Raw genomic sequence first — 55,065 nt, 5'->3', positions numbered from 1 at the left:
CCGATGGTCTGCCATGCCGAAAACGTTATTTGTGCAGCGCACCAAAATCCATAGGGTGCCGCCTTCAAAAGGATTTTTTCGTTGTCCGATACCAGTGCCGATGCCTTGGCCGCTTCAGGCCACCGTCCGATGGGCTTTCCGGAATTCGTCATCGTGATCGCATCGATCATGGCGCTGAATCCGCTCGCGATGGACATGATGCTGCCGGCGCTGCCGAACATCGCGTCCGCCTTCCACATCACTTCAGCCAACCGGCCGCAGATGGTGCTGTCGATCTTCCTGGTCGGCTTCGGCGTCGGCCAGTTCGTGATGGGTCCGTTGTCCGACCGGTTCGGCCGGAGGCCGGTGCTGCTCGGCGGCATGGCCGTCTATTGTGCCGCCAGCCTGCTCGCGATTGCAGCCCCCTCCTTCGAGACGCTGCTGCTGGCGCGCGCGTTGCAAGGCCTCAGCACCTCGGCCACGCGCGTGATTGCGACCTCGATCGTTCGCGACTGCTACGCCGGGCGGCGCATGGCCAGCGTGATGTCGCTGACGATGATGATTTTCATTGCGGTACCCGTCGTCGCGCCGGCATTCGGCCAGGCCGTGCTGCTGGTGTCGCACTGGCGCGGCATCTTCATCGTGCTGATGCTGTATGGCGTGGTGGCGCTGATCTGGAGCGCACTGCGCCTGCCGGAGACGCTGCCGGCTGAGCGGCGCCGCTCGCTTGCCGTCGGCGAGGTGCTCGATGCCTTCCGCCAGACCGTGACCCACCGCCAGACGCTGGGTTATGCGCTGGCCGCCGGCGGCGTATTGGGCTCGCTGTTCGCCTTCGTCTTCATCTCGCAGCAGGTGTTCACCGGCATCTACCAGCTCGGACATTATTTTCCGGTTGCCTTTGCCGGCGTTGCCGTCGGCACCGCCATCGCCGGCTTCGTCAATTCCCGCCTCGTCGGCCGCCTCGGCATGCGCGTGATCTCCCACGCCGCGCTGATCGGCTTCGTCGTCATCGCCGCAACCATGCTGGTGGCGGCGAAGCTGCAGATGCTGCCGTTACCGCTGTTCATGGTGCTCTCGGTATCGATGATGTTTGCGTTCGGGCTGATGATCGCCAATTTCACCGCACTCGCCATGGAGCCGCAGGGCCATATCGCCGGCACCGCGGCCTCGCTGTACGGCTCGATCACCACGCTGCTCGCCATCGGCATCGGCGCCACCATCGGCCAGGATTACGACGGCACGCTGGTGCCGTTCGCAACCGGCTTCCTGCTCTGCACGCTGGCCGCGCTCGCCGTGGTGCTGGTGGTGGAGAAAGGCCGGCTGTTCCGGCCCTACGGGTTGAAGGTGTGACCGTCGCATGCGCGTTCGCGGTCGTTGCCTTCGTTCCGCCCCGGCCGCATGGCTGATTTCCGCTCCACGCTGGGCGCGATCCGGCGAAGCTGATAACAATTACAGCGCTCACATCGCCTTCAGGATCGGAAATAAAAATGGATAACCGCAGCACTATCTGGCGTGGCGTCGACACCATCAAGCCGCGCTTTGTCGCCTTGAGCGACCGGGTCTGGGCGATGCCCGAAGTCTGCTACACCGAAGCGCGTTCGTCCGCCGAGCATCTCGCCGAACTGCGCCATCAGGGTTTCCGCATCACCGAGAACGTCGCGGGCATTCCGACCGCCCTGATGGGCGAATGGGGCGAAGGCGGCCCCGTGATCGCCTTCCTCGGCGAATATGACGCGCTGCCCGGCCTCAGCCAGGAGGCCGGCGTCGCGGAGCCGCGGCCGATCGAGGCCGGTGGCCACGGCCATGGCTGCGGCCACAACCTGCTCGGCTCGGCTGCGCTGCTGGCCGCCACCGCGGTGAAGGACTGGCTCGCCGAGCACAAGGTGCCCGGGCGCGTGCGCTATTACGGCTGTCCCGCGGAAGAAGGCGGCGCCGCCAAAACCTTCATGGTGCGATCAGGCGCCTTCGACGATGCCGACATCGCGATCACCTGGCACCCCAACAGTTTCTGGGAGGTGGCGGTGACGCCATCGCTCGCCAATACCCGCGCCGATTTCATCTTCACCGGCCGCACCTCGCATGCTGCGGCCTCGCCGCATCTCGGCCGCAGCGCGCTCGATGCCGTCGAGCTGATGAATGTCGGCGTCAACTACATGCGCGAGCACATGCCGAGCGACGCGCGTGTTCATTACGCGCTGCTCGATACCGGCGGCATCGCCCCCAATGTGGTGCAGGCCCATGCGCGCGTGCGCTATTCGATCCGCGCCCGCGACCTGCCCGGCATGACCGAACTGGTCGAGCGCGTCCACAAGATCGCGCAGGGCGCGGCGCTGATGACCGAAACCAGGGTGGAGATGAAGATCATTTCCGCCGTGTCCAACCTGTTGCCGAACACCCCGCTCGAGGCGGCGCTGCACAACATCATGGAGGAACTCGGCCCGCCGCATTTCGACGACGCCGACAAGGACTTTGCGCAACAGATCCGCGCGACGCTGACCGAGAAGGACATCGCCAGCGTCTATTATGCGATCGGCATGGAGCCGACCGACCGGCCGCTGGCCGATTTCATCGTGCCGATGGACGCCAGGCGTAACCCCTTGATCGGCTCGACCGATGTCGGCGACGTGAGCTGGGTGGTGCCGACCGTTCAGGTCCACGCCCCGACGGTCGCAATCGGCACCCCGTTCCACACCTGGCAGGTGGTGGCGCAGGGCAAGAGCCCGCACGCCCACAAGGCCATGGTGCAGGCCGCCAAGGCGATGGCGGGATTGGGCGTCCGTGCGCTGACGGAACCGGACTTGATCGCCGCTGCCCAGGCCGACCTGAAGAAACGCACCGCCCGCACCCCCTATGTCAACCCGCTGCCGGACAGCGTTGCGCCACCGCTGGACATGTCGCTGACCTGACCGGCTCCGGGCTATCCGGCGAACAAATTTTTTGCAGTGCAGGGCGCGATTTCGCGCGGTTTTGACGCGCCCCGGCCGCCGGATTGCCAAAGCGATGTGCGCCGCAGCGTGTTTCTGCCCAAGCAAAAATCACAGCCGCCTGCCATTCTGCTGATTGTCGACAGCCAGCCGTTGACCTCCGGCGCATTTAATGTGCCTCTTACCGGCGAACATTTGGGCCGCCGCCTCCGGCGCGCCTCAAACAGCAAGAACCGGACGGGGACAACGATGCTGGATACCGAACTGCGAACCATGATCGACGAGGTGAAGGACGGGCGCATGGACCGCCGCGGCTTCATCCAGCGTATGCTTGCTTTCGGTCTCACCGCGCCCATGGCCACGCAGATTCTGGCGATCGGCGGCGTCGCCATGGCCGAGGGCCCCTCCGTCTACAAGCCGACCAAGCGCGGCGGCGGCGGCGCGCTCAAGCTGCTGTGGTGGCAGGGCCCCACCCTGCTCAATCCGCATTTCGCCACCGGCACCAAGGACCAGGACGGCTCGCGCCTGTTCTATGAGCCGCTCGCCTGCTGGGATCCCGACGGCAACATGAAGCTGGTTCTGGCCGCCGAAATTCCCTCGCTGCAGAACGGCGGCCTGTCCGCCGACGGCATGTCGGTGATCTGGAAACTCAAGCCCGGCGTGAAATGGCACGACGGCAAGCCCTTCACCGCCGACGACGTCGTGTTCAACTGGGAATACGCCCGCGATCCCACCACCGCCACCGTGACCATCGGCATCCACCGCGACATCACCGTCGAGAAGGTCGACGACCTCACCGTCCGCATCAAGTTCAAGAAGCCGACGCCGTTCTGGGCCGACGCTTTCGTCGGTGCCCCCGGCAGCATCATCCCGAAACATCTGTTCGGCGACTACAAGGGAGCCAAGTCGCGCGAGGCGCCGAACAATTTGTCGCCGGTCGGCACCGGTCCCTACAAATTCGTCGAGTTCAAGCCGGGCGATGTGATCCGCGGCGAACTCAATCCCGACTATCACATGCCGAACCGCCCACATTTCGATACCATCGAGATGAAGGGCGGCGGCGATGCCGTCTCGGCGGCGCGCGCCGTCATCCAGACCGGCGAGTATGATTTCGGCTGGAACATCCAGGTCGAAGACGACGTCCTGCTGCGCCTGGAAAAGGGCGGCAAAGGCAAGACCGTCTATGCGGTCGGCGGCGACACCGAATTCATCGCGCTGAACTTCACCGATCCGAACACCGAGGTCGACGGCGAGCGCTCCTCGATGAAGACCAAGCATCCGCTGCTCTCCGATCCGGCGGTGCGCAAGGCGCTCTCGATGCTGGTCGATCGCGAAGCCGTCAAGAAAGTCATCTACGGCCGCGCCGGACGCGTCACGCCCAATTTCCTCAACGGCCCGGAGAAATTCGTCTCCAAGAACACGAGCTGGGAATTCAGCATCGAGAAGGCGGCCAAGCTGCTGGATGACGCCGGCTGGAAGCCAGGTGCGGACGGCATCCGCGAGAAAGACGGCAAGAAGCTGAAGCTTCTGTACCAGACCGCGATCAACGGCCCGCGCCAGAAGACCCAGGCCATCGTCAAGCAGGCCTGCCAGAAGGCCGGCATCGACGTCGAGCTGAAATCGGTGGTCGCCTCGGTGTTCTTCTCCTCCGACGTCGCCAACCCCGACACCTACGCCAAATTCTACGCCGACCTCGAGATGTTCCAGATCCCGATGAGTCAGCCCGATCCGGCTCAGCACATGCGCCGCTATCATTCGCGCAACGTCGCCACCAAGGAGAACAAGTGGCAGGGCGTGAATTTCCCGCGCTGGGTCAACAAGGACTATGACGCGGCGATCGACGGCGCCGAGGCCGAGACCGATCTGGTCAAGCGCGCCGCGCTCTACATCAAGGCCAACGACATCATGATGCAGGACATTGTCTTCATCCCGGTGATGCACCGTCTGAAGGTGGAAGCCTGCGCCAACACGCTGCGTCCGGTGGTCAGCGGCTGGGCCAACGAAACCGACAATCTGTTCGACTGGTACCGGGAGGCGACAGGCTAATCATCGAAGGGATTGTTCCCTCATGAGTCAGTATGTCCTGCGTCGCCTCCTGATCGCCGTGCCAAGCCTGCTCGGCATCTCGCTGGTTCTGTACATCGTCCTGGCGCTCGCGCCAGGCGATCCCTTCAGTGAACTGGCGACCAACCCCAACGTGCCGCCCGAAGTCGCCGCCGCGCTTCGGGCCAAGTTCGGCCTCGACGATCCGATCTACCTCCGCTACCTGCACTGGCTCGCCGCCATGGTGCAGGGCGACTGGGGCTTTTCCTTCGTCAGCCGGATGAACGTGGACACGCTCATCCTGCAACGCCTGCCCACCACGCTCTACGTGATCGGCTCGGCGCAAATACTGGCGCTGCTGATCGCTATACCCGTCGGCGTGTTCGCCGCGACCAGGCCCTATTCGATCTTCGATCAGATCGCCAACACGTTCGCCTTCATCGGCTTCTCGCTGCCGACCTTCTTCACGGGGCTGCTGTTCATCCTCGTCTTCTCGATCACGCTGGACTGGCTGCCCTTTGTCTATTCGAGTGACATCAAGGCAACCGGAATACGCTGGCTGTTCGAGCAGGTCAGGCAGGCCATCATGCCCGTGATGGTGCTCGGCCTGTTCCAGGCAGCTTCGATGACGCGCTTCGTGCGCTCGGCGATGCTGGATGTGATCCGCCTCGACTACGTCACCACTGCCCGCGCCAAGGGGCTCGGGCAACCCCGGGTGATCGTCAAGCACGCGATGCGCAACGCGATGATCCCGGTCGTCACCCTGGTCGCGCTGCAGATGCCGGCGGTGTTCGGCGGCGCCATCGTCACCGAGCAGATCTTTCGCATTCCCGGCATCGGCTCGCTGCTGATCTCTTCCATCCTTTCCAACGACACGCCGGTCGTGATGGCGGTGACCTTCGTGTTCGCCTGTCTCGTCGTGCTGTTCAACCTGATCGCGGATATCCTTTATGGCTGGCTTGACCCTCGCATCTCCTTCCGCTGAGCGGCGCCCGGCCTGGTCGCCCTGGCGCGAGACCTGGCGGCGCTATCGCCGCCACAAGCTCGCCGTGGTCAGCGCCTTCCTGCTGCTTGTCCTGATCGCGGCGGTGGTGTTCGGCCCCTTCGTCTGGCGCGTGAGCATCAACGAGATCGATTTCAGCGCGCGCCTCGAGGGCCCCTCGCTCGCCCACCCCTTCGGCACCGACGATCTCGGACAGGATATCCTCGCCCGCATGATCTATGGCGGCCGTATCTCGCTGGCCGTCGGGCTCGCGGCGATGGCCGTCGCCGTCCTCGTCGGCACACTGATCGGTGCGCTCGCCGGCATGTCGCGCGGGGCGCTCGGACACGCGCTGATGTGGCTCACCGATCTCTTCCTGTCGCTGCCGCAACTGCCGCTGCTGCTCCTGCTCATCTACCTGTTCCGCGACGGGCTCAAGGCGGTGTTCGGTCCCGAGGGCGGCATCTTCATCCTGATCGTGCTCGTCATCGGCGGCCTGCGCTGGATGCCGGTCGCGCGCCTGGTGCGCGCGCAATTCCTCTCACTGCGCGAGAAGGAATTCGTCGAAGCCGCACGCGCGCTCGGCGCCAGCCCGTTGCGGCAGGTGGTGCGGCACATCCTGCCCAACGCCGTCGGCCCCGTGATCATCGCCGGCACCATCGACGTCGCCGCCGCGATCATCGCCGAATCGACGCTGTCGTTTCTCGGCCTCGGCTTTCCGCCGGATACCCCGACCTGGGGCCGGCTGTTGTTCGACGCCAAGGACTTTCTCGACATCGGTCCGCATTGGGCATTGTTCCCGGGTGGCGCCATCTTCGTCGCCGTCGTCGCCATCAATTTCATCGGCGACGGCATGCGCGACGCACTCGATGCGAGGCGGGTGATCTGATGGCGCCGCTGCTCGAAATCAAGGGCCTGAAAACCCATTTCTCCACCGACGACGGCATGCTGCAGGCGGTGGACGGCGTCGACATCGCGATCAACAAGGGCGAGACGCTCTGCGTGGTCGGTGAATCCGGCTGTGGCAAGACCGTCACCGCGATGTCGATCCTGAAGCTGATCGCGATGCCGCCCGGCCGCATCGTCCAAGGTCAGATCCTGTTCGAAGGCCGCGACCTCGTGCCGCTCACGAGCCACGAGCTGGACGATATCCGCGCCAAGGATATCGGCTTCATCTTCCAGGAGCCGATGACCTCGCTCAATCCGGTGCTGACCGTCGGCGAACAGGTTGCCGAGAGCCTTCGCCGGCACGAGGGCCTGTCGAAGAAGGACGCGCTCGCCCGCACCGTGGAAATGTTCAAGCTGGTGCAGATTCCCAATGCCGCCGGCCGCGTGCATGATTATCCGCACCAGTTCTCCGGCGGCATGCGCCAGCGCGTCATGATCGCGATGGCGCTGGCCTGCAAGCCCAAGCTCGTCATCGCCGACGAGCCCACCACCGCGCTCGACGTCACCATCCAGGCGCAGATCCTCGATTTGCTGCAGGACATGAAGGACCGCTTCGGCATGGCTGTCATGCTGATCACCCACGCCATGGGCGTGGTAGCCGAAACCGCGCAGCGCGTCGTCGTCATGTATGCCGGCAAGGTGGTGGAAGAGGCCGATGTCGACAGCCTATTCGAAAACCCGCGCCATCCCTATACGCAAGGGCTGATCCGCTCGATCCCCCGCATCGACCTCGACAGCAAACACAAGACCCGGCTGGAGGCGATCGGCGGCTCGGTGCCGATCCTGATCAATCCGGCGCCTGGCTGCCGCTTCGCGCCGCGCTGCCGCTTCGCCTTCGATCGCTGCGCGGCGGAGGAGCCGCTGCTGCGCGAGGTCGCGCCCGGGCATCGCATGGCCTGCCACCTCGGCGAGAAGCAGGGAGCTGCGGCATGAGCGAGCCCCTGCTCCGCGTTACCGGGTTGAAGAAGCATTTTTCCGTCAAGGGCGGTTTGCTGTCGCGCGAGGTCGGCCGCGTTCATGCGGTCGACGGCGTATCCTTTGCGGTCAACCGCGGCGAGACGCTCGGCCTGGTCGGCGAGTCCGGTTGCGGCAAGTCCACCACCGCGCGCTGCGTGCTGCGCCTGGTCGAACCCAGCGAAGGCGAGGTCGTCTTCGACGGGCACGACGTGCGCGGCCTTTCCGGCGGCGATTTGCGCGCCATGCGGCGCAACATGCAGATCGTGTTTCAGGATCCCTTTGCCTCGCTCAATCCGCGCATGACCGTCGGCGCGATCCTCGGCGAAGCTTTCACCATCCACGAGCTCGCCTCCTCCGCCAGCGAACGCGACGACCGCGTGGCGAGCCTGCTCGTGAAGGTCGGGCTGAAGGCCGAGCACATGCGCCGCTATCCGCACGAATTTTCCGGCGGCCAGCGCCAGCGCATCGTGATTGCGCGCGCGCTCGCGGTGGAGCCGAAATTCATCGTCTGTGACGAGCCGGTCTCCGCGCTCGACGTCTCCATTCAGGCGCAGGTCATCAACCTCTTGGAAGATCTGCAGGCCGAGCTCAACCTTACCTACCTGTTCGTCGCCCACGATCTCTCGGTGGTGGAGCATATCTCCGACCGCGTCGCGGTGATGTATCTCGGCCGCATCGTCGAGCTGGCTGACGCCAGCGAGCTCTACCGCCATCCCCGGCACCCCTATACGCAGGCGCTGCTCTCGGCGGTGCCGGTGCCGGACCCGAAGGTGAAGCGCAAGCGGATCCGCCTGCAGGGCGACGTGCCGAGCCCGATGAACCCGCCGCGTGGCTGCCACTTCCACACCCGCTGCCCGATCGCCGAACCGCGCTGCCGCGAGAGCGCACCTGAATTGAAGCAAGGAAGCGACGGACATTTCGTTGCATGTCATCTGGCCTGAGAGCGTATCCTCACCAAGCCCCTCAGGATGAGGGCTTTTACTTCTGCTTTCGCCGGCATAGCGGACATGGCCGGACTTGTTACTGGCTCCACCCAGTCGCGAAGGTTAGTATCGTCCGGTCCAGGCGGCATTAAACTGGGCGCGACACCACCGTCAAACCATTCGATAGCGCATTGCTGTCGATCGCTGCGATCGTGCGAGCGACAAGTTGCGGCAGGCCGGGAAAGGCCGCGAAATTCGGAAACACCTTGCGCACGAGGAATCCGTGCAAACTCAGATCCTTCTTGATCCGCAGTACCTCGTAATCCGCGGCCGAAAAGCAGGTGCGCGCCGCTCGTTCGTTGAAGTAATTCCAGTGGTCGACGAAGTAGGAGAGCGGCCGGTTGTTGCCGCGAAGCCGCGCCCAGGTGAGTTCAGCCTTGCGTCGCCAACTTCCTTCATTGGGGAAACGGAAGATCAGGACGCCGCCATCGGCGAGCACGGGCTTGAGCGAGCGTAAGGTGCCGACTGGATCGAGCATATGCTCGAAAACCTGGTCCGAAACGATGCAATCGAAGCGGGCGGTGCCGACAATATCACCGATCTTGCGCCAGTCGCCGGACACAATAGTGACGCCATTCTCGCGCGCCACCTCCGCGCGGGCGGGATCGCCTTCGAAGCCGACCACGTCGAAACCGCGCTTCATCAACATCGGCAGCAGCTGCGAGGCCCCGCATCCGAGATCGAGGACGCGTCGTCCTGGCGCCCAGCGCTCGATCAATGGAATGAGCGAATAGGGATAGTCGTTCTCATCGAAAATTCGCTTCCAGGCGAAATGCGCGCGCTGTTGGGCGACCCTTTCAGGCGAGGCGAAGGCGGCCGCCGTCTCGTCCTCGACCTTTTCGATCCGTTCCGGCCGGTCGGCAACGAAGCGCCCGGTGCAGGAGCTGCACTCGTACACCAGGTAATGCCGACGGCTCGTATCATCGAGCGCGCGTAGATTCGTATCGTGGATGTCGGCTGAGGAGCAAAACGGGCAATGGGATACGATCTGAGGGTGTGGGGCGTGAGAATTCACTGCGAAGTCTCCTTCACAACTCGTTTCCGTCGCCCCATAACTGGAACTCATTCTGCGCAAAAAAATCGGCTTTCGTTAGGCGCCTTTTGGGCCGATGTCTGATCATGGCTCGGGGCTGCGGCGCCAAGCGCACAATATTTGTAGATGGTCCTCATTCCGCGCTCTTTGGAGCCTCGCCAACGTACGCATTAGCGTGGCCCGCAGGCATAACGATGATCGGCCTATCGGGTGCGTTTTGATTGAGGGCCCGCTCGCGGATACAGCTCGCCGAGCGCCAGGCGGCTTTTGTGTGGCGTTGACTTCGTCCGGCTCTGCCGTGACCGAGGAGTTTGGTTCTCCAACTAGTTCAGCGTTAGCCTCGAGTCTATCGTCGAAAAGTGCAACGTCTCGATCGCGCTCGTAACAAGCCTAGGGTCTGACGAGATTTGCCGGCTGTCTTGGTAGATTGGCAAACTGCCCTGCAGCAGGCCCTTTGGCTTCGACCCTTGTCTTATGAGCGTCACTTGAGAGATATTCCGCCGTCTCACGCAACAAGTCGGTGGTCTGAAACGTGACTTCCGCCTGCCGGGACGGGATCCGGATCCCGGCTTCCTGGAAGGCTTCCAGGATGGCGATCCTTAGATCAGCGGCCACGTTGCCGCCCGCGCGCAGATCGACAAAGGCGTAGAGTTTGAACGAGAGGCCGTCTAACCCAAAATCCTCAAAATCGAAGGATGGTGCAGGCAGTGTCAGGACACTGGGATGGTCCTGCGCGACCTTGAGCAGAATCGATTTGACCGCCCGCGGATCGGAGCCATTCGCAACCCTAACCGGGATCGCGATGCGACGCTTGTTGTCGCGCAACGTCCAGTTCTTCACCTTCTCGGTGATGAAGTACGAGTTCGGAATCACAACACTCGCTCGCTCAAACGTCTCGACCTCGGTCGAACGAACGCTGATCTTGCGAACATAACCTTCCTCGCCTCCGACGACGACCAGGTCACCGATCTTGATGGGGCGCTCGGCTAGAAGGATCAGCCCTGACACGAAATTGTTGACGATGCTTTGCAGACCGAAACCGATACCGACGGAGAATGCGCCGGCCAGGATCGCGAGACTGGACAGGTCGAAGCCCGCGTAAGAGAAGGCCGCAAGCGTTGCGATGACGACGCCGCCGTATCCCACGCCAACGCGAATCGAATCGCGGAGGCCGCCCGAAATACCCGCCGCCTTGAGGACCCGCTCATCGAGCCAGCCCTGGAAAAGTCGCGCGGCGCCATAGGCGAGCCCGAACACGATCACCGACGCGAGAAGCACCGCAATGGATATTTGGGTGTTGCCAACCCGGAAACCGAAGAAGAGCTGCGTGTACCAGTCGTAGACTTCCGGCCAGCTGTAACCCCACTGGAGCAAAATGAGGGGCACGGACAGAATGATCACAACAGCCTTGAGGAACAGGCCGATCGGCAGAGCCAACTGCTCGTGCCGCCCGTGGTGCTCACCAAGGCTTTCCTTGAACCAGCGGCCTGTCGCTGCGCGGTCGTCGCCCAAGCCCTGCATCAGTCCATCGACCCACAGCAGCAGCAGGTAGGCAAACGCCATAATGGAGACGGTCACGACCAATTGTTGCGCGAGAAACCGAGCAAGCGCCAAGTACCCGGCAAACGCCGATATGACGATCGCGACGACTGCAATCCAGACAGGGACCCGCAGCACGGCGAGCAGCCGCGGTGAGAGGGTCCGGTCCTGGTGCTGCCCCTCCAGCGGCGTAAGAAGGATGGCAACGATGATTCCGGCCACAAGCAGGCTCGACGGAAGTGCGACCGCGACCGTCAGCGCAAAGGGAGCCTGCACGACGCGGGTGACCATGTAGAGCAACGTGGATAAGCCGTACACGATTGCGAGCGTCAGAAGGAGCCCGCAGATCCGACGTGCTGTGCGATCAGAGACGGGGATCAACCGCCAATGCGGCATCCTCGGTGCGAACGCACTGATGACAAGCACGCCGACCGCGAGAACGGTGATGATTGATTGCGCAGTCGAGTACAGCAGCCAATCGACGTTTTTAGGCAATTGATGCGTGTCGGCGACGAGCCCGTAGAGGAATGCGATCGGCACCACGGCCGGCAATATCCACAGCAAGGCGATGGCGCCGGCGACAGCAGCCCGCCGCCAGAAGGGCTGCTCAATCTCCTCGGACGGCCGGCGGCGCAACCGCCAGGTTCCGAACGCCGCGGCAACAGCGAACCCGAGCAGGAGCAGTCCGGCTTCAAAAACGACGAGCAACACGTCGTCCTGATCGCCGAGGCTGCCCCACCAGCCGGCCATGATGTCGCGAACGCGGGACGTGGCCAATGGGACATAGTCCGGCACTGTCGACCAGGTCGCAGACGAGTAGATGCCAGGGACCGGCTGCAACAGGCGCGTCGCGAAATTCTTTCGACGGATGTCCTGGATGGTATCGATGAGCTTGTCGATGCGCAGGTTGGCGGTTTCGATCTCTTTCTGACCTCCGGTCAACACTCCGAGGTAGTAGGTCCGGTCAGCCCGAATTCGTGCTACGTCGTCCGGCTCGGGTGGTTGACCGGCGGCCGCTGCCGGCCCGAGCAGGCCCAATTGGTCCTTGGCGGCCGCGAGCGCAGGTTCAAGTTGCGTGCGGAAGCTCCCAATCTCGCCGCGAACGCGCTGGAGCTTCTCACGGAAGTCGTTCAGTTCCGAATAGCGCAAGCGCTCCTTTTGCAGGTCGCTCTCCAGGCGCGAAAGCTCCTGTTGCCAACCCGTGATCCTCTTCTCGATGTCAACGCCGACACTCTTGTTGGCACGTCCAACGATCTCGGCCGTGTTGATCGGAGCGGCAGGCGGTTTTGCTGGCTGCGCGGTAGCTTGCGCACCCGAAGGAGAACCGGCCTGCGGAGCCACATCCGGATTGGGCGATGTCGGCGCCTGTGCGGTCTGAGCCTGAGCGCCGGCTACAATCAGCAGGGAAAAGAGGCTCAACGCCCACGCTACGAACCACAGTCGGCGGAACATCGGCTGCTCTCCCATATCCGATGGTAACTCCTCAATCCTGACGGAAACTCCCCTCGTCTCCGAAAACTTGATGGCCAGACAATGACTCAAATGTGCGATTTCGTAGTCAGCCACGGTGGTGCGTGAATATCGATTGAATCCGGCGGGCCACGAATCTGAGTCTGCGCGGCAGGCTGTCGTTTCTCGACAACAACGTCGACCACGCGACCGGGACCATCACCGCGTGTCGCTGCAGCTTAGCTGGGTCTGTCGGGTTCCTCCGGGCAAATGCGGACGGCTGATCGGAACTAGCGTACTCCTCTTCCCGAGACCCCCGGAAAGGCAATGTCGCCTGTTGGTCCATCGCGCCATATCGCTGCGTTGCGGAATTTGGTGGCCATCGGCGCATAGCGGACTCTGGCAAGCCGTCCAGTCAGAAGACTAATGGGGTTCACAGCTTAATAATCTAACCGCCGGGTCATCTGCCGTTTCGTAACGGCGGCAGCGTGAATGCAATTCCTGGAAATAAACGCGGCCCCGCCCCGGCAGCGGTGCAATCGCTTGTTGCCGGGGCGGGGCCGAAATCAGATCGTGGGCGTTAGCGCTGAACGCCGTTTTTGCGGATCAGGTCCGATAGTTGCGACAGAAGCTCCCGAAGCCTGGCATTTTCCTCGATCAGCGCGTTGGCTTCGTCGGCCCGCTCGTCGCGGCGAAGGGCAGGCTCATCCCCGCGAAGGGCATTCTCAAGCAATGAAAGCGCGTCGTCGGTCGGTTCCTCAACCCAAAATGAAGGTTCAGCGCGGCGGTCTCGCTTATTAAGCTGCGGATGGTCTACTCGCATGATTGATACTCCAATTTTAAAAAGCGGAACGTGCCCCCAGTCACCACGTCGCGCGCGGAGAATGAGGTGAGTCGGCCGGCAATTTTGCGACTAAAATTGGAATCGTACGGGAACGACCCCGGCGCTAAAGCGGCGTGATTGCGGCAAATCGTCAATCCGCGCGGAGCAAAAACAGCAGCCTGCGCGTGCGATTTAAAGGAATGTTGCCAATTGATAGAGCCGGTAAAGGACTTCCAGCCCGATGAGAACGAGGGCTGCGATCATCAGATAATAACCAAAATGCATGCGGAAATTGAAACCAATGCCTTTCGCGGCCTGTGCGGATTTTACGCCAAGCCGTAAACCAAACCCGATACGCGTCGGAAGGGACAAGCCTCCGGCGAACTATGCCTCGGCAATCAGAAATGAGAAGGCCTCCGCCGCCGCGGAAGTGACGCCCTGCCCGTGCCTTTGTCGTGAGCCCTCTTCTTGACCGGAGGTCTCTGTTCGACGCCAGCTCACCCGCTCACACACCGTGGAAAATCTTGATTCCCCACAGCACGATGACGATGGCCAATACCAGCGTAGCCGCCGTCAGTACACTTTCTAAGGAAGCGACTCTCATACTAACTCTCCGCTTCCCAGCCCCGCTAACGGTCTAGGCGATTCGTTGATTCGACTGCAATCGCGCCATCACAATGCTCTGAACGTTGCATCGTGGTTGTGTTTTACAGGTCACACATCTGGGTATGGCGGTGCAGCCACGCGCCTTTCGGAAGCGGAAATGCCCGCGTCTCCCGGCGGTTTTCGATTGAAGAAGGTTATTCGGGCCGGCTTGCCGGAACGTAGGAGCCGGCCGGAACCGGCGTGCTTCGTCGCTGCTCGGCGTGCGCCGCCAGGCGATCGTATTCTTCCGCCACCTTGAGCAGACGTCCCTGGTCCTTGGCTGCCGTCGCGGCTAACGCCCTTGTCTGTTCCGCGCGCTTGCGCCAGTGATCCGCGTTGGTCAGGAAATCCGTCATCGATACGCCCCTACGGTGGTCGCTCCCCAGCCCACCGCTGACGTCAGAAAGGACGGCGATACGTCAAAAATTTGGCCTAATCGGATCTGCCGTGTGACTCGAACGGCGCAGGTGACATTTGGTAAGCCTTTTCGCCGTTGCCTTTCCGACGCAAATTTGCCCCGGACTCAATGAAAGCTGGTCGTCGAAAATGGCGACTGCGCCACCTTGTGATCAGGAAATTGTCATGAGTACCGAACCTCTACCGTTTGGCAAACAGTTCCGCGTCGATACCTTCCGCAATGTCGGACGTCGCGACAACGTGGTGCCGCTGCGCGAGCGCAATAACGTGGCCCCGGCACAGGAAGTACCGCTCCGGGGTGAGGCGCTGCTCGCCGCCCTTTCCCCTCTGCTCGACGAAGCCGACGGACTTCGGGGCGATAAGGCGCGGCAACAGGACACCGGCAACGTGCGGCAACTGCTCGAGGAGAACGCTAGGCTGCGGCACCTTGCAGTCAGGCTGTCAAATCTGCTCGGCGACCTCCCCAAACAGAGCACGTGAGATCGACACTACCGTCGATCACGCATAGGTCGCGGTCACGCTCCCGAACGGGCCGAAATCCGCAACAAAGGTATCTCCCGGCTTCGGCCGCAGCATGCCGGTCAGCGCCCCCGTGCTGACGATCTGCCCCGCCTTCATGCCGATGCCGGTGCGCGACAGTTCGTTGGCGAGCCAGGTCAGCGGCACCATCGGATGGTCGAGCAATTCACCCGCCGTGCCCTTCCGCCGCAGCGCGCCGTTGCAGCTCAACACCACTTCCTGTCCGGCGATATCGCGCGTCTTCCAGTCGGGGATTGCCTCGCCGCAGGCGATGATGCCGCTTCCGGCGCCGTCGGCGAGGATCGCCGGCAGCGGCGGAAACGCCGCATCGTGGACAAAGCGGCATTCGGCGAGTTCGATGCCCGGATGCAGCGACACCACCGCCTCGGTGACTTCCTCCACCGTGTAGGTCTTTTGGCGCGGCGGCAGGTCGGCGCCGAGTATGGCCTGATATTCGACTTCGGGAATCGGGCTGCAGACCTTGGCGTGCTCGACGCTAGCCGGCGACGGCATGACCGGCATCAACACCCGGCCGTAGATCGGAGAGTCCGTGCGAAGCTGGCGCTGCAACCCCTCCTTCATCGCGGCGATCTTCCAGCCGACGACGTCCCAGCCGAGTTCTTCCGCGACCATGCCGGCGATGCGATAGGCCGTCGCCTTGTTCGGCGGCACCAGGCGTTGATCGAGGCCGCTCTGCTGGCGGCCTTCACGGCGCAGCGTGGCGAGCAGGCGTGCGAGTTCGCGTTGAAGAGCAATGTCCATGATCTATCCCTGCACCAGCGCCGCCGCCTGGCTCATCGAAACAGGCGCATCGCCGAGCAGCAGATCGATCGCTTCGTTCTCCCAACGCTGCGCCTGCAGATTGGCTTGGGAATGTTCGGCCAGACGATGCTCGAGCACGAAACGGGAGAGCAGCAGGCGGCGCGCATCGCCGCCGGCATTGCCGATGCGCGTGCCTTCGGATGCCAGCAGCGCGGCCGTCGTGGCGTGGTAGAGCTTTCCGGCGGCGATCCGGCAAAAGCGCTCGTTCTCCGGATCGGCCGCAACCTCTTCCGCAAAGCGCATGGCATCCGTCAGCACCCCGGAAAGGCGCGTGCGGAACTGGCCCGGCATGCCGGCCGTGTCTTCCAACTGGCGGCCGAGATCGTCGCGCAGCGCTTCGTGGCCACGTGCCTTGCCGACCGCGCGCTGCACCGCATCCAGCGCGTTGATGTTGCTGGTGCCTTCCCAGAGCAGCCCGAGATGCGCATCGCGAATGAGCCGCGCGTTCGGCCAGTCCTCGATGTAGCCGTTGCCGCCGCGCGCCTCCATCGCACCGGTGGCGACCGTGACATTGTCCCGGCACGCCCGGTATTTTGCGATCGGCGTCAAGAGCCGCAGCACCTTGTCCGATGACGTCGCCGAGTAGAGCAGCGCCGACAGCGCCTGCTCGGTCGGCACCATCAGCTTGAGCAACTGCCGTCGCATCAGCGGATGATCGATCACGGCGCGCCCGAACGCGTTGCGATGCCGCGCGGCGACCATCGCCTCGTTGAGGCAGCGCCGCATCATGCCGGCGGCGCGCGCCAAATGCGACACGCGGCTCGAATTCACCATGACCAGCATGTGCTTGAGGCCCTGGTCGAGCTCGCCGAGCTGATAGGCGACCGCGCCCTCGAACACGATCTCGCCGCTCGCCATGGTGCGGCTGCCGAGCTTGTCCTTCAGGCGCATGATCCGGTAGGAGTTCCGCCGGCCATCGGGCAGCACCTTCGGCATCAGGAACAGGCCGAGGCCGCGCCCGCCGGCCACGGCGCCTTCGGGGCGCGCCAACAGCACCGCGAGTTCAGCATCGACATTGGAGCAGAACCACTTCTCGCCCCACAGCTTCCAGTCCTTGCCCTCCCTGACCGCGAGGAGTTCGCCGGCGCCGACATCGGAGCCGCCGGTCTTCTCCGTCATGAACTGCGCGCATTTGAACAGCGTGGCGGGATCCTGGCTCCACATCCGGTCGAGATAGCGCTCGCGCAGCTCATCGTTTCCGAAACGGCGCACCAGCTCGGAAGAGCTGTCGGTGAGATTGACCGGGCACAGCAGGCCGAACTCGGCCTGCGCAAACAGATAATGAAAGACGTATTTGGCGAGCGGCGGCATCGGCGACGACCAGCCCATGACGCCGGCGCGGTTGCACATCGCGTGCATGCCGAACTTGCCGAACGCGATGCTTTCCATCTCGCGATAGGCCGGATGATATTCGATCCACTCCTCGTCGCGGCCGTAGCCGTCGCGAGGATGCAGCACCGGCTGATGGCGCTCGGCCTGATCGGACAAATCATGCAGCCGGCCGCCGGCGAGCTCGCCGAGTTCCGCAAGGTGCGGCGAAAGGTGCGCCAGCAGCGGCGCGTCCATGTAATGCGGCAACAGGTCCCGCAGGCTCTGGTCGAGCGAGTAAAAATTCAGCCCGCGGCAGGTCGGTGCCAACGCGCCGGAGCGCCGGGCCACCGCCTCGCGGCTGGTCAGATCGACATGAATGGTCATGGACACCTCCCTCGGCTTCGCCTGCCCGGGCTGACGCAGCGCCCGGGGTGCATGCCGGGGTATGGCCTGCCATGTATCAGCGCAAACGACTTCTTGGGTCGGCGCCTTGAGCCAGAGTCAACGCTCCCCGTTTCTCGTCATGCCCGGGCTTGTCCCGGGCATCCACGTCTTGGTCTCCGCGTGGAAGACGTGGATGGCCGGGACAAGCCCGGCCATGACGAGGAGGAAACTTCAGCGCTCTATCTCGCGTATACGGCTCCCCGCCCCCGTTTGCCGGCCGGTCCTTTTCAACTAAACTCGCGCGATGGCATCACGACGACTTCCTCCCTTGCATGCCGTGCGGGCGTTCGAGGCCGCCGCGCGGCACCTGTCGATCACCCGGGCGGCCGAGGAGCTGAACGTGACGGTCGGCGCCGTGAGCCGGCACGTCCGCGCGCTCGAGGCGCGCATGGGAACCGCCCTCTTCCTGCGCGGCTCGCGCGGGCTGGCCCTGACCTCGGCAGGGAAAACCTTCGCCGATTCCGCCCGCGAGGCGTTGGACCGGATCGCCGACGCCGCCGACGGGCTGCGCTTGCGGCGTTTCCGGCGGCTAACCGTCGGGGTCTACGGCTTCTTCGTCTCGCGCTTCCTGCTGCCGATCTGGCCGACGCTGAATGCGGCCTATCCCGAGCTGGAAGTCGATTTGCACACGAGCTCCAATCCGCTCGACCTGCTCGCCAGCCGTTACGACGCGGTGATCGCCGTTTCCGACGGGCAGCCGCGCGCCGGGCTCGTCACCCATTCCCTGATGCCGATCGCGACCGTACCGGTCTGCGCGCCGGAGTTTTTGAACAAGGGCGCGGTGGATTTCGCCGCCGTTCCCCTTCTGCATGCGCGGCCGCGTCCGGATGATTGGCGCCGCTGGCTCGATTACGCGCAATTCGCCGACGTGCCCGTGCAGGGCGGCAGCAGTTTTGAAAGCCTCGGCCTGACCATCGAGGCTGCGGCCGCCGGCATGGGCGTCGCCATCGCGATCGACGGCCTGCTCGCGCCCGATCTCGCCCGCGGCAACCTGGTCAGGGCCCATCCGATCATCCGCCCGACGCGCCGGCAGTTCGTCCTCGAATACGAGCAGCGCATGGCCGACGATCCCGCCGTCACCGCTTTCGTCGCCTGGCTGAACGGTGCCCGCGGGCAACCGTCAGGTCGTACTTCAGCGAGCAAGAACGATCGCGGCGCCCCTGCGTCTGGTGCTGTCAGGCGGCGGTTGCTCGCGTGACCGACGCCTTCACAGGCATGGATCGACAAAGACAAGCTGAACGCCGCCCATGCAAGCGCAAACGGAAACGATTTCGCCACCGATAGGACTTGCCGCGTCGGCCTCGATGTTCGGCGCTTTCTCCGTGCTGCTGTGGCTGACAATCATGGCCGTGATCCCCTGGCTCCGCGACGCGTTCGGTATTTCACCGATCATCGGCTGGTACGTCAGCGGCACGGCGCTCGTGCTTGTCCCGATGCTGATCTACGGATGCTGAAGGCCTGGCGCGAACTGCCAAAGCGTGGCCTCGGCTCGCTGAGGGAGCGCCTACGGTTGCGCAGGATGAATCGTGGCGACGTCATCTGGGCGAGTGGCGGCCTTGTCGCCATTGTGATCGCCACCGCTGCGATCCTGGCCCTGGCGCGCTACATCGACCCAGGTTTCCGCCCCTCACCCTGGTTCCTGCAACATCCCCCGGGTTGGCACGCCTCGGTATTTGCGGCATGGCTTCCCTTGTTCGTCAGCAACATTCTGGGTGAGGAACTGTGCTGGCGCGGTTACCTTCTGCCGCGGCAGGAGGCGGGATTGGGCCGCCTGGCATGGCTGCCAAACGGAGTTTTGTGGTGCCTGTTTCACTGGAGTTTCGGCGGGGCGATCATGGTGACGTTGCTGCCGATCACCCTGCTGTTGCCCTGGATCGTGCAGCGGCGGCGAAACACATCGGTAGGCATCGTCATTCACGGCGTGTTCAACGCGGCTGGCTTTATTGCCGCGACAAGCGGCGTTGGCACTTAGAGCATGATCCGGAAAAGTGTGTAGCGGTTTTCCGAAAAGATCATGCTCAAACAAAAACATAAAGCGGGATGACGATTCGAAGAAAAGTCATCACGCTTTAGAAAGTGGCCGCCGCTGCGAAAGCCGCCGGGAACCTCATGAGACCGCCGCGGCGGAGACGGCGGCCGTGTGCGTTGAGTTTTACTCAAGCCGCGTTCGAAAAAGCTCGTTTGCCAACCTGACACGGCTCTGACACAGACGCCTCCACGATCCAAAGCGCGCATTGTCGAAAAACCGCGCATGGACCTCCGAGGAGCGGGCATGACGACGCAGAGCGAGTGGCAGTATCCGTACGGCACGAAGCAGCGCTACCACCTGCAGCACGTCCATCTCTTCGCGTCCGACATCGACGCGACGATCGAGTTCTACAGGAAATGGTTCGATGCCGAAGTGATCTGGGACGGCGGCGTTGTCGGCGCGCGCAACGTCTTCATCAAGATCGGCATCGGCGCCATGCACCTCTACGACCAGCCGCCGCGCGGCGACGGCAAGAACGCGGTCCATCATCTGGGCATGCAGGTCGTCGGCGTTCACGAGGTGTATGACCGGATGAAGACCGCAGGCCTGCATATTCCGAATCCGATCCGGCCAACCGGCGGCGGAGGCGGCTATTTCATGCTCGGCGCGCCGGACGGCGTCGTGATCGAAATCTTCGAGCCCGGCGCGCTGCGCGAAACGGTCGTGCGGGATTATTACGGCTTTGGCGGATAGGCCGCCGCTTTAAACGCAGCACCTGCCGGCGGGGAGGCAAGTCTCGCTATCCCCTTGTGCTCGACGAGCTCCAATGCGGCTTCCATCTGCCGAACCCGCCGCAACAGCAGCTCGCGGGCCATGCCGGGCTGTGCCTGATTGGCCGCCTCCCTGAAGCACTGAACCTCTTCCGCCAGTCGATCCTCGAAAGTCTTCTCGCGTTTGACGCGCCGTGTCTGCATGCCGGTGCTCCTCGTTCGCGAGGGTCATTAAAATCGACGCTGGATCATCCGTCTGTTCGGAATCAGACTCATCGGCCAGGTTGCTGCATCAGCGAGTCCCGCATCCGGATCGTCTATGGACTGGAACGGAACAGCCCCGCCGAACGCTCCGTACAACTCGGCCCCGTAGTTCCCTCGTCTTGCCAGGACGTGATTCGTCTGGCGTCCTGACGTCAAAGCCGTTGAGGAGGGAACCATGCTCAAGACTGTTCTGGTGATGGCAGCCATCACCATCATCGCGGGCATCGCGACGATCGCAGTTTCGGAACTCCTCACCCGTCGGCACCCGCAAGTTGGCCCGCCGCCGCGGCGCCGGGCGTTCTAGACCCGCGCCGGAGATCTCGTCACTTCGCGCCGGCCTTTTCCAGGATCGCAACCATGTCGCGATAGCCGCGGCTTCGCGCCAGCGTGAGCGGCGTCGATCCGCTTCTGTCCGGAATGTTGACGTTGGCGCCGGCCTCGACCAGCGCACGCAAGGTCTCGGTGTGGTTCCTGCCGCCGTCGCCGAGCACGATCGACTCGATCAGCGCAGTCCATTGCAGATTGTTGACGTGATCGAGCGGCGCTTTGGCGGCAATCAATGTCCGCACGATCTCGGCGTGGCCAAGATGCGCGGCCGCAATCAGCGCCGTGCCATCATAACGGCTGGTAACGGCCTTCGGGTTGCCGCCGCCCTCGAGCGCGATCCTGAGCATCGGCACGTCGTCGGCAACCGCTGCGATGGTGATGATGTCATAGCGGTCGATCTCCAGCCTGTTCGGATCGGCGCCGAGCCGGATCAGGGCGCGCGCGGCATCGTGCTTCTTCTGATAGACCGCGACATGCAGCGCTGTGCGATGACGCGCGTCGATCGCTTCCTTGTCTTCGGCAGCCGCGATACGCTTTTCGATATCGGCGACGTCGCCCCGTGCGGCGGCCGCATGCAAGCCCCCATACCCGCGCACCTCCGCCTCGGTCGGCGCGACCTGCGCTGATGCAGGCAGGACGGTCAGGAGCGCGACAACAAGCGCGGCGAGGAAACGCATGGAGAATGACTCCGGCCACTGGCCATCGGAAAATACTCGCGGATACTGCAGAAAATAGCGCGCGTAGAAGTGCAGGCTCGCGGAAGGTTCGCGGACGTTATTTTACGGAACTATGAAAGCCGGAGGTCTGCACATCAAGTAGCCGTTGGGTTGATCACCCACCGGACGGCCGCTCGCTTTAAGCGGCTCTATTATGTATTTCCGCTTTTTCCTTTGGTGTCATGCCCCTGTGGCATAGCCATTGCATCCTTGTCAGTGACTGGGATTTCAGGGCCCGGTCTGAGACAAGGCGCCGCCGGGACAATCCATTTCGAGCCCGGCGGCGCTTCTTTTTGAGACGGCCTCGGCAACTACCGCTGCCGCGACTTATCTGAAGGTTGTTCGTTGCCCTTCTCGCCACGGGCGATGCCCTGTTGAGCTGCGGTCTGCGACTCCGGCCTGGGCATTCCTGCCTGTCCGCCGTGCTTGCCGCCCATGTCTTGTCGGCCTTCCAGCTCGTTATCTTTCGGCATTCGAACCCTCCTGGTTCAGCTGCCCGTTGATTCTCACAAACCGTGCCCAGGCCCAAGCATACGGGCAGTCGGGATCGATCACGAGTGAGATGCACCCAAGAGTCCAAGTTCTTTCCGCACCGCTGCGGCTGAGTTGCCGACCTTGTCGACGGCCTTCTGCAATTCCTCCTTCGAAACGCCGAACGCCTTGGTCCAGTATTTGACCTCGTAACCTTCCTGCATGTTGATCTTGGAGCGGTCCGGCTGATCACGTTTGGTCAGATTATCCATGATGCTTCCTCCAGCCAGATCAACGCCGTCCAAAACTTCCTGTTCCTCCAGAGCGCGATATGGACAGCCTCTGCTCCGCTCTGAACCGCTGATAGGAGGCGATCGCTTTGTTGGAGAGAAGAAGCGGCCGCCTTTCGCCCTGACGGACCATCGTCTCGATGGTATCGAGCAGATGGCCCGCGGCCGTGTCAGGATTGCCGAGCTCACCCGTTGCGTCGAGATAGTCCCAGGCGATCTGGAAGGACTCCGCGATTGAATATTGCAGCGTCTGGCTCATGAACAACGAACGTTGTCAGGTGCGGCCCGTTCCCTTGAACAATCCTCTGAAGGAGCTGGCGCGCAACAAGCCTTCCGAGGTGATATCCTTGTACTCCACGTCTGCGTAGAACGTCGGCTCGACCCATGTGGCCTTCGGCGCCTTGGATTTCAACGTTGCACGCTGGGGCTCAATGAACCCCGGCATCTGGATATTCTTGGGCAACAACGCAACTCAAAAAAATGCCTGCGGTAAAACAGACATCTTCGCGCGGCTCTCAGGAATCTCGAACAATCAGGGGACGTGATCCTGCCTGCCACCACCAATGCTGCAGGGCTTATTGAGGAAGTATGCGGTTGCCGCTATTTCCCTGTCACCAAGAGCCTCAGCTTCGGCGTGTCGAAGCTGAGACTCCTGGAGGCCAGCCCTTCACCTACAAAGGGCCGCGCCGAAATCACAGCACCGGACAGCCGTCTCCCGCTACAACAAAAGTTAGGCGCAAGGGGCTGCAATAAAAGCAGATCCGGCCACGCGCTGGGCGCGATCGAGAACCGAGGCGTGCAGATACACCAGCAGTCGTCACAAATTGAATATGACGGCAGCAAGCAGCATCACCACGAGCAGGCCACACGCAACAACAACAGCGGTAAAGATTTCATCAGTCACGCGCCTCTATTAGACGGCGCGCGAATTTTTGAGCACGGCCAATTCCGCTCATATGCCATCTTTTCCCGACATACCTTCACGTACTCGATGTGAGCATCGCACGCCATTCACTCATTTGAACGCAATTGCTTCTACGCGATGAAGCCCGGAAGACCGTTAGGAACTTGCACGCCCCCTGGCGCATTGGGTGGACAAAATCGGAGACGACCGATGAAGTTGTTGACCGAGTACGTGGAGCATGCGCTCACCTTCGAGCGATTGGCCGCCGAAGAAACCAATCCGGCGCTCCGAAAGTGTTTCGAGATGCAGGCGGTCGCTTATCGGAAGCTCGTCTCCGAACGCGCGGCCAGGTATGACCTGCCGCCACCAAGCCCGCCTCCTGTCCGCGCTCGCCCGCAAGCCTCTACGCAACCCCGCGCTCGAGTCGCCCTGTCAAAACAATCTGCTGATTTTCCCGGTAACGAAGCCTGTGGCATGGCCGGGATGTCAGCAGGATCTGCGGCGCCATGACTCGGACAGGGTCGCTCAGCGTCATGGCGCAAAAGGATTATGTGCAGAAACGGATCTACACAACCGAAGGTAGGCGGCCGCGCGAATAATCTAATTTGCTGAACAGATTCAATCTGATTTGGGCCGTCCAGTCGTCAGCGCAAAAATATACCACTTCCCTTTCACCCCAAATCAGCGGCATTTTCCGCGCGTCCCGCCTCGACACGAGGGGCGTATCGCGGTCGTCACGAACGTGAGGCGGGATGCGGTGGACGCAAGAGCGTCGGCGCACAGGTTGGTCGCAGGGTGAGTTGAACCTCATGAGCGGCCGGCGGCGCGCAAGATGACGGCGCTTATTGCGTACGGCAAAGCCGTGTGGTCCTGACACCCGTGGCTGGTGCCAAGCTTGACGGAAGTTTATCGAAACCCAACCGGGTTTCGATGAACTGCTAATCCGGCAGTGACGGAGGCCAGAGGAATTCGGCTCCGGGGAGACCACGGCATAAGCCGTCAACCCATTGCGCAGGGAATGCCGGACTGCTTCGGCTGTACCTGTATGCTCGTGTGCGCATTTCCTACACACATTGCACACGAGACCGCGGGTGCGGCGAGCACCCGGCATTCCCTGCACCCTCCGTATCAGGGGGTGAACCTGACAAGGCCCGGACGCCACGCGCCGCGGGAACGCAGACCTGTATCCGGCTTTTGAAGGGAATGGACGGTTGACTCGGGAACCGCCAGCAATCAGAAAAAGTCCTGAAAAATGAACGGCTAGGATAATGGTCGGAGTGGCAGGATTCGAACCTGCGACCCCTGCGTCCCGAACGCAGTGCTCTACCGGGCTGAGCCACACTCCGACTTGGAAGGCGGCTTATAGCCTTGGGTTTCGGCGACCGCAAGCAGCCGAATTAAGGAAATTAATCACAGTGAATGTTGGCCTGAAAACCCAGATTTTGCCCGCCGGTGAGGCCGCTGTGTCGGCCGCCGCGCATGCGCTGGCGGCAGGCGGGCTGGTCGCGTTCCCGACCGAAACCGTCTACGGCCTCGGCGCCGATGCTACCAATCCGGCCGCGATCGCGCGCCTCTACCAGGCCAAGGGCCGGCCGGCCTTCAATCCGCTGATCGCCCATGTCGGCGATATCCGCGCCGCACAGCAGATCGCCCGTTTTGACGCCGCCGCGACGGCGCTGGCCGAAGCGTTCTGGCCCGGCCCGCTGACGCTGGTGCTGCCGAAGACGGAAGGTTGTGCGGTGGCCGATCTCGCGACCGCCGGCCTCGATACGGTCGCGGTCCGCATCCCGGCCCACGGAATCGCGCGTGATATCCTGCGCGTCTTCGGCGGCCCGGTGGTGGCGCCATCAGCGAACATTTCGGGCCACGTCTCGCCGACCACGGCCGCCCATGTGCAAAGCGATCTTGCGGGGCGGATCGACCTGATCGTCGATAGCGGCGCGGTCGAAGTCGGCGTCGAATCGACCATCGTCGGCTGCTTTGAGGCGCCGATGCTGCTGCGACCCGGCGGCCTGCCGCGCGCCGAGATCGAGCGCGTGCTTGGCCGCGCGCTTCTGCAACCGCCGGCGGATGCCGAAAGCGACAATGGACAGCCGCTGGCGCCGGGTATGCTGGCCTCGCACTACGCGCCGCGCGCGCGGGTGCGGCTCAATGCGGTCGCGATCGAGCCCGACGAAGCATTGCTCGCGTTCGGCCTCGGAGCAATTTCGGGAATTGACGCCGCCTCGCACGTGATGAATCTGTCAAAGCGCGGCGATCTCGACGAGGCGGCCGCAAACCTGTTCGGTCATCTTCGCGCGCTCGACGCCAAGGGCGCGCACACCATCGCGGTCATGCCCATCCCGGACGAGGGATTGGGCGAAGCCATCAACGACCGGCTGCGGCGCGCGGCCGTGGGGCGGGAATGAAAGAGAAGAAGAAAATGAATGTCGTCCAGAATTCCGTGCCGCCGCTTCCCGCCGAGCTGATCGCAAAATTCCGCGCTATCGTCGGTGACAAATATGCGGTGACCGATGCGGCCGATATCGCGCCCTACGTCACCGAGGAACGCGACCTGTTCCATGGCCGCTCGCCGCTGGTGCTACGGCCCGGCTCGACAGCGGAAGTATCCGCGATCTGCAAGCTCGCCAGCGAGCACAGAATCGCGCTGGTGCCGCAGGGCGGCAACACGGGCCTCGTCGGTGGTCAGACCCCACATCATGGTGAGGTCGTCGTCTCGCTGCGGCGTCTGGATAAAATTCGCGACATCGACCCCGCCTCCAACACCATGACCTGCGAAGCCGGCGTCGTGCTGCAGATCGCGCAGCAGCGTGCGGCCGAGGTCGATCGCCTGTTCCCGCTGTCACTCGGCGCGGAAGGAAGCTGCACCATCGGCGGCAATCTCTCCACCAATGCCGGCGGCACGGCGGCGCTGGCCTACGGCGTGGCGCGCGAAATGGCGCTCGGGCTCGAAGTGGTGCTCGCCGACGGGCGAATCCTGAACGGATTGTCGAAACTGAAAAAGGACAATACCGGCTACGACCTGCGCAACCTCTTCATCGGCGCCGAGGGCACGCTCGGCATCATCACCGCAGCGACGCTAAAGCTGTTTCCGAAGCCGCATGCGGTGGAGACCGCCTATGTCGGCCTGCAATCGCCGGCGCAGGCCCTCAAACTGTTGTCGATTGCGCAGAACGAGGCCGCCGGCAGCCTGACCAGCTTCGAATTGCTGGCCGACATCGCCGTCGATTTCAGCCTGCGCCACGGCATCGACATCCGCGATCCCCTCACGACCAAGCATCCCTGGTACGTGCTGATGGAATTGTCGTCCTCGCGCGACGACGCCCGTGCCGCGCTGGAATCGATCCTTGCCAAGGGAATGGAGGAAGGCATCGTCGATGATGCCGTGATCGCGGCGAATCTGACGCAGCGCGCCGGGTTCTGGAAACTGCGCGATGAAATGTCGGCGGCGCAGAAGCCGGAAGGCGGCTCGATCAAGCACGATATCTCGGTGCCGGTTGCCGCGGTCCCCGCGTTCATCGAGGAAGCCAATGCAGCGGTGGTGAAACTCATTCCGGGCTCGCGGCCGGTGCCGTTCGGCCATCTCGGCGACGGCAACATTCATTACAATGTCAGCCAGCCGGTCGGCGGCAACACCGCCGACTTCATGTCGCGCTGGCATGAGGTCAACGAGGTCGTATTCGAGATCGTGCTGCGGATGGGCGGATCGATCTCCGCCGAACACGGCATCGGCGTGCTCAAGCGCGACGAACTGCCCGATGTAAAGGACAAGGTCGCGATCGAACTGATGCGCGGCATCAAGGCGATGCTCGACCCGCTCGGCATCATGAATCCGGGGAAAGTGCTGTGACTGCGCCTGCCGCGAAGCCAACTCCCGCGCTCGCCATCACCGACATCGCGGATGCTGACGTTGCGACCGTGATTGCGCTGTGGCAGGCCTGTGGCCTGACGCGGCCGTGGAACGATCCCGCCGCCGACATTGCCCTCGCCCGCCGCGAGCCGAACTCGACCGTGCTGATCGGCCGCGACGGCGATGCGATCGTCGCTACCGCGATGGTCGGTCATGACGGTCATCGCGGCTGGGTCTATTACGTCGCCAGCGATCCCGCGCTCCGCGCGAAAGGTTTTGGCCGTGCCATCATGAATGCGGCCGAGGACTGGCTGCGCGCCGCTGGCATGCCGAAACTGCAGTTGATGGTTCGACGCGAAAACGCCGGCGTCGCCGCGTTCTATCAGTCGATCGGCTACGAAGAGGCCCAGACCGTCGTGTTCGCCAAATGGCTCGACGGCCGCGCGCCGACGCGGTGAGCTGAAGGATTTTCATGAGCATCTCCGATCGTGTCCGCGTCAAGAATATCAGCGTGCTCTCCGACCGGCATTACCGGTTGAACGAGGTCGAGTTCGACTATCGCCGCGGCAGCGGCGAGTGGCAGACAATGAAGCGCGAGGTGTTCGACCGCGGCCATGCGGCGGCGCTGCTGCCGTATCGTGTCGCAAGCCGCAGCGTCGTGCTGACGCGCCAGTTCCGCCTGCCGACCTATCTTGCCGGCTACGACGAGCTGATGATCGAGGCCGCCGCCGGCATGCTCGACGACGCGTCGCCGGAGGCGCGTATCCGTGCGGAGGCCGAGGAAGAAATCGGCTATCGGCTCGGTGAGATCAGAAAGATCTTCGAGGCCTTCATGAGCCCGGGCTCGGTCACCGAGAAGCTGCACTTCTTCGTCGCCGAATATGAAGCCGCGATGCGCGTCGGCGATGGCGGTGGCCTCGTCGAGGAAGGCGAGGACATCGAGGTGCTGGAATTGCCGATCGACCAGGCACTTGCGATGATATCGGACGGCCGCATCGTCGACGCCAAAACCATCATGCTGTTGCAATACGCCGCGCTGAATATTTTTCGCTGAGGTGCCGTAGGGTGGGCAAAGCGCAGCGTGCCCACCATTCGCGATGATTGCTTGGATAGATGGTGGGCACGCTTCGCTTTGCCCACCCTACAAGAGATCGCGACGCCTTCAAAACAACGAGCCCTGCCCGTCATCCTCTTCCACCGCCGCCTTGCGCGACGCCTTCTTCGCGGGCTTCGGCTCCTCCTCCGCCCGCTGCTCGTCGGTGATCGGCAGCAGCAATTGCGCGTCGTCATTGACGACGCGGTTGACGCGCGTGGAAATCTCGTGCCAGGCGAACTCGCCCTCCGCCGGTCCGCGCAGCAGCGGCATCACGTCGTTGGCGTCATTGGTCCGGCCATCGAGCCAGCGCTCGAATTGCTCAGGCGCGATCGTCACGGGCACGCGATGATGCAGGCTAGCGAGATCGCGGCTGGCGGGCGCGGTGACGATGGCGACGCCGTCGGTCTCCTCGCCGTTCGGCCCCATCCAGGTCTCCGCCAGCGCAGCAAAGCCGACGGGATGGCCGTCGCGGCGATGGATGAAGAACGGCCGCTTGCGACCGTTGGCATCCTGCCATTCGTAATAGCCGTCGGCTGGAATCAGGACGCGCCGCCGCTTGATGGCGTTCTTGAACGCGGGCTTGTCGAGCACCGTCTCGGATCGCGCGTTGATCAGGAGCGTAAATTTACGGGGGTCTTTGACCCATGCCGGGACCAGCCCCCAGCGCATCAGCCGGAAATGGCGGCCGCCATTTTCCAGAATGATCACGGGAACCGGTTGAGTTGGCGCGATATTATACCGCGGCGGGAAATTAGGCTGCTCGATATAACCGAAGATCTGCCGAAGCGCCGCCGGCGGCGAGGTAATAACGAAACGTCCGCACATTATCTGATCAACTCAAGCTTCTGTTTAAGGGGTGTTAACCCACCGTGTTAACAGTGGAACAGATGAATGTTACGGCCGCCACAGAAGTGCGATCCGATCGCCCGATGCCGCCACCGACGACGGTCCGTATAGACGAGGCCCGTGCGGAGCAATTGCGCGCGGCCAACATCAATCCCCGCACCGGGCTCGCCACCGACTACCTGAATCATTTCAACGAAGCCATCATGCTGCTCGAAATGGTTCCGGACATGCCGGAATGCGCGGAGGATTTTCTCACCTGGACGCCGCTGTCCTACGCCGAGCATTTCTGGGCGTCCAACTTCAAGGCCCGCGACCTCGCGATCGAGGCCTACGAATCCGCCGATCCCAAGGTCCGTGCCGATTTCGACAAACTCACGGCTACGATGACGTCGATTCTATCAGCGGTGGGCAAGGCGATGCGCGAAGCCCAGCAGGACAAGACCCGCTCCACGCTGGCCGAGCAGGCCACCGCCTGGGTCAAGCCGCTGGTGGCGATGGCCGGCGGCGTCATCAACGGCAATTCCGACACCGATATCGAATCCGCGCTGACGAACTAGCCTTGCGCCTGGCTCCAGCCCGCCGCCATTAGACCTGCGCGGACCGATCGGGCATGATCGTTCCACAGGAACCTGCTTACCGGACCGACCCTTGACCGCCCCTCTCCAGCCGACCCGCCCCCAGCTCGCCGTCAGCGGCGCGATTTTTCGCGACGGCAAGGTCCTGCTCGTCCGCCGTGCCCGCTCGCCCGGCAAGGGCTTCTACTCGCTCCCCGGCGGCCGGGTCGAATTCGGCGAATCCTTGCACACCGCCCTCCACCGCGAGGTGGACGAGGAAACCGGGCTCAGAATCGAGATTTTGGGCCTGGCCGGCTGGCGCGAGGTGCTGCCCGGGGCCGGCGGCGGCGGCGGGCATTATCTGATCATGTCGTTCGCGGCGCGCTGGACCGCCCGGGAGCCGGTCCTGAACGACGAACACGACCATTTCAAATGGCTGGCGCCGGAAGAGCTCGGCGGCCTCAAGGTCACCGGCGGCCTCCTGGAGGTCATCGAGGCCGCCCGGAAGCTGGTCTAGACGCCTTGCCTCGGGCGTCCCGAGGGGGCATATCGGCCCTCAAATGCTCAAGCACGCCCTCGCCGCCCTCATCCTGATTTCGGCATGCCATCTGGCCCCGGCGCGGGCCCAGGATGCGGCCGCGCCGTTTGACGGCGAACTGCAGCGGCTGGCCGAGATACTCGGCACCCTGCACTACCTCCGGGGCATTTGCGGCGCCAATGAAGGGGCCAAATGGCGCAACGAAATGCAGGCTCTGATCGACGCCGAAACTCCCTCCGGCGACCGCCGCGCCCGCATGATCGCCGGCTTCAACCGCGGCTATAACGGCTTTCAGCAGACCTACCGGACCTGCACCCCCGCAGCTTCGGTCGCAATTCGCAGATATATCGAGGAAGGTTCAAAGATCTCGCGCGACCTCACCGCGCGCTACGCGAACTGAGGGTCCATGGACGCCATCTATTTCGACCTCGACGGAACGCTGACCGACCCCAAGCTTGGGATCACCCGCTCGATCCAATACGCGCTGCAACGGCTTGATCATCCAACGATCCCGACCGCGGACGAACTGACCTGGTGCATCGGCCCGCCGCTGCGCTCGAGCTTTGTGAGATTGCTCGGCGGCGATCATGCCGCCGACCGGGCGGTGGTGCTCTACCGCGAACGATTTTCCGACATCGGCCTCTACGAAAACGGCGTGTACGACGGCATCGACGAGGTGCTGACCGCGCTCCGTGCGTCCGGTCACCGGCTGTTCGTCGCCACCAGCAAGGCGCATGTGTTCGCCGAACGCATCATCGACCATTTCGGCTTGCGCAAGCACTTCGAGCGCGTGTTCGGCGCCGAGTACGACGGCACCCGCGCCGACAAATCGCATCTGCTGGAATACGCGTTGAAAGAAGTCGGCGTCGATCCGTCCAAAACCCTGATGATCGGCGACCGCAGCCACGACATGGTCGGGGCGAAAAACAACGGCATGAAGGGCATCGGCGTGCTGTACGGCTACGGCAGCCGCGACGAACTGCTGGGCGCCGGTGCGCACCATGTCTGCGCCACGCCGGGCGCGATTCTCGGCTGCATTTCCTGAAGCAGGCGACCTCAAGGAACCGCCGCCGCAAATATCAACAGCGCCGTTAACCTTTCCTAAAGATGTGGCTAGGCGCATCAGCACCGCGTGCTACAGCTTATCGCGTGAGGATGCGTTCCGCCCTGGTTCGCGCGCAGATTTCGTTGAGCTTCATGAGCCGCCCAGCCACCTTCCCGATCGCCCACGACCCTCTTCCCGATCTCGAACAGAAGCGGACTGCGCTCGGTTACCTCAGCGAGGCCTGGGCGGAGGCGCGGCATGACGGTGTCGATGGCGACTGCCTGGCGCAGGCGAGCCTGTTCACCGCACTGGCGGAACTGGTCTCGACCTATGGCGAGGATGCAGTAGCGAAATTCGCGGATGGTCTCTCCGCGCGCGTGCGCAACGGCGAGTTTTCGCTGGCGCTGGCGAAGCAGTAGACTTGCTCCGTCGTCATTGCGAGGAGCGAAGCAACGAAGCAATCCACCTATCCGTTATGCCGCGCCATGGATTGCTTCGCTGCGCTCGCAATGACGGGGGAGAAATTCTGCCCTACGCCTTCAACGTCTCCAGGAACCGCACCGGCTCGCCGGTTGATGGCGTCGTCACCTCGCCCTGCCACATCACGCGGTTGCCGCGGACGAAGGTGCCGACCGGCCAGCCAGTGACGCGGACGCCGTCATAGGGCGTCCAGCCCGCGCGCGAGGCCACCCATTTGTTGGTGATGGTCTCCGTGCGCTTGAGGTCGACGATGGTGAAATCGGCGTCATAGCCCGCGGCGATACGGCCCTTGCAGGCGATGTTGTAGAGCCGCGCGGGGCCAGCGCTGGTGAGATCGACGAAACGCGCCAGCGACAGCCGGCCGGCATTGACGTGGTCGAGCATCAGCGGCACCAGCGTCTGCACGCCGGTCATGCCGGAGGGCGAAGCCGGATAGGTCTTGGCCTTTTCTTCCAGCGTATGCGGCGCGTGGTCCGAGCCAAGCACATCGATGATGCCCTGCTCGATGCCGCGCCAGATGCCTTCGCGGTGATCGGCCGAGCGCACCGGCGGGTTCATCTGCGCCAGCGTGCCGAGCCGCTCATAGCATTCGGGTGCGGCCATCGTCAGATGATGCGGCGTCGCCTCGCAGGAGGCGACGTCCTTGTGATCGCGCAGATATTCGATCTCCTCCTTGGTGGAGATATGCAGCACGTGGATACGCTTGCCCGTCTCGCGCGCGAGATTGACCAGCCGCTGCGTCGCCATCAGCGCCGCGGTCTCGTCCCGCCATATCGGATGCGAGCGCGGATCGCCCTCGACGCGGATCGGCTTGCGATCGTTGAGGCGGTATTCGTCCTCGGCGTGAAAGGCGGCGCGGCGGCGGATCACCTGGAAGATGCGCCGCAGGCTTTCGTCGTCCTCGACCAACAGCGCGCCGGTGGAGGAGCCGATGAACACCTTGACGCCGGCGCAACCCGGCGCGCGCTCCAGTTCAGGCAGATGATTCACATTCTCGCGGGTGCCGCCGATGAAGAAGGCGAAATCGCAATGCATACGATGGTGACCGGCCTTGATCTTGGCGGTGAAGGTCTCCTCGGTGACCGTCAGCGGATTGGTGTTCGGCATCTCGAACACCGCGGTGACCCCGCCCATCACGGCGCTGCGCGAGCCGGTCTCGAGGTCTTCCTTGTGCGTCAGCCCGGGCTCGCGGAAATGCACCTGCGTGTCCATCACCCCGGGCAGAATGTGCAGGCCCTTGCAGTCGATGGTCTCGCCGGCGGAAGCCTGTCCGAGCCCGCCGATCGCGGCGATCCGGCCATTGGAAATGCCGATGTCGCGGACACCCTCGCCGTCCTGATTGACCACGGTGCCGGATTTTAGAATGGTATCAAATCGTTGATTCATCGGTCCTCGACGCCCGCTTTAAGGCTCTCGTGCAGGGCTTGTTGGCGGCACCTTAGCGCCTTAACTTCGCATGGGATATCCATCGCCTGCGTTTTCCCAGGAACTTCAGATAAGCATCAAAAGAGGCCGTTTTAGCTTATGAAAGCAGCGTTTCTTCCAGACCGGGGCGTGGTCAAGGTGAGCGGCGAGGATGCCCGCAACTTCCTCAACGGCCTCATCACCACAGACGTCGCGCTGCTGCAGCCCGGCCTTGGCCGGTTCGGCGCGCTGCTGACGCCGCAGGGCAAGATCACGGCCGATTTCCTGATCACCGAAGCCCCGGACGGCCACGGCGGCGGCTTCCTGATCGATGCGCCCCGCGCGCTGGCGCAGAACCTCGCCGACAAGCTCGGCTTCTACAAGCTGCGCGCCAAGGTCAAGGTGGAGAATATTTCCGACGGCATGGGCGTGCTGGCGGCTTGGGACGGCGAGCCCGCGATGAAGCCCGATCTCGCCTTTGCCGATCCGCGGCACGAAGCTCTCGGCTGGCGCATTCTCGTATCGGAAGATCTCAAGCAGAAGGTCGCCGACGTGCTCGGCGCTGATCTCGTCGACAGCGAGGCCTACGAGGTCCATCGCATCGCCCTGGGCGTGCCGCGCGGCGGGCTGGATTTCATGTACAGCGACGCGTTCCCGCATGAGACCAATATGGACCGTCTGCACGGCGTCGATTTCGACAAGGGCTGCTATGTCGGCCAGGAAGTGGTGTCGCGGATGCAGCATCGCGGCACCGCGCGCACGCGGATCGTGCGGGTCACGCTGGAAGATTTTTCGCCCGAGACCGGCGTCGCCGTTCTCGGCGGCGACAAGCAGCTCGGCACCATGGGATCGACCGCCGGCGGCCATGGCCTCGCGCTGGTCCGGATCGACCGCGTTGCGGATGCGCTCGATGCCGGACTTAAGTTGACAGCCGGTGGCCTTGCAATCCGGCTGACCGATCCGAACGACGTTCGCACCCCACCGAAGCAGACCGTCGCATGAGCAAATCTGCGCGCCTGCACCCTGACGGCAAGATGCGGTGCCCGTGGCCCGGCGAAGATCCGTTCTACATGGCCTATCACGACACCGAATGGGGCGTGCCCGAATATGACGACCGCGCGCTGTACGAGAAGCTGATACTCGACGGCTTCCAGGCCGGGCTGTCCTGGATCACGATTTTGCGCAAGCGCGAAAACTTCCGCAAAGCGTTCGACGATTTTCAACCCGAGAAGATCGCGCGCTACAGCGACAAGAAAGTCCATGCGCTGATGAACGATGCCGGCATCGTGCGCAACCGCGCCAAGATCGAGGGCGCGGTCAACAGCGCCAAGGCCTACCTGAAGATCATGGAAGAAGGCGCGGGCTTCTCCAAATTCCTGTGGGACTTCGTCGACGGCAAGCCCGTCGTCAACCAGTTCAAGACCACCGCGAGTGTACCGGCCTCGACGCCGGTCTCGGTCAAGATCTCAAAGGAGCTCGGCGCGCGCGGCTTCAAGTTCGTCGGTCCGACCATCGTCTATGCCTTCATGCAGGCCACCGGCATGGTCAACGATCATCTCGTCACCTGCTTCTGCCACGAGAGCTGCAGCGGCAAGCTCCGCAAGCCGCGCCTCAAGGCCAAATGACGCCGCGAAAATCGTCCAGCGTCGCTACCCGAGCCTGGCAGCGTATGCTGTCGGGGCGGCGACTCGATTTGCTCGACCCCTCCCCGCTCGATATCGAGATCGCCGACATCGCCCATGGGCTGGCGCGCGTGGCGCGCTGGAACGGGCAGACCAGCGGCGCGCATATTTTCTCGGTGGCACAGCACACGCTGCTGGTCGAAGCCGTGATGCGCGAGCAGACGCCGCGCGTCGATATCAGCTTCCGCCTCGCCGCGATGCTGCATGACGCGCCCGAATACGTCATCGGCGACATGATTTCGCCGTTCAAGGCGGTGCTCGGCGGCGACTACAAGGTGGTTGAGAAGCGGCTGCTGGCGGCGATCCATATTCGCTTCGGCCTGCCGCCTGTTATCGCCGACGAAATCACCAAGGCCATCAAGGCGGCCGATCGCGGTGCAGCGTATCTCGAAGCCACCCATCTGGCAGGATTTTCGGTGAGCGAAGCGAAGCGCCTGTTCGGCAGGGACCCCGGCCTGCCCGAAGCCACGGTGCGCGACTACCTGACGCCGTGGACCGCGGCCCGGGCCGAGAAGCAGTTTTTGGCGCGATTTACGCTGCTGCTCGGGTGATGGGGCCGCTGTAGAAACGTAGGGTGGGCAAAGCGAAGCGTGCCCACCATTCACAATGCCGCCTGGATAGATGGTGGGCACGGCGCAAACGCGCCTTTGCCCACCCTACGGCCAGCGGCTATAATCGCGGCAAATACCCAGGGAACGTCATGCTTCACGTCTGCTCGCTTGCCGCACTTCCCGAGACCGTCAGGGCGACCGGCGCCAGTCACATTCTCACCGTGATGGCCAATGTCGACCAGGTGCTGCGCCCCGCTTCGATACTCGAAGCCAACCATCTGAGGGTGTCGATGGACGACATCACCGAACAGATGGATGGCTTTGTCGCACCGTCGGAGCTGCACATCGAGAGGGTCCTGAATTTCGTCCGAGGCTGGGACCGTACCGCGCCGATGGTCGTGCATTGCTATGCCGGCATCAGCCGCTCGACAGCGAGCGCGTTTGCCGCCGCCTGTGCGCTCAATCCGCACCGTGCCGAGATCGAGATCGCCCGGCAAATTCGCGCCCGTTCGCCGATCGCCTCGCCGAACCGGCTGATCGTCAGCCTCGCCGACAGGGCGCTGGGGCGCGAGGGGCGGATGCTGCGCGCTCTCGACGAAATGGGCCCGGGTAGCATGACGGTCGAAGGCCGGCCCTTCCAGCTCGATCTGGAATAGAGCCTCTCCAAGGGCAATGGCACGAAAACGCCATATCATTTGCGGCGAAGCGTGCGACATTGCCCGCCGGGCGTGATTTGAACTTTTAGCGGACAAAGACGCACACAGGATTGCAACCGGGCTGCGGACGTGGCCGGTTAATACTCTGACGCGCCCGCCTGGAGGCCCGATGTTCGACGACCCCTTCGTTTTCTTTGCGCTCCTGATCGCGATCATCGCCCTGATCTTTGCGCGGAAGGCCATGAATCAGGTGGAGGAGTTGCGCCAGCGCCTGGAGGCGATCCAGGCCGCGCCAGTGGCCGGAGCCCGATCCGTACCCCCGCCGCTCACCCCGTTCGAGGCGTTCGAGCAGAGCCTGCCGCCGGCTTCAGGCGCGGCCCCACCGATGCCTCCGCCGATCATTCCGGACACGGAATCCATCGCGCCCGCTGCCGGCCCCGAGGCGTTCGAGCAAGCTGCCGGCGCGGCTGCGCCTCCGCCTCCGCCGCCTCCGCCGCCTCCCCTGCCGCAGCCCGATCGCGGCTTCGAGGAAACCATCGGCACCCGCTGGGTGGTGTGGGTCGGCGGCCTGACGCTGGCGCTCGGCGGCTTCTTCATGGTTCGCTATTCGATCGAGGCCGGCCTGCTCGGCCCCGGCGTGCGCACCATTCTCGGCGGCCTGTTCGCGCTGGCCCTGCTGCTGGCTGGTGAGTGGACGCGCCGCAAGGAAAGCGTGTCTTCCATTGCAGCCCTTCCGATCGCCAACATCCCGGCCATTCTCACCGCTGCCGGAACGGCGGTAGCGTTTGCCACCATTTACGCAGCCTATGCACTGTACGGCTTCCTGGTGCCGGCCACCGCGTTCATCCTGCTCGGGCTGGTGGCGATGGGCACGCTGGCGGCCGCGCTGCTGCATGGGCCTGCGCTCGCCGGCCTTGGTGTCGTCGGCGCCTTCGTCACGCCGGTGCTGGTCTCGTCCGGCAAGGCCGACTACTGGGCGCTCTACATTTACCTCGCGATCGTCACCGCCGCGGCCTTTGGCCTCGCGCGTATCAGGCTGTGGCGCTGGCTCGCGGTCACCACCATCGTGTTTGCACTGCTGTGGACGTTCCCCTGCCTGCAATGCGGTCCCTCGATGGTCGGCCCGCATGCATTCCATGTGCTCGTCGGCTTCATTCTCGCCGCGCTGCTTGTCGTCTGCGGCTTCATGTTCGGCCCGCCCGCCGATCAGGGCGAGGTCGAGCCGATCTCGTCCGGCTCGTTGGCGGCCTATTTGCTCGGCGCGACCCTGATCGTGCTGAACAGTTTCCATGCCGATACCGCGATGATCGTGTTCGGCTTACTGGTGGCAGGCAGTCTGGCGGTTGCCTGGCGCAGCGATGCCGCCGCTGGCGCCGTCGGAGCCGCTGCCGCTTTGGTCTTCGTGGTGTTCGCCGAATGGGCCGTTCGCGCCAATCCTGACATGCTGGTGCTGCCCGGTGGGCCGTTGTCAGGGATTGGACCGAACGTCACGGACGGATCGGTGTCGCTGCACCTGATATCGGCCGCGATCTTCGCCGCAGGCTTTGGCGTGGCGGGATTCCTCGCGCAGGGGCGTTCGACAGGACCGGTCATACCGGTGATCTGGTCGGCCGCGGCAGTCTTCACGCCGCTGGCGCTTCTGGTCGCGCTCTACGCCCGCATCGCGCATCTCGACCGCTCGATTCCGTTTGCGATCCTCGCGGTCGCGCTCGCCGCGGCCTATGCCGCTGCGACCGAGATCCTCGCCAAGCGCGAAGACCGTCCGGGACTGCAGGCCTCAATCGCGCTGTTTGCGACCGGTTCACTCGCCGCGCTGGCGCTGGCGCTGACATTCGCGCTGGAAAAAGGCTGGCTCACAATTGCGCTGGCGTTGATGTCGGCAGGTACCGCGTGGATTTCGACGCAGCGGCCGATTCCGTTCTTGCGCTCGCTGGCCGCGATCCTGGCTGCGATCGTGGTGCTGCGGATCGCTGACGATCCGCGCATCGTGGGCAGCGCCGTCGGCACCACCCCGATCTTCAACTGGCTGTTGTGGGGCTACGGCATTCCAGCGCTCTCGTTCTGGGCCGGAAGCATCTTCCTGCGCCGCGGCGGCGACGACGCGCCGCTGCGGACGGTGGAGGCGGCGGCGATCCTGTTCACGGTGTTGCTGGCGTTCATGGAAATCCGCCATGTCGTCAATCAGGGCGACGTCTATAGCCAGAGCGCTGGCCTCACCGAGATTGCGTTGCAGGTCTGCGTGGCGCTGGCGATGGCAATCGGGCTCGAGCGCCTGCGCATCCGTACCGGCAGCGTGATTCACAACGCCGGCGCAATTCTCCTCACGGTGTTTGCCGGCCTGGCGGCGTTGTTCGGGTTACTGGGACTGGAAAATCCGATTCTCTGGCATATCGACGTCGGCGGCACGGTCATCAACCTGCTGCTGCTGGGCTACGCCCTGCCCGCAGTGCTCGCGCTGCTGTTGTCCTATGCCGTGGCGGGGCAGCGTCCGGTCGCCTACGCCAACACGATCGCGGCTGGCGCGCTCATCCTCGCGCTCGCTTACGTGACGTTCGAAATCCGGAGACTCTATCACGGCCCGGTCATGGCCACAGGCCCGACCACCGGCGCCGAGCAATACACCTACTCGATCGCGTACCTGGCATTCGGCGTCGTGCTGCTCGGCATCGGCATTCTCTTCAACTCGCAGCGCGCGCGGCTGGCGTCGGCGGTCGTCATCGCACTGACGATCCTGAAAGCCTTCCTGATCGACATGTCGACACTGACCGGCGTCTATCGCGCGCTGTCCTTCATGTGCCTCGGCCTGGTGCTGGTGGCGATCGGCTGGCTGTACCAGCGGATCCTGTTCCGCCGGCAAGCGGCAGCGCCGGTCGCGCCAGGCACGCCCACGGGAGGCTAGCGCACGCCAATCAGGCGGCGCGCACCGACTCGAGGAATTTGGCAACCTCGACCTTGAGACGGTTGCTGTCGCCCGACAGCAACTGCGCCGCGGAGAGAACATGCGATGAGGCGGTCTCCGTCTCAGTCGCGCCGCGCTGCACGTCGGTGATGTTGGCGGAGACCATCTGCGTGCCCTGCGCCGCCTGCTGCACGTTGCGGGAGATTTCCTGCGTGGCCGCTCCCTGCTCTTCCACGGCGGCCGCGATCGCCGAGGAAATTTCAGACAGCTTTGCGATCGTGCCCGATATCTCCTGGATGGCGTTCACCGAATCCTGTGTTGCCGCCTGGATGCCGGTGACCTGCTGGCCGATCTCGCCGGTCGCCTTCGCGGTCTGCTCGGCCAGCGCCTTCACCTCCGACGCAACGACTGCAAAGCCGCGGCCGGCTTCACCGGCGCGCGCCGCCTCGATCGTCGCGTTGAGCGCGAGCAGATTGGTCTGGCCGGCGATGGTATTGATCAGCTCGATCACGTCGCCGATGCGGGCCGCCGCCTTCGACAATTCGCCGACGCGATCATTGGTCCTCGCGGCCTGATCCACCGCATCGCTCGCCATCCGTGCCGATTCCTGCACCTGCCGGCTGATCTCGTTGACGGATGATGCCATCTCCTCGGTGGCGGATGCGACCGACTGAACGTTGGTGGAGGCCTCCTCCGAGGCTGCCGAGACGGTGGTGGCGAGCTCCTGCGCGCGCTCTGCCGTCGAGGTCAGGGTATCAGCGGAAGCCTCGAGTTCGGTCGAGGCCGAGGAAACGGTTTCGACGATCTCGCTGATCATGGCTTCGAAATCCCGCGTGATGCCGTCGACGCGGCGGCCGCGCTCGATCTTGGCTTCGGTGTCGCGCGCCGCCGCTTCATCGGCGGCCTTCTTGGCGATCAGCGCATCCTTGAACACCTGCAAGGCGTCGGCCATGGCGCCGATTTCGGTCTTCTCGCCGCGGCGCGTCACTTCGGCGGCCAGATCCCCGCTTCCGAGCGCCTGCATCGGCTGCACGATGGCCGTGATCCCGCGCGAGAGATCGCGAACCAGATACAAGCCGATGCCGACGCCGCAGATGACGACGGCAGCGACAATGCCCAGAACGATCCAGAACGCAAAATTGTAACCTTCCGCGGCCTGCCTGGTCGCGGTATCCGCACCCGCATTGCTGAGGTTGATGGCTTTTTCCAGGAACGCATCGGATTCGGCGGCGATCACCGCGACCTTCTTGGAGATGGCCTCGCTCGCCTCATGCGGAATCCGCCCGATGCTCTGGCGCGACAATTCGATGACTTCCTGCACGCCGGTGATGTATCTGTCCCAGGCGCGCGCCCAGTTGTCGTAGATCGAGCGCTCTTCGGGAGTGGATATCAACGGCTCGTAAACCTTGCGGTCCTTCGCGATCCGCTCGAGGATGCCGGCCAGCCGCTTGTCGTTGGCGGCCTTCGCCTCCAGCGTTTCCGCCATCACATGGGCGCGCAGCGCAATACGGAACAGGTTGATGTCCGCGCGCAGCTCACCAAGCACGCGGACGCTCGGAAGCCAGCTCGAGGCGATCTCCACCGTGTGGGCATTGATCACCTGCATGCTGCGGATTGCGAGCAGGCCCATGCCTGACATCGCGATCAGCATGAAAGCGATCACAGCGATGACCTTCGCGCGAATGGAAAGTGCGGACATGGCTAGCTCTCTCAAGCGTTGGAGGTAGGCGCCGCTGAATTATGAGGAACCGCCGTCAAATTTCGATGCGCCGGGAATATTCGGCAACCGTAACGCATCAGGTTCCAAGCGATGGTTAACTGGAAGCTCAGTAAAATTACCCGGATGCGTAGAACTACCCGGATACAGGCGCGCGTTGCTATCAGTCGCTAACGGACTGACTCGGCGACCAGACGAATCCTGAATACCGGCTTCTTGGCTTCGTCCAGAAGCTCCATCTGCCATTCGGCGTTCTGTTTCAGGCCGCGTGAAAGGCTGCCGAGAAGGTTGCCGCAAACCTTGGTCATCTCGGACCAGGCCGCCTCGCGGCTTTCAAATTCGGATCCCTGATCGGACGCGCCCGTGTAGCGACCGTGGCTGATCCGAAAAAAATACAGCGGCATGATTGTTCTCATGTGTTGGTCCGCCCCGGCCTTCCCCTGCCGGCCACCACTTCGAACAAGATTCGCTACCAGGACATGAATGCGCCAGCCCGTATGACTACGGGGTCGCATTAGCCAATGGCTGGGGGATGATCACTGGCCGCGCCGGTAGCCCACGAGACGACTGGCTTGTCGACCCGGTTGCTGCGGCTGCTACCGCGATCAATCGGTCGAGCGACGCAGCTCCGGGGCGCCCTCGGCGTTGGCGGGCGCAGACTTGGCCGGCTCGGACTTCACCGGTTCGAGCTTGGCGCTCTCGACCGCAGGCGTTTCGACCCGTGCGGTGACTTCGGCACGTGCGTCGGCCGTACCCCGCCGATGCAGCGAGCGCGGCCGCGCCACCGAGCGCGCTATCAGCATCTGCGAGGCGCCCTGATGGCGGAAATCGCAATAGGCGAAGCCCATGCCCGAGACCGAGCCGCGGAACGAGCGATCGTCACGCTTGTCGAGATTGAAACACGGCTCGAACGGCAGCCCCTTGATGGAAGCGCAGACGGCCTGGCCGCGAATCTGCAGCGTGTTGCCGGGCAGGCGGACATGGCGAATCGGCCCCGAGCCGCTGAACTGGATGGAACCGGCCGCGCCGAGATCGTCGAGAATGCGGCCCGCTCCGCGGGTGCCGTCAAAGCAGGTGAAGGCGAAGACCTTGCCGGACACAAACCTGCGCGCCTCGTCGGCGTTCATCATCCCGGCCATCGCAGGAACGATCATCGCGACTGCCGAGACGGCCCCCAGAACCAAACGCGCAAGCATGCAGCTACTCCAACTTAACAATAGCGCGGGCGCCCGCCTTTACCCCGTGCTTACCATACCAACCGTGGCAACATTGGAGCACGTTAGTTGGTAAAGTCTGAACACCCTTAGAGAATTTTTACCACGATTCGACCGCGGACCTTGCCTGCGAGGATTTCGGCGCCTGCGCCGATCACTTGGTCCAGACCTATTTCGTGAGTAATATCAGCTAGTTTACCCTTATCCAAATCGTTGGCAAGGCGGTTCCAGGCGAGCTTGCGCTGCTCGATCGGACACATCACGGAATCGATGCCGAGAAGGCACACCCCACGCAAAATAAACGGCGCGACCGACGACGGTAAATCCATGCCGGCCGCGAGACCGCAAGCTGCGATGGCGCCGCCATATTTCGTCATCGAGAGCAGGTTGGCGAGCGTGGTCGAGCCGACGCTGTCGACGCCGCCCGCCCAGCGCTCCTTCGCCAGCGGCTTGGCGGCCCCCGCGAGTTCGGCGCGATCGATCACCTCGGCGGCGCCCAGCCCCTTGAGATAGTCCGCCTCCGATGTCCGCCCGGTGGAGGCGATGACGTGGTAGCCGAGCTTCGACAGCACGGCGGTGGCGACCGAGCCGACGCCACCGGCCGCACCGGTCACCACGACCGGGCCGCTCTTCGGCGTCAGGCCATGTCTCTCCAGCGCCAGCACCGACAGCATCGCGGTGTAGCCGGCGGTGCCGATCGCCATCGCATCGCGCGTGGAGATTCCGTCAGGCAGCCGCACCAGCCAGTCGCCCCTGACGCGCGCCTTCTCGGCATAGGCCCCGAGATGGGTCTCGCCCATGCCCCAGCCGTTGCAGACGACCTTGTCGCCGACCTTCCACCCGGGATGAGAGGATTGCTGGACCGTGCCTGCGAAATCGATACCGGCGATCATCGGGAAACGCCGCACCACCGGCGCCTTGCCGGTGACGGCAAGACCATCCTTGTAGTTCAGCGTCGACCACTCGACCGCGACCGTGACGTCGCCTTCCATCAACTCGGCTTCGTCGAACTGCGTCAGCGCGGCGGTGGTGCCCTTGTCCGCCTTGTCGATCCTGATGGCCTTGAACGTTCCCACGGCAACCTCCCGGACTTGCGTTGACCGCCCACGCGTCATGGCCGGACATGTCCGGGCGATGACGAAAAGCGGTTTGAGAGGCTGTTTACCGCATCAGGCGGGTTGTGCAACCGGGCGGGCGACCGGCTGCTCGACGATCGGCAGGTTGATCAGCGCCGACAGCACACCGAACAGGATCGAGAGCCACCAGATCGGCGTGTAGGAGCCGAACTGCTCGAACACGATGCCGCCGAGCCAGACGCCGAGGAAGCCTCCGACCTGATGGCTGACGAACGCAAAACCGTACAGCGTCGCGAACCAGCGGGTGCCGAACATCAGCGCCACCAGCGCCGAGGTCGGCGGCACCGTGGAGAGCCAGGTCAGGCCGGACACCGCGCCGAACATGATTGCCGAGAAGGTGGTGATCGGAAACGAGATGAAGGCGACGATGGCGAGCGCGCGCGTCAAATAGATCAGCGACAGGATATAGCGCTTCGGAAACAGATTCTGCAGCCAGCCGACACTGAGCGAGCCGATGATGTTGAACAGGCCGATCGCCGCGACCACCCAGCCGCCGGTCTGCGACGACACGCCCTGATCGGCCAGATAGGCCGGCAGATGCACGGTGATGAAGGCGAGCTGGAAGCCGCAGGTGAAGAAGCCGAGCACCAGCAGAACGTAGGAGCGATGGCCAAACGCCTCCGCCAGCGCAGTCTTGAACGATTGCTGATCGGCGGCAGAAACGTTCGACGACGAGGAAGTCGCAGGCGGCGTCGCGATCGCCAGCGACAGCGGCACGATCAGCAGCATGAGAAGCGCGAATACGGTCAGCGCCGTCTGCCAGCCGAAATTGTCGATCATGGCAACGCCAAACGGTGCGAACAGGAACTGGCCGAACGAGCCGGCCGCGGTGCCGGCGCCGAGCGCAATGCCGCGCCGCTCCGGCGGCAAAAGCTTGCTGAACGCCGACAGCACCAGATTGAACGAACAGCCGGATAGCCCGAAGCCGATCAGGACGCCGGCGCCGATATCGAGCGACAGCGGCGCGGTGGAATAGCGCATCAAGAGCAGGCCGCCGGCGTAGAGCAAGGCACCGACGATCATCACCCGCAGGATGCCGAAGCGATCGGCGATGGCGCCGGCAATCGGCTGCCCCAGCCCCCAGAGCAGGTTCTGCAGCGCCAGCGCGAGGCCGAAGACGTCGCGGCCCCAGGCAAACTCGCGGCTCATCGGCTGTACGAAGAAACCGAGGCTGGAGCGCGGCCCGAAGCTCAACAGCGCAATCGCGCAGCCGCAGATGATGATGACGAGCGGCGTGCGCCAGGTGCCGGAGGAAGAACTGGTGTCGCCGGTCGTTACAGCCATTGGTTTCCCCTTGGGCGAATCCGCGCCCGTGATGGCCGCGCGAAACGTTACGGTGAGTTAATGCAGATGCATGAAAACCCCAAGGGGGCGGAAGAGAAAAATTTTCCGCTGCAGGGCAGCCCTGCAAAATTGGCGAGGGCAATGAGAGCAATTTGGAGGGGCCGACGATGTCGTCCCTGCGAACGCAGGGACCCATACGCCGCGGCCTGAGCGATTTGAGGGCAGTGCCCGTTGCTCGGCTTTGTTTCACAACCACAGCCGGTGGTTATGGGTCCCTGCGTTCGCAGGGACGACCGATAGAGCTACCGCTTCACGCTCGCCTGCTCGGCCGAGCTTTGCGCGGCTTCGGCGAGCTTCGCGGAAATCGCCGCGGTCTCGGCGGCGGTGCCCCAGCTCGGCGCGTCGCTGCCATTGCCCCAGGCGCGCGGCCGGTAGAAGGTGTGCACGCCGGTCTTGTACATCTTCTTCATTTCATTGACCCAGGACGGACGCACCCAATAGGCGTGATAGTGCGTCGACTTGTCGACCTCCGGCAGCCAGATCTGGCCGTCAAGCATCGCCTTCGCGATCTTCCTGGCGCGTTCCCACATGTCGGGCTCGCGGATGACATCCTTGTTGTTGTCGCAGGCGAAGGTGAACTGGCACGCCAGGTGGCGGTGCTTGTTCTGATAGACCACGCCGCACACGGTGTCCGGATATTTGCCGGAGAAGGCGCGGTTCAAGACCACCTGCGCCACGGCCATCTGGCCGCGCACGGCTTCGCCGCGGGCCTCAAAATAGACCGCTTCGGCGAGACACTTCTCCGACTTGGCGCGCGATTTCTCGTCGAACAGACCGAGCCGTTCGGCCGGCGTCTTGGCACGCTGGTTGTCGGCGTTGACCTCGCCCTTCGGCGCAACGCTCTCGCCCATCTCGCCCGCCCGCACCGGACCATCGGCATCGACGGGAAGCGATGCCATCACCTTCATGTCGGGATCGGGCCGCGCGACCGGCATGACGATGACCGGCTCTTCGCCGGGCTGCCAGCGCTCGATGCTCTCGGGCGAGCCGAGCGACGAGCCAAAGAACAGGCTCGAAGTCTTGAAGGAGAATGCGTCGCGCGGCGGCGTGGCCGCTTTCGGCGCGACCTTGAGTTCGTCCTGCGGCTTGCGCTCGAGCGATAGCGACATATCCAGCGGCGGCGCATTCAGCGCGGCCTGCAGCTCGGGATCGAGCGGCGCGCGCGCGACCGGGGGCGCGGTCTCGGCGGTATTTGCTTCGGCGGTCTTGGCGCCCTTGACCGATGAATTTGATGTTGCGGGATCCTCGATCGCCGGCGCGCGCTCGGCCGGGCCTGTCGTCTTCGCTGCCGGCGGAGGCGGCGCTATGACGAGGCGGTCGCCCTTCAGCGTGCGATCAACCTTGGGAAAGTCGGTGGCGTGATAGCGCGGCGGCGGAGCAACGATCGGATTGCGGGTCACTGAACCGGTGATGTCGATGCCCTGATTGTCGAGGCTGGCGAGGCGGTAGGTCGCGGTTTGCGGCGAGGACGTTCCGATCGGACGGCCAAAGGAGAACGTCGCGACCTGAATGGTGCCGGCGGAGGAGAATACGCGCTTCTGCCAGCGCTCGGCGACGCCCGGCTGGCGGGCCAGCAGCGAGGCGATATCCTGATATCCGATCTCGGTCGGCATCAATGCGAAGATGCAGAGACCGAAGCCGAAGAGCGCGAACCGCGCGCCCTTCGGCTGGTTACGCAACACAAACATTGTACGCTCACGCAACGCTTACACGGGTCGAACGTCAGTACATCCGTGCAATTCGACCTTTTTTGTTGGTATCGAATTTAGGTTGCCGGGGAGTTAATCGGCGTGGCGCGTGCGCTACACGCAAGAGATCGCGCGAATTTCGCGAGATGCATGAGAAGTGTTGGTAAACAGGCGCGCGATGAAAGTGGTAAATATCCCGTCAACGAAGATGATGAAGAAATTTTATGCGCGCATGTGCGTGTACGTCGCATATCGCAATGGGTGTTGCGAGTTCCTATTCACGCTAGCGTGCTGAAGCATTCAGCCGTCATTGCGAGCGAAGCGAAGCAATCCATCGCGCGGCATAACGGATAGATGGATTGCTTCGCCGCTTTCGCTCCTGCAATGACGGCTCTCACATGCGCGTAAAAACGCAAACGCCCGGGACTCGCCCGGGCATCACGTCGTCTTTGTGATTGGCGGTGTGAAAAACTTACGCTTGGCTCACCACCGTCTTGCCGAGCGCCGCCTGCGCTGCGGCCAGCCGCGCGATCGGCACGCGGTAGGGTGAGCACGAGACGTAGTCGAGACCGATCTCGTGGCAGAACGCTACTGAAGCCGGATCGCCGCCGTGCTCGCCGCAGATGCCGACCTTCAGATTCGGCCGGACCTTGCGGCCGCGGGTGACGCCGATCTTCACCAGTTCGCCGACGCCGTCGCGATCGACCGAGATGAACGGATCGATCTCCAGGATTCCCTTGCTGACGTAGGTGCCGAGGAAGCTCGCGGCGTCGTCACGGCTGATGCCGTAGGTGGTCTGCGTCAGGTCGTTGGTGCCGAAGGAGAAGAACTCCGCGGTCTGCGCCACGTCGCCGGCCATCAGGCACGCGCGCGGCAGTTCGATCATGGTGCCGACCTGATAGGCGAGCTTCTTACCGGTTTCCTTCATCACCGACTGCGCAGTGGCGTCGATGCGTGCCTTGACCAGGTCGAACTCGGCCTTGGTCGCGATCAGCGGCACCATCACCTCAAGGCCGACGGCCTTGCCGGTACGCTTCTCGGCTTCGACCGCGGCTTCGAAGATCGCGCGCGCCTGCATCTCCGCGATTTCAGGATAGGCAATCGCAAGACGGCAGCCGCGGAAGCCCAGCATCGGGTTGAACTCGGCGAGATCGCGGGCGCGATCGGCGAGCTTGCGCGGATCGGTGTTCATCGCGCGCGCGACTTCCTCGATCTCGGCCTGGGTGTGCGGCAGGAACTCGTGCAGCGGCGGATCGAGCAGACGGATCGTGACGGGCAAGCCCTTCATGATCTCGAACAGCTCGACGAAGTCGGCGCGCTGCATCGGCAGCAGCTTCGACAGCGCCGCGCGGCGCGACTGCTCGTCTTCGGAAAGGATCATCTCGCGCACCGTGCGGATGCGGGTCTCTTCGAAGAACATGTGCTCGGTGCGGCACAGGCCGATGCCCTCGGCGCCGAACTTCACCGCGGTGCGCGCATCATCGGGCGTGTCGCCGTTGACGCGGACACCGAGCTTGCGGACCGCGTCAGCCCAGCCCATCAGCGTGCCGAACTCGCCCGACAGCTTCGGCTCGATCATCGGCATCTTGCCGGCCAAGACCTGGCCGAGCGAACCGTCGATGGTGATGACGTCGCCGGTCTTGAAGGTGCGCGAGCCGATGCTCATGGTGCCACGGCCGTAATCGACGCGGATGGCGCCGCAGCCGGAGACGCATGGCTTGCCCATGCCGCGCGCGACCACGGCGGCGTGCGAGGTCATGCCGCCGCGCGTAGTGAGAATGCCCTCGGCGGCGTGCATGCCGTGAATGTCTTCCGGGCTGGTCTCGACGCGCACCAGAATGACGTTGCGGCCGTCGGCCTGAAGTTTTGCAGCCTCATCGGAGGAGAACACGATCTCGCCCGATGCCGCGCCCGGCGAGGCCGGCAGGCCGGTCGCGATCACGTCGCGCTTGGCCTGGGGATCGATGGTCGGATGCAGCAACTGATCCAGCGACGCCGGATCGATCCGCATCACCGCATCCTTCTTCGAGATCAGGCCCTCATTGGCGAGCTCGACCGCGATGCGCAGCGCCGCCTTTGCGGTGCGCTTGCCGCCGCGGGTCTGCAGCATCCACAATTTGCCCTGCTCGACCGTGAACTCCATGTCCTGCATGTCGCGGTAGTGCTTTTCGAGCATCGTGTAGATGCGCGTCAGCTCCTTGAACGCCTCCGGCATCGCGCTTTCCATCGATGCCTTGTCGGAGCCGGATTCCTGGCGCGCTTCCTCGGTGATGTCCTGCGGCGTGCGGATGCCCGCCACCACGTCCTCGCCCTGCGCGTTGATCAGGAATTCGCCGTAGAGCTTGCTCTCGCCGGTCGAGGGATTGCGCGTGAACGCGACACCGGTCGCCGACGTCTCGCCCATGTTGCCGAACACCATGGCCTGGATGTTGACGGCCGTGCCCCAGGATTCCGGGATGTCGTGCAGGCGGCGGTAGGTCACTGCACGCGCGTTCATCCAGGATGAAAATACCGCGCCGATCGCGCCCCACAATTGCTCGTGCGGGTCCTGTGGGAAATCCTTGCCGGTCTCGCGGGCCACGGCATCCTTGTACTTGCCGACCAGTTCGACCCAATCGTCGCCGGTAAGGTCGGTGTCGAGCGTGTAGCCCTGGCTGTCCTTGAAGGTGTCGAGGATGTCCTCGAAGTGATGATGTTCGAAGCCGAGCACCACGTCCGAATACATCGTGATGAAGCGGCGATAGCTGTCATAGGCAAAGCGCCGGTCGCCGGAGAGTTCGGCGAGCGCTTCGACCGTCTTGTCGTTGAGACCGAGGTTGAGCACGGTGTCCATCATGCCCGGCATCGAGGCGCGGCCGCCGGAGCGGACCGACACCAGCAGCGGGTTCTTGGAATCACCGAACGCCTTGCCGGTGAGCTTGCCGACATGTTCGAGCGCCTTCTCGACCTGCGCCTTCAGCGCGGCCGGATAGGATTTGTCGTGCGCATAAAAGTACGTGCACACCGAGGTCGGAATGGTGAAGCCCGGAGGCACCGGCAGGCCGAGATTGGCCATCTCGGCGAGGTTGGCGCCCTTGCCGCCAAGCAGATCGCGCAGACCCGCTTTGCCCTCCGCCTTGCCGTCCCCGAAAGTGTAGACCCACTTGCCGGATTTTACCACCTCAACAGCCGGCTTGCGGACCGGAGCCTTCTTGGCGGCGACCTTGGCGACCGGCTTGGCCGGGGCCTTCTTCAGCGTCTTCCGGGCGGCAGGGGCCGCAGCCGCCTTGGGACGGACCGATGACTTTGATTTCGCTACAGATTTCGCTGCAGCCTTCTTGGACTTCGCGACGGCTTTGGCCATGGATTCCAACTATCCGAAAAGGTGAGAAAGATGCGCGCCTTACACCATTTTGAGGGGTTCCGCGCAAGCCGCGAAACCCCGCTTTCCCGCGCTAGAACCTCAACATCTTGAACACGCCGAGACCGGCCAAACCGACCACGATCAAGTAGATGGCGACGATGAAATTGAGGAACCGCGGCATAATCAGAATCAAGACTCCCGCGATCAGGGCGATGATCGGGGAAATGTGCGCAGCAGTGATAGTCATTGAAATCTCCGGGATGATGGGGGCGGGAAATCGAATCGAGGGCGGCAACTTAGCCGCTGGCGCGGCGGGGGAATAGCAAGACGCTCAAGCCCTTCAAGGGGTTCCAGCCTCCGCAACAATTCCCCAGAAATGCCGCGTATGAGGCTGCCATTTTGCCGGAACAATGCGGCACGGGATGAATTGGCCCGCATTGTGTGCGCTGGCAAAGCCGGCGCCTCTTCTCGCGAAGGAGTAGACCATGCGGAACAGACTATTTGCCATTGCGGCGATCGCCGGCGCGATGGCCGCCCCGATCGCGGCGCAGGCGCAGACCACGATCGGCACAGCCGGCGGCAGCACGGTCGTCATCGGCGAACATGAAGGCATCGCGGCCGACCAGCGGCCGGCCTTCCGCGAATACATCGTGCGCGAACGCGTGCCGAACTACACGATCTCCGAGCGCGTCATCGTCGGCAGCGTGCTGCCGGAAACCGGCGTGACCGTTTACGACGTGCCGCAATCATTCGGCATGACGCCCTATCGCTACACGGTCGTGAACGGCCGGACGGTGCTGGTCGAACCGCGTTCGCGTCGCATCGTTCAGGTGGTCGATTAGACCTCAGTAGCCTGAACGATAGGTCCGGGCGCCGCGCAAGCGGATGTGCGCGAGAAACGACCGGACAAAGGCCCCGCTCGGCGTCCCCTCCGGGCGGGGCTTTCGTTTTGCGTGAGGGCTCTCGCGTGATGCGTAGATGCGTAGGGTGGGCAAAGCGCAGCGTGCCCACCCTTCAAGGCAACGGTTTGGAGAGATGGTGGGCACGCTTCGCTTTGCCCACCCTACGGGATACCGACTACTCGCGGATTTCCAATCCCGCCTTCTTCACCACGAGCCGATGGATCTTCTTCCCCGATGAGGCGCTGACGACCTCTTCGTCGAGCAGTACGGCCGCATCCTTCAGCTCCGCCCGCACCACCGCCGGATCGAACGCCACATAAAGGCGGCCCTGCGCGTCGCGCTGATCGGTGCCCTCGGTGACGCGCCAGCTCAGATAGAGAATGCCGCTGGGCTTGACGATATCGAGCAGGCGGCGAACCGATGCCGCAATCTGCTTGCGGTCGAGGTGCATGATCACGGTTTCGCACAGCACGTTGTCGAACGTGCCAATGCCGTTCAGATCGGGCAATTCCGCATGGGCGAACCTGTAGGAGGGATAGCGACGGCGCGCTTCGCTGAGCAGGCCCTCGGAGGCATCGAAGCCGGCGGCCGAAAAACCGTTCGCGTGAAGCCAGGCGACCTCGCGGCCGCAACCGCAGCCGATATCGGCCGAATTGCCGCCACGCACAAAAAACCGCTCGACGATTTCCTGCAGGTCGACCGGCGCCGGCTGGCCGAGCCAGTCCTTCGCGAACGCCGCCGCATCCTGGTCATAAGCGGCGAGCGTCTGACGATCCATGGTCTAGCCTTCGATCTTGGAAAAATCCGCCACCGCGCGAGTGGCCGCGCGGATTTCGTTCAGTAACTTTAGTCGATTCTCGCGGACTTTGGGTTCATCGTCATTGACCTTGACCTTGTCGAAGAACGCATCGACCGCCGGACGTAGCTTTGCCATCGCGCTCATCGCGGCAGCGAAATCTTCCTTCTGCACCGCGGCGGAGGCCTCGCTCTTGACCTGGTCGATCGCCTTGGCGAGCGCCTTTTCCTCAAGCAAGCTGTAGAGCCCGGCATCCGGCGCACCGTCAAAGGTGCGCTTGTCCTTCTTCTCCTCAATCGCGAGGATGTTACTCGCACGCTTGGTCCCCGCAAGAAGGTTCTTGCCGTCGTCAGTGTCGAGGAACTTTCCGAGCGCCTCGACGCGGCGGACCACCAGCAACAGGTCGTCTTGGCCGCCGAGCGAAAAGACGGCGTCGACGAGATCGTGGCGCGCGCCCTGGTCGCGAAGCTGGACTTTCAGGCGGTCGGCGAAGAAGGCGAGGAGATCGCCCGGAAGATTCTGGACATCGTCCTTTTTCGGCAAACCAGCCAATGCCGACTTCGCTACGTTCAGGATCGGCAGCCGCAGCGTATTGTCCACGATCAGCCTGATCACACCCAGCGCCGCGCGCCGCAGTGCATATGGATCTTTACTGCCGGTTGGCTTCTCATCGATCGCCCAGAACCCAACCAGCGTATCGACCTTGTCGGCCAGCGCGACCGCCACGCTCACTGGATCGGTCGGAACGCGATCGGCGGGCCCTTGCGGCTTGTAGTGCTCCTCGCTTGCGGCTGCGACGGCAACGTCTTCGCCCTGCGCCTGCGCATAGTACTTGCCCATCAAGCCCTGCAGCTCGGGGAATTCGCCGACGACTTCGGTCAACAGATCGGCTTTTGCCAGATGCGCGGCACGCTTGGCCTTTTCAACATCGGCGCCGACCAGCGGTGCGATCTCCGCGGCCAAACGCTCGATCCGTTTGATCCGCTCGGCCTGCGTGCCCAGCTTCTCATGGAACACGATCTGCTCGAATTTCGGCAGCCGGCTCTCCAGCTTCGTCTTCAGGTCGGTCTCGTAGAAGAATTTTGCGTCCGACAGCCGCGCGCGGATGACGCGTTCGTTACCGGCGATGATCACCTTGCCGCCGTCGGTGGCCTCGATGTTGGCGGTCAGGATGAACTTGTTGGCGAGCTTGCCGGTCTTCGGATCGCGCACCACAAAGCATTTCTGATTGTTTCTGATGGTGGCGCGGATCACCTCGTCCGGGATCGACAAGAATTCTTTTTCGAACGATCCCATCAGCGCGACCGGCCACTCGACAAGGCCCGCCACTTCGTCGGCTAGCACCTGGTCTTCCACCAGCTCAAAGCCCTGTGCGAATGCCAATTCCTTGGCATCCTCAAGGATGATGTCCTTGCGCGCCTGCGCGTCGAGCACGACCTTGGCGGCCTTCAATTTCGCTTCGTAATCCTCGAAGCGGCGCACGGAGATTGCATCCGGCGCCAGGAAGCGGTGGCCGTGCGTGACTTGACCGGCCTCGATGCCGTCGACAGCAAACTTCACCACGTCGGGGTCTTCGGTCTCGGGACCGAAGGTCGCGATGATCGAGTGCAGCGGCCGCACCCAGGAGAGCGAGCCTGACTTGGCCGAGCGTTCGCCCCAGCGCATCGATTTCGGCCACGGGAAGGTTCTGATGATGACCGGCAGGATTTCGGCCAGCACGTCGATGGTGGCGCGGCCCGGCTTTTCGATCAGTGCGATGTAGAAATCGCCCTTCTTCGGATCGGTCTGGATCTTGGCGTCCTCGATCCGCGCAAGCCCGGTCGCCTTCAAAAATCCCTGGATCGCGGCATCGGGCCCCCCGACGCGCGGGCCGCGGCGCTCTTCCTTCAGGTCGGACTGACGCTGGGGAATGCCATGCACGGTCAGCGCCAGCCGGCGCGGCGTCGCGAACGCCTTTGCGCCTTCGTAGACGAGACCTTCGGCGACGAGCTTGTCGGTGACCATGCGGCGCAGATCGTCCGCCGCCTTCGTCTGCATGCGCGCGGGGATTTCTTCGGAGAAGAGTTCGAGGAGAAGATCAGGCATCAGACCGCCCTGCCCGCTTCGGTGTGAACCCAGGCTTCGCCGCAGGCTTTCGCCAGTTCGCGCACGCGCATGATGTAGCTCTGCCGTTCCGTCACCGAGATCACGCCACGGGCATCGAGCAGGTTGAAGACATGGCTCGCCTTGATGCACTGGTCATAGGCCGGCAGCGCCATCAGATGCTCCTTCTGGTTGCCGCCCTCTTTCCAACCGGCCGCGAGATATTTTTTGCAGGCGTCTTCCGCCATCCTGAACTGCTCGAACAGCATTGCGGTGTCGGCGTATTCGAAATTATGCCGGGAATATTCCTGCTCGGCCTGCAGGAAGACGTCGCCATAGGTGACCTTGTCGGCGCCCTCGCGGCCGTTGAAGTTGAGATCGTAGACGCGGTCGACACCCTGCACATACATCGCCAGCCGCTCGAGTCCGTAAGTGAGTTCGCCGGAGACCGGCGCACATTCGACGCCCGCGACCTGCTGGAAGTAAGTGAACTGGCTGACTTCCATGCCGTCGCACCAGCATTCCCAGCCGAGCCCCCAGGCGCCGAGCGTCGGGCTTTCCCAATCGTCCTCGACAAAGCGGATGTCGTGTACGCCTGAATCGATGCCGATGGCGGCCAGCGACTTCAGGTACAGGTCCTGAAGGTTCGGCGGCGACGGCTTCATGATCACCTGGAACTGGTAGTAGTGCTGCATCCGGTTGGGGTTTTCGCCGTAACGGCCGTCCTTCGGCCGGCGCGAAGGCTGCACATAGGCCGCGTTCCAGCGCTTCGGTCCGAGCGCGCGCAGCGTGGTGGCGGGATGGAAGGTGCCGGCGCCCATTTCCATGTCGTAGGGTTGCAGGATCACGCAGCCCTGCTCCGCCCAGAACCGCTGGAGGGCGAGGATGAAGCCCTGGAACGAACGTTCCGGGCGCATGTGGTCAGGCAAGGCGTCCATCGGCAGAATCGGGCTCGCGAGGGGGTTTTAGAAGCGCGGGACCGTATCGGCGTAGGGACAGGGAATCAAGGCGATGCGGGGACGATGTCATTCCGGGGCGGTCCGCTAGGACCGAACCCGGAATCTCGAGATTCCGGGTTCGATGCTTTGCATCGCCCCGGAATGACCGTGGCTAGCCCGGGCGATAGGCCCCGGTGACGGGGTCGCGGCGGAGGGTGGGAATATCGGCCGTCTGCGTGGCCTCGGCGACGCGTGCCAGGCGCGCCTCTTCCAGTTCCCTGTTGATGCGGACGGCAGTCTTGTAGGCCCAGCGGACCACGGCGAGCCCTCCCAGGGCACCCGCGAATGCGATCAGCGGCGGCATCGGTCGATCCTTGTCGTTCACTTAATCAGCCCCCAATCAGCGCATTCTCGCCGAAGCCGGGCTGCGCCGCAATTGCGCTTTTGGGACTAAATGGCGCGCTCACTTACGCGTTAGAATCCGAATTTGGCCCAAATCGCCCTCGTCTCCAGCGCGGAAATCAGGTCGTCCGGCAGTCCCCCGATACCGTCGAATGCGGCGAGCGAACCCGCGCCCGGCGATCTGCGGCCCAACAGCCCGGACAGCATTCCGCTTGCCGGCGCAATGACCGGCGTCAGCACCTTCTCGCCAAAGCGCTCGCGCAACGTCGATCTGATATCGCCGATCTTGTCGGCAAGGCCGAGCGCGACGGACCTCTCGCCCGCCCAGTATTCGCCGGTGAACAGGACGTCATCGGCGTCCTTGAGGCGTGCC

At 63.6% G+C, this 55,065-nt stretch carries 59 protein-coding genes and 1 tRNA gene (1 of these 60 cut by a window edge); 32 read left to right on the top strand and 28 right to left on the bottom strand.

Annotation, left to right across the window (positions count from 1 at the left end; translation table 11 throughout):
• The first annotated feature begins 81 nt into the window (after window positions 1–81).
• The 7 genes from LMTR21_RS08610 to LMTR21_RS08580 all read left to right on the top strand — a co-directional run bounded on the left by LMTR21_RS08610 (window position 82) and on the right by LMTR21_RS08580 (window position 8,774).
• Window positions 82–1,329, top strand: a complete 1,248-nt coding sequence (locus LMTR21_RS08610; protein WP_065751556.1) for a multidrug effflux MFS transporter — start codon at window positions 82–84, stop codon at window positions 1,327–1,329.
• Window positions 1,330–1,466: 137 nt separating this feature from the next.
• Window positions 1,467–2,885, top strand: a complete 1,419-nt coding sequence (locus LMTR21_RS08605) for a M20 family metallopeptidase (RefSeq protein ID WP_065751555.1) — start codon at window positions 1,467–1,469, stop codon at window positions 2,883–2,885.
• 267 nt (window positions 2,886–3,152) lie between these two features.
• The gene (locus tag LMTR21_RS08600) at window positions 3,153–4,949 is read left to right on the top strand and encodes a peptide ABC transporter substrate-binding protein (RefSeq protein ID WP_065751578.1); all 1,797 of its coding nucleotides are present in this window, start codon (window positions 3,153–3,155) and stop codon (window positions 4,947–4,949) included.
• Between the two features lie 22 nt (window positions 4,950–4,971).
• Window positions 4,972–5,931 (top strand): ABC transporter permease, encoded by a 960-nt coding sequence (locus tag LMTR21_RS08595; RefSeq protein WP_065751554.1) that lies wholly within the window; start codon window positions 4,972–4,974, stop codon window positions 5,929–5,931.
• A complete protein-coding gene (locus LMTR21_RS08590; protein ID WP_065751553.1) occupies window positions 5,897–6,817 on the top strand; it encodes an ABC transporter permease in 921 nt (306 codons plus the stop codon). Before LMTR21_RS08595 ends, LMTR21_RS08590 begins: the two co-directional genes overlap by 35 nt.
• A complete protein-coding gene (locus LMTR21_RS08585; RefSeq protein WP_065751552.1) occupies window positions 6,817–7,809 on the top strand; it encodes an ABC transporter ATP-binding protein in 993 nt (330 codons plus the stop codon). Before LMTR21_RS08590 ends, LMTR21_RS08585 begins: the two co-directional genes overlap by 1 nt.
• A complete protein-coding gene (locus LMTR21_RS08580) occupies window positions 7,806–8,774 on the top strand; it encodes an ABC transporter ATP-binding protein (RefSeq protein WP_065751551.1) in 969 nt (322 codons plus the stop codon). The genes LMTR21_RS08585 and LMTR21_RS08580 overlap by 4 nt, the downstream gene beginning before the upstream one ends.
• Window positions 8,775–8,904: 130 nt before the next feature.
• Here LMTR21_RS08580 and LMTR21_RS08575 read toward each other — a convergent pair whose 3' ends face one another.
• The 3 genes from LMTR21_RS08575 to LMTR21_RS08565 all read right to left on the bottom strand — a co-directional run bounded on the left by LMTR21_RS08575 (window position 8,905) and on the right by LMTR21_RS08565 (window position 13,660).
• The gene (locus tag LMTR21_RS08575; RefSeq protein WP_065751550.1) at window positions 8,905–9,714 is read right to left on the bottom strand and encodes a class I SAM-dependent methyltransferase; all 810 of its coding nucleotides are present in this window, start codon (window positions 9,712–9,714) and stop codon (window positions 8,905–8,907) included.
• Between the two features lie 525 nt (window positions 9,715–10,239).
• Window positions 10,240–12,840, bottom strand: coding sequence for a mechanosensitive ion channel domain-containing protein (locus LMTR21_RS08570; protein WP_187399326.1), 2,601 nt, complete (start codon window positions 12,838–12,840; stop codon window positions 10,240–10,242).
• 577 nt (window positions 12,841–13,417) lie between these two features.
• Window positions 13,418–13,660 carry a hypothetical protein gene (locus LMTR21_RS08565; RefSeq protein WP_065751548.1) on the bottom strand — a complete coding sequence of 81 codons (243 nt, stop codon included), beginning with the start codon at window positions 13,658–13,660 and terminating at the stop codon, window positions 13,418–13,420.
• Between the two features lie 138 nt (window positions 13,661–13,798).
• On the opposite strand from LMTR21_RS08565, the gene LMTR21_RS08560 reads away from it, so the two are divergent.
• Window positions 13,799–14,002 carry a hypothetical protein gene (locus tag LMTR21_RS08560; RefSeq protein ID WP_141688170.1) on the top strand — a complete coding sequence of 68 codons (204 nt, stop codon included), beginning with the start codon at window positions 13,799–13,801 and terminating at the stop codon, window positions 14,000–14,002.
• A 458-nt stretch (window positions 14,003–14,460) separates the two neighbouring features.
• Here LMTR21_RS08560 and LMTR21_RS08555 read toward each other — a convergent pair whose 3' ends face one another.
• On the bottom strand, window positions 14,461–14,661 hold the full coding sequence (locus tag LMTR21_RS08555; RefSeq protein WP_065751547.1) for a hypothetical protein: 201 nt from the start codon (window positions 14,659–14,661) through the stop codon (window positions 14,461–14,463).
• Window positions 14,662–14,887: 226 nt separating this feature from the next.
• Between LMTR21_RS08555 and LMTR21_RS08550 the strand changes: the two genes are divergently transcribed.
• Entirely contained in the window at window positions 14,888–15,202 is a 315-nt protein-coding gene (locus tag LMTR21_RS08550; RefSeq protein ID WP_065751546.1) for a hypothetical protein, read from the top strand.
• An 18-nt stretch (window positions 15,203–15,220) separates the two neighbouring features.
• Here the strand turns inward: LMTR21_RS08550 and LMTR21_RS08545 are convergent, their stop codons facing one another.
• Together LMTR21_RS08545 and LMTR21_RS08540 are read right to left on the bottom strand one after the other, a co-directional pair.
• The gene (locus LMTR21_RS08545) at window positions 15,221–16,003 is read right to left on the bottom strand and encodes a 2-keto-4-pentenoate hydratase (protein ID WP_065751545.1); all 783 of its coding nucleotides are present in this window, start codon (window positions 16,001–16,003) and stop codon (window positions 15,221–15,223) included.
• A gap of 3 nt (window positions 16,004–16,006) precedes the next feature.
• Window positions 16,007–17,758: an acyl-CoA dehydrogenase family protein gene (locus LMTR21_RS08540; RefSeq protein ID WP_065751544.1), complete on the bottom strand. Its 1,752-nt coding sequence runs from the start codon at window positions 17,756–17,758 to the stop codon at window positions 16,007–16,009.
• Window positions 17,759–18,095: 337 nt separating this feature from the next.
• Here LMTR21_RS08540 and LMTR21_RS08535 point away from each other — a divergent pair, with 337 nt between their 5' ends.
• The 4 genes from LMTR21_RS08535 (at window position 18,096) to LMTR21_RS08520 (ending at window position 20,540) form a co-directional block, all read left to right on the top strand.
• A complete protein-coding gene (locus LMTR21_RS08535; RefSeq protein ID WP_246175689.1) occupies window positions 18,096–19,016 on the top strand; it encodes a LysR substrate-binding domain-containing protein in 921 nt (306 codons plus the stop codon).
• Between the two features lie 49 nt (window positions 19,017–19,065).
• The gene (locus tag LMTR21_RS08530; protein ID WP_141688169.1) at window positions 19,066–19,272 is read left to right on the top strand and encodes a hypothetical protein; all 207 of its coding nucleotides are present in this window, start codon (window positions 19,066–19,068) and stop codon (window positions 19,270–19,272) included.
• Window positions 19,266–19,790, top strand: a complete 525-nt coding sequence (locus LMTR21_RS08525) for a CPBP family intramembrane glutamic endopeptidase (protein ID WP_065751542.1) — start codon at window positions 19,266–19,268, stop codon at window positions 19,788–19,790. The genes LMTR21_RS08530 and LMTR21_RS08525 overlap by 7 nt, the downstream gene beginning before the upstream one ends.
• A 300-nt stretch (window positions 19,791–20,090) precedes the next feature.
• Window positions 20,091–20,540, top strand: a complete 450-nt coding sequence (locus tag LMTR21_RS08520) for a VOC family protein (RefSeq protein ID WP_065751541.1) — start codon at window positions 20,091–20,093, stop codon at window positions 20,538–20,540.
• Here LMTR21_RS08520 and LMTR21_RS08515 read toward each other — a convergent pair.
• Window positions 20,522–20,761, bottom strand: coding sequence for a hypothetical protein (locus LMTR21_RS08515; RefSeq protein ID WP_065751540.1), 240 nt, complete (start codon window positions 20,759–20,761; stop codon window positions 20,522–20,524). The two genes, LMTR21_RS08520 and LMTR21_RS08515, sit on opposite strands and share 19 nt — an antisense overlap.
• A gap of 235 nt (window positions 20,762–20,996) precedes the next feature.
• Between LMTR21_RS08515 and LMTR21_RS41440 the strand changes: the two genes are divergently transcribed.
• Complete coding sequence (locus LMTR21_RS41440) at window positions 20,997–21,125, top strand: hypothetical protein (protein ID WP_283813545.1); 129 nt, start codon at window positions 20,997–20,999, stop codon at window positions 21,123–21,125.
• 19 nt (window positions 21,126–21,144) lie between these two features.
• Here the strand turns inward: LMTR21_RS41440 and LMTR21_RS08510 are convergent, their stop codons facing one another.
• From LMTR21_RS08510 to LMTR21_RS08495, 5 genes are all read right to left on the bottom strand, one after another.
• On the bottom strand, window positions 21,145–21,825 hold the full coding sequence (locus LMTR21_RS08510) for an ankyrin repeat domain-containing protein (protein ID WP_065751539.1): 681 nt from the start codon (window positions 21,823–21,825) through the stop codon (window positions 21,145–21,147).
• A 350-nt stretch (window positions 21,826–22,175) separates the two neighbouring features.
• Window positions 22,176–22,337: a hypothetical protein gene (locus LMTR21_RS39965; RefSeq protein ID WP_187399325.1), complete on the bottom strand. Its 162-nt coding sequence runs from the start codon at window positions 22,335–22,337 to the stop codon at window positions 22,176–22,178.
• Between the two features lie 78 nt (window positions 22,338–22,415).
• On the bottom strand, window positions 22,416–22,607 hold the full coding sequence (locus LMTR21_RS08505; protein ID WP_065751538.1) for a DUF3606 domain-containing protein: 192 nt from the start codon (window positions 22,605–22,607) through the stop codon (window positions 22,416–22,418).
• A 19-nt stretch (window positions 22,608–22,626) separates the two neighbouring features.
• Complete coding sequence (locus LMTR21_RS08500) at window positions 22,627–22,884, bottom strand: hypothetical protein (RefSeq protein ID WP_065751537.1); 258 nt, start codon at window positions 22,882–22,884, stop codon at window positions 22,627–22,629.
• 15 nt (window positions 22,885–22,899) lie between these two features.
• A complete protein-coding gene (locus LMTR21_RS08495; RefSeq protein ID WP_246175403.1) occupies window positions 22,900–23,070 on the bottom strand; it encodes an ATP dependent DNA ligase in 171 nt (56 codons plus the stop codon).
• Window positions 23,071–23,166: 96 nt separating this feature from the next.
• Between LMTR21_RS08495 and LMTR21_RS08490 the strand changes: the two genes are divergently transcribed.
• Window positions 23,167–23,622, top strand: a complete 456-nt coding sequence (locus LMTR21_RS08490; RefSeq protein WP_065751535.1) for a hypothetical protein — start codon at window positions 23,167–23,169, stop codon at window positions 23,620–23,622.
• 117 nt (window positions 23,623–23,739) lie between these two features.
• On the top strand, window positions 23,740–24,039 hold the full coding sequence (locus LMTR21_RS08485; RefSeq protein WP_084030476.1) for a hypothetical protein: 300 nt from the start codon (window positions 23,740–23,742) through the stop codon (window positions 24,037–24,039).
• Window positions 24,040–24,798: 759 nt separating this feature from the next.
• On the opposite strand, the gene LMTR21_RS08480 is transcribed toward LMTR21_RS08485, so the two are convergent.
• Window positions 24,799–24,875 (bottom strand) — tRNA-Pro (locus LMTR21_RS08480).
• A 69-nt stretch (window positions 24,876–24,944) separates the two neighbouring features.
• Here LMTR21_RS08480 and LMTR21_RS08475 point away from each other — a divergent pair.
• Genes LMTR21_RS08475 through LMTR21_RS08460 form a run of 4 tightly spaced genes read left to right on the top strand, consistent with a single transcriptional unit; the run spans window position 24,945 to window position 28,433 of the window.
• Window positions 24,945–25,937 (top strand): L-threonylcarbamoyladenylate synthase, encoded by a 993-nt coding sequence (locus LMTR21_RS08475; RefSeq protein WP_065751534.1) that lies wholly within the window; start codon window positions 24,945–24,947, stop codon window positions 25,935–25,937.
• Window positions 25,938–25,951: 14 nt separating this feature from the next.
• Window positions 25,952–27,379, top strand: coding sequence for an FAD-binding oxidoreductase (locus LMTR21_RS08470; RefSeq protein WP_065751533.1), 1,428 nt, complete (start codon window positions 25,952–25,954; stop codon window positions 27,377–27,379).
• Entirely contained in the window at window positions 27,376–27,837 is a 462-nt protein-coding gene (locus tag LMTR21_RS08465) for a GNAT family acetyltransferase (protein ID WP_065751532.1), read from the top strand. Before LMTR21_RS08470 ends, LMTR21_RS08465 begins: the two co-directional genes overlap by 4 nt.
• Window positions 27,838–27,851: 14 nt before the next feature.
• Window positions 27,852–28,433, top strand: a complete 582-nt coding sequence (locus LMTR21_RS08460; protein WP_065751531.1) for an NUDIX hydrolase — start codon at window positions 27,852–27,854, stop codon at window positions 28,431–28,433.
• Window positions 28,434–28,541: 108 nt separating this feature from the next.
• On the opposite strand, the gene LMTR21_RS08455 is transcribed toward LMTR21_RS08460, so the two are convergent.
• Window positions 28,542–29,300 (bottom strand): SOS response-associated peptidase, encoded by a 759-nt coding sequence (locus LMTR21_RS08455; RefSeq protein ID WP_065751530.1) that lies wholly within the window; start codon window positions 29,298–29,300, stop codon window positions 28,542–28,544.
• A gap of 104 nt (window positions 29,301–29,404) precedes the next feature.
• Between LMTR21_RS08455 and LMTR21_RS08450 the strand changes: the two genes are divergently transcribed.
• The 5 genes from LMTR21_RS08450 to LMTR21_RS08430 all read left to right on the top strand — a co-directional run bounded on the left by LMTR21_RS08450 (window position 29,405) and on the right by LMTR21_RS08430 (window position 31,877).
• Entirely contained in the window at window positions 29,405–29,878 is a 474-nt protein-coding gene (locus tag LMTR21_RS08450; RefSeq protein ID WP_065751529.1) for a hypothetical protein, read from the top strand.
• A 91-nt stretch (window positions 29,879–29,969) separates the two neighbouring features.
• Complete coding sequence (locus tag LMTR21_RS08445; protein ID WP_065751528.1) at window positions 29,970–30,392, top strand: NUDIX hydrolase; 423 nt, start codon at window positions 29,970–29,972, stop codon at window positions 30,390–30,392.
• Window positions 30,393–30,435: 43 nt separating this feature from the next.
• A complete protein-coding gene (locus tag LMTR21_RS08440) occupies window positions 30,436–30,813 on the top strand; it encodes a TIGR02301 family protein (protein ID WP_065751527.1) in 378 nt (125 codons plus the stop codon).
• 6 nt (window positions 30,814–30,819) lie between these two features.
• Window positions 30,820–31,458, top strand: a complete 639-nt coding sequence (locus LMTR21_RS08435) for an HAD family hydrolase (protein ID WP_065751526.1) — start codon at window positions 30,820–30,822, stop codon at window positions 31,456–31,458.
• Window positions 31,459–31,610: 152 nt separating this feature from the next.
• Window positions 31,611–31,877, top strand: a complete 267-nt coding sequence (locus LMTR21_RS08430) for a hypothetical protein (protein ID WP_065751577.1) — start codon at window positions 31,611–31,613, stop codon at window positions 31,875–31,877.
• 112 nt (window positions 31,878–31,989) lie between these two features.
• Here the strand turns inward: LMTR21_RS08430 and LMTR21_RS08425 are convergent, their stop codons facing one another.
• Window positions 31,990–33,324: a dihydroorotase gene (locus LMTR21_RS08425; protein ID WP_065751525.1), complete on the bottom strand. Its 1,335-nt coding sequence runs from the start codon at window positions 33,322–33,324 to the stop codon at window positions 31,990–31,992.
• Between the two features lie 138 nt (window positions 33,325–33,462).
• Between LMTR21_RS08425 and ygfZ the strand changes: the two genes are divergently transcribed.
• The 5 genes from ygfZ (at window position 33,463) to LMTR21_RS08400 (ending at window position 39,130) form a co-directional block, all read left to right on the top strand.
• Complete coding sequence (gene ygfZ / locus LMTR21_RS08420) at window positions 33,463–34,344, top strand: CAF17-like 4Fe-4S cluster assembly/insertion protein YgfZ (RefSeq protein ID WP_065751524.1); 882 nt, start codon at window positions 33,463–33,465, stop codon at window positions 34,342–34,344.
• Entirely contained in the window at window positions 34,341–34,967 is a 627-nt protein-coding gene (locus LMTR21_RS08415) for a DNA-3-methyladenine glycosylase I (protein WP_065751523.1), read from the top strand. Before ygfZ ends, LMTR21_RS08415 begins: the two co-directional genes overlap by 4 nt.
• Window positions 34,964–35,575, top strand: coding sequence for a YfbR-like 5'-deoxynucleotidase (locus LMTR21_RS08410; protein WP_065751522.1), 612 nt, complete (start codon window positions 34,964–34,966; stop codon window positions 35,573–35,575). Before LMTR21_RS08415 ends, LMTR21_RS08410 begins: the two co-directional genes overlap by 4 nt.
• Before the next feature lie 149 nt (window positions 35,576–35,724).
• Window positions 35,725–36,231, top strand: coding sequence for a tyrosine phosphatase family protein (locus LMTR21_RS08405; protein ID WP_065751521.1), 507 nt, complete (start codon window positions 35,725–35,727; stop codon window positions 36,229–36,231).
• A 169-nt stretch (window positions 36,232–36,400) separates the two neighbouring features.
• Window positions 36,401–39,130: a DUF2339 domain-containing protein gene (locus tag LMTR21_RS08400; protein WP_065751520.1), complete on the top strand. Its 2,730-nt coding sequence runs from the start codon at window positions 36,401–36,403 to the stop codon at window positions 39,128–39,130.
• A gap of 10 nt (window positions 39,131–39,140) precedes the next feature.
• On the opposite strand, the gene LMTR21_RS08395 is transcribed toward LMTR21_RS08400, so the two are convergent.
• From LMTR21_RS08395 to LMTR21_RS08370, 6 genes are all read right to left on the bottom strand, one after another.
• Window positions 39,141–40,829, bottom strand: a complete 1,689-nt coding sequence (locus LMTR21_RS08395) for a methyl-accepting chemotaxis protein (protein WP_065751519.1) — start codon at window positions 40,827–40,829, stop codon at window positions 39,141–39,143.
• Window positions 40,830–41,017: 188 nt separating this feature from the next.
• Entirely contained in the window at window positions 41,018–41,251 is a 234-nt protein-coding gene (locus LMTR21_RS08390) for a DUF6894 family protein (protein ID WP_065751518.1), read from the bottom strand.
• 201 nt (window positions 41,252–41,452) lie between these two features.
• Complete coding sequence (locus LMTR21_RS08385; RefSeq protein ID WP_065751517.1) at window positions 41,453–42,043, bottom strand: hypothetical protein; 591 nt, start codon at window positions 42,041–42,043, stop codon at window positions 41,453–41,455.
• A gap of 107 nt (window positions 42,044–42,150) precedes the next feature.
• Complete coding sequence (gene acuI / locus LMTR21_RS08380; RefSeq protein WP_065751516.1) at window positions 42,151–43,137, bottom strand: acrylyl-CoA reductase (NADPH); 987 nt, start codon at window positions 43,135–43,137, stop codon at window positions 42,151–42,153.
• A 93-nt stretch (window positions 43,138–43,230) separates the two neighbouring features.
• Window positions 43,231–44,481 carry an MFS transporter gene (locus LMTR21_RS08375; protein WP_065751515.1) on the bottom strand — a complete coding sequence of 417 codons (1,251 nt, stop codon included), beginning with the start codon at window positions 44,479–44,481 and terminating at the stop codon, window positions 43,231–43,233.
• Window positions 44,482–44,783: 302 nt separating this feature from the next.
• Entirely contained in the window at window positions 44,784–46,229 is a 1,446-nt protein-coding gene (locus LMTR21_RS08370; RefSeq protein WP_065751514.1) for a cell wall hydrolase, read from the bottom strand.
• A 150-nt stretch (window positions 46,230–46,379) separates the two neighbouring features.
• On the opposite strand from LMTR21_RS08370, the gene LMTR21_RS08365 reads away from it, so the two are divergent.
• On the top strand, window positions 46,380–46,583 hold the full coding sequence (locus LMTR21_RS08365) for a hypothetical protein (RefSeq protein ID WP_141688168.1): 204 nt from the start codon (window positions 46,380–46,382) through the stop codon (window positions 46,581–46,583).
• Between the two features lie 118 nt (window positions 46,584–46,701).
• Here LMTR21_RS08365 and ppdK read toward each other — a convergent pair whose 3' ends face one another.
• Both ppdK and LMTR21_RS08355 read right to left on the bottom strand, forming a co-directional pair.
• On the bottom strand, window positions 46,702–49,572 hold the full coding sequence (gene ppdK / locus LMTR21_RS08360) for a pyruvate, phosphate dikinase (protein ID WP_065751513.1): 2,871 nt from the start codon (window positions 49,570–49,572) through the stop codon (window positions 46,702–46,704).
• Between the two features lie 91 nt (window positions 49,573–49,663).
• Window positions 49,664–49,819 carry a DUF3096 domain-containing protein gene (locus tag LMTR21_RS08355; RefSeq protein WP_084030474.1) on the bottom strand — a complete coding sequence of 52 codons (156 nt, stop codon included), beginning with the start codon at window positions 49,817–49,819 and terminating at the stop codon, window positions 49,664–49,666.
• Between the two features lie 238 nt (window positions 49,820–50,057).
• Here LMTR21_RS08355 and LMTR21_RS08350 point away from each other — a divergent pair, with 238 nt between their 5' ends.
• Complete coding sequence (locus tag LMTR21_RS08350; protein ID WP_065751512.1) at window positions 50,058–50,414, top strand: DUF1236 domain-containing protein; 357 nt, start codon at window positions 50,058–50,060, stop codon at window positions 50,412–50,414.
• A gap of 235 nt (window positions 50,415–50,649) precedes the next feature.
• Here the strand turns inward: LMTR21_RS08350 and LMTR21_RS08345 are convergent, their stop codons facing one another.
• From LMTR21_RS08345 to LMTR21_RS08325, 5 genes are all read right to left on the bottom strand, one after another.
• The gene (locus LMTR21_RS08345) at window positions 50,650–51,252 is read right to left on the bottom strand and encodes a class I SAM-dependent methyltransferase (RefSeq protein WP_065751511.1); all 603 of its coding nucleotides are present in this window, start codon (window positions 51,250–51,252) and stop codon (window positions 50,650–50,652) included.
• 3 nt (window positions 51,253–51,255) lie between these two features.
• Window positions 51,256–53,355, bottom strand: coding sequence for a glycine--tRNA ligase subunit beta (gene glyS / locus LMTR21_RS08340; RefSeq protein WP_065751510.1), 2,100 nt, complete (start codon window positions 53,353–53,355; stop codon window positions 51,256–51,258).
• Entirely contained in the window at window positions 53,355–54,290 is a 936-nt protein-coding gene (locus LMTR21_RS08335) for a glycine--tRNA ligase subunit alpha (protein WP_065751509.1), read from the bottom strand. The genes glyS and LMTR21_RS08335 overlap by 1 nt, the downstream gene beginning before the upstream one ends.
• A gap of 172 nt (window positions 54,291–54,462) precedes the next feature.
• Window positions 54,463–54,654 carry a hypothetical protein gene (locus tag LMTR21_RS08330; RefSeq protein WP_028346932.1) on the bottom strand — a complete coding sequence of 64 codons (192 nt, stop codon included), beginning with the start codon at window positions 54,652–54,654 and terminating at the stop codon, window positions 54,463–54,465.
• A gap of 110 nt (window positions 54,655–54,764) precedes the next feature.
• Window positions 54,765–55,065: the 3' end of a S49 family peptidase gene (locus LMTR21_RS08325; RefSeq protein ID WP_065751508.1), read on the bottom strand. It continues 611 nt past the right edge of the window; 301 of the gene's 912 nt are visible here — the last part of the coding sequence; its start codon lies beyond the right edge, outside the window — the gene reads right to left on this strand; its stop codon occupies window positions 54,765–54,767.

Origin of the sequence: Bradyrhizobium paxllaeri (assembly GCF_001693515.2) — a bacterium.
Classification (GTDB): domain Bacteria; phylum Pseudomonadota; class Alphaproteobacteria; order Rhizobiales; family Xanthobacteraceae; genus Bradyrhizobium; species Bradyrhizobium paxllaeri.
This window is presented reverse-complemented; position numbering and strand designations above follow the sequence as displayed.

Bases quoted from the DNA above. Each gene is read 5' to 3' on its own strand.
- LMTR21_RS08605 (WP_065751555.1), top strand. From the start codon at position 1,467: ATGGATAACCGCAGCACTATCTGGCGTGGCGTCGACACCATCAAGCCG.
- LMTR21_RS08600 (WP_065751578.1), top strand. From the start codon at position 3,153: ATGCTGGATACCGAACTGCGAACCATGATCGACGAGGTGAAGGACGGG.
- LMTR21_RS08595 (WP_065751554.1), top strand. From the start codon at position 4,972: ATGAGTCAGTATGTCCTGCGTCGCCTCCTGATCGCCGTGCCAAGCCTG.
- LMTR21_RS08590 (WP_065751553.1), top strand. From the start codon at position 5,897: ATGGCTGGCTTGACCCTCGCATCTCCTTCCGCTGAGCGGCGCCCGGCC.
- LMTR21_RS08585 (WP_065751552.1), top strand. From the start codon at position 6,817: ATGGCGCCGCTGCTCGAAATCAAGGGCCTGAAAACCCATTTCTCCACC.
- LMTR21_RS08580 (WP_065751551.1), top strand. From the start codon at position 7,806: ATGAGCGAGCCCCTGCTCCGCGTTACCGGGTTGAAGAAGCATTTTTCC.
- LMTR21_RS08570 (WP_187399326.1), bottom strand. From the start codon at position 12,840: ATGTTCCGCCGACTGTGGTTCGTAGCGTGGGCGTTGAGCCTCTTTTCC.
- LMTR21_RS08565 (WP_065751548.1), bottom strand. From the start codon at position 13,660: ATGCGAGTAGACCATCCGCAGCTTAATAAGCGAGACCGCCGCGCTGAA.
- LMTR21_RS08555 (WP_065751547.1), bottom strand. From the start codon at position 14,661: ATGACGGATTTCCTGACCAACGCGGATCACTGGCGCAAGCGCGCGGAA.
- LMTR21_RS08550 (WP_065751546.1), top strand. From the start codon at position 14,888: ATGAGTACCGAACCTCTACCGTTTGGCAAACAGTTCCGCGTCGATACC.
- LMTR21_RS08545 (WP_065751545.1), bottom strand. From the start codon at position 16,003: ATGGACATTGCTCTTCAACGCGAACTCGCACGCCTGCTCGCCACGCTG.
- LMTR21_RS08540 (WP_065751544.1), bottom strand. From the start codon at position 17,758: ATGACCATTCATGTCGATCTGACCAGCCGCGAGGCGGTGGCCCGGCGC.
- LMTR21_RS08530 (WP_141688169.1), top strand. From the start codon at position 19,066: ATGCAAGCGCAAACGGAAACGATTTCGCCACCGATAGGACTTGCCGCG.
- LMTR21_RS08525 (WP_065751542.1), top strand. From the start codon at position 19,266: ATGCTGAAGGCCTGGCGCGAACTGCCAAAGCGTGGCCTCGGCTCGCTG.
- LMTR21_RS08520 (WP_065751541.1), top strand. From the start codon at position 20,091: ATGACGACGCAGAGCGAGTGGCAGTATCCGTACGGCACGAAGCAGCGC.
- LMTR21_RS08515 (WP_065751540.1), bottom strand. From the start codon at position 20,761: ATGCAGACACGGCGCGTCAAACGCGAGAAGACTTTCGAGGATCGACTG.
- LMTR21_RS41440 (WP_283813545.1), top strand. From the start codon at position 20,997: ATGCTCAAGACTGTTCTGGTGATGGCAGCCATCACCATCATCGCGGGC.
- LMTR21_RS08510 (WP_065751539.1), bottom strand. From the start codon at position 21,825: ATGCGTTTCCTCGCCGCGCTTGTTGTCGCGCTCCTGACCGTCCTGCCT.
- LMTR21_RS39965 (WP_187399325.1), bottom strand. From the start codon at position 22,337: ATGCCGAAAGATAACGAGCTGGAAGGCCGACAAGACATGGGCGGCAAG.
- LMTR21_RS08505 (WP_065751538.1), bottom strand. From the start codon at position 22,607: ATGGATAATCTGACCAAACGTGATCAGCCGGACCGCTCCAAGATCAAC.
- LMTR21_RS08500 (WP_065751537.1), bottom strand. From the start codon at position 22,884: ATGAGCCAGACGCTGCAATATTCAATCGCGGAGTCCTTCCAGATCGCC.
- LMTR21_RS08495 (WP_246175403.1), bottom strand. From the start codon at position 23,070: ATGCCGGGGTTCATTGAGCCCCAGCGTGCAACGTTGAAATCCAAGGCG.
- LMTR21_RS08485 (WP_084030476.1), top strand. From the start codon at position 23,740: ATGAAGTTGTTGACCGAGTACGTGGAGCATGCGCTCACCTTCGAGCGA.
- LMTR21_RS08470 (WP_065751533.1), top strand. From the start codon at position 25,952: ATGAATGTCGTCCAGAATTCCGTGCCGCCGCTTCCCGCCGAGCTGATC.
- LMTR21_RS08460 (WP_065751531.1), top strand. From the start codon at position 27,852: ATGAGCATCTCCGATCGTGTCCGCGTCAAGAATATCAGCGTGCTCTCC.
- LMTR21_RS08455 (WP_065751530.1), bottom strand. From the start codon at position 29,300: ATGTGCGGACGTTTCGTTATTACCTCGCCGCCGGCGGCGCTTCGGCAG.
- LMTR21_RS08450 (WP_065751529.1), top strand. From the start codon at position 29,405: ATGCCGCCACCGACGACGGTCCGTATAGACGAGGCCCGTGCGGAGCAA.
- LMTR21_RS08440 (WP_065751527.1), top strand. From the start codon at position 30,436: ATGCTCAAGCACGCCCTCGCCGCCCTCATCCTGATTTCGGCATGCCAT.
- LMTR21_RS08435 (WP_065751526.1), top strand. From the start codon at position 30,820: ATGGACGCCATCTATTTCGACCTCGACGGAACGCTGACCGACCCCAAG.
- LMTR21_RS08430 (WP_065751577.1), top strand. From the start codon at position 31,611: ATGAGCCGCCCAGCCACCTTCCCGATCGCCCACGACCCTCTTCCCGAT.
- LMTR21_RS08425 (WP_065751525.1), bottom strand. From the start codon at position 33,324: ATGAATCAACGATTTGATACCATTCTAAAATCCGGCACCGTGGTCAAT.
- ygfZ (WP_065751524.1), top strand. From the start codon at position 33,463: ATGAAAGCAGCGTTTCTTCCAGACCGGGGCGTGGTCAAGGTGAGCGGC.
- LMTR21_RS08415 (WP_065751523.1), top strand. From the start codon at position 34,341: ATGAGCAAATCTGCGCGCCTGCACCCTGACGGCAAGATGCGGTGCCCG.
- LMTR21_RS08410 (WP_065751522.1), top strand. From the start codon at position 34,964: ATGACGCCGCGAAAATCGTCCAGCGTCGCTACCCGAGCCTGGCAGCGT.
- LMTR21_RS08405 (WP_065751521.1), top strand. From the start codon at position 35,725: ATGCTTCACGTCTGCTCGCTTGCCGCACTTCCCGAGACCGTCAGGGCG.
- LMTR21_RS08400 (WP_065751520.1), top strand. From the start codon at position 36,401: ATGTTCGACGACCCCTTCGTTTTCTTTGCGCTCCTGATCGCGATCATC.
- LMTR21_RS08395 (WP_065751519.1), bottom strand. From the start codon at position 40,829: ATGTCCGCACTTTCCATTCGCGCGAAGGTCATCGCTGTGATCGCTTTC.
- LMTR21_RS08390 (WP_065751518.1), bottom strand. From the start codon at position 41,251: ATGCCGCTGTATTTTTTTCGGATCAGCCACGGTCGCTACACGGGCGCG.
- LMTR21_RS08385 (WP_065751517.1), bottom strand. From the start codon at position 42,043: ATGCTTGCGCGTTTGGTTCTGGGGGCCGTCTCGGCAGTCGCGATGATC.
- LMTR21_RS08375 (WP_065751515.1), bottom strand. From the start codon at position 44,481: ATGGCTGTAACGACCGGCGACACCAGTTCTTCCTCCGGCACCTGGCGC.
- LMTR21_RS08370 (WP_065751514.1), bottom strand. From the start codon at position 46,229: ATGTTTGTGTTGCGTAACCAGCCGAAGGGCGCGCGGTTCGCGCTCTTC.
- LMTR21_RS08365 (WP_141688168.1), top strand. From the start codon at position 46,380: ATGAGAAGTGTTGGTAAACAGGCGCGCGATGAAAGTGGTAAATATCCC.
- ppdK (WP_065751513.1), bottom strand. From the start codon at position 49,572: ATGGCCAAAGCCGTCGCGAAGTCCAAGAAGGCTGCAGCGAAATCTGTA.
- LMTR21_RS08355 (WP_084030474.1), bottom strand. From the start codon at position 49,819: ATGACTATCACTGCTGCGCACATTTCCCCGATCATCGCCCTGATCGCG.
- LMTR21_RS08350 (WP_065751512.1), top strand. From the start codon at position 50,058: ATGCGGAACAGACTATTTGCCATTGCGGCGATCGCCGGCGCGATGGCC.
- LMTR21_RS08345 (WP_065751511.1), bottom strand. From the start codon at position 51,252: ATGGATCGTCAGACGCTCGCCGCTTATGACCAGGATGCGGCGGCGTTC.
- glyS (WP_065751510.1), bottom strand. From the start codon at position 53,355: ATGCCTGATCTTCTCCTCGAACTCTTCTCCGAAGAAATCCCCGCGCGC.
- LMTR21_RS08335 (WP_065751509.1), bottom strand. From the start codon at position 54,290: ATGGACGCCTTGCCTGACCACATGCGCCCGGAACGTTCGTTCCAGGGC.
- LMTR21_RS08330 (WP_028346932.1), bottom strand. From the start codon at position 54,654: ATGCCGCCGCTGATCGCATTCGCGGGTGCCCTGGGAGGGCTCGCCGTG.